Source organism: Indibacter alkaliphilus LW1 (genome assembly GCF_000295935.2).
In the GTDB taxonomy this organism is placed as follows: Bacteria; Bacteroidota; Bacteroidia; order Cytophagales; family Cyclobacteriaceae; genus Indibacter; species Indibacter alkaliphilus.
Genome location: NZ_ALWO02000054.1, coordinates 1 through 57,671 on the forward strand (window position 1 = coordinate 1; position 57,671 = coordinate 57,671).

Below are 57,671 nucleotides of genomic sequence, written 5' to 3' on the forward strand. Positions count from 1 at the left end.
CATATTGTTTCTGATGGGGGTAACAGGTCCGTTTTGGTCGTATCCCTGGTACAGAGAAGGACTTCAAAAAACTTTGGGAACCTACAAGCCAAGAGTAGGACAGGGACCTGGCCCGGGTAACCCCTCTGCCGGTCAGGGAAGAAGAGGCCAACAGGCGCCTTCCACTGGAAAAGAATCAGAATTACCCCTGTCAATTTTTGAGTACATCAGCAGTGCCGATGCAGTGTTGGATTACCCTGGGAATTATAGGATATCCCTTCCACAAGGAGGAGGCAAAAACCTGAACATTCAAAAATCAAAAATTGGATTTTTTGCCCCTGCTGCTTCGGATAGAGTAGTCCTTGATATGGAAACAGCTGACCTAACAGAGAAGGATATTTTCAGAGAAAAGCCTTTCAATGTCAGGGTTTCAAGTTCCATAAAGGCCCTACATGTTGGAGATGTTTATGGACAGTTCAGTAAATTCCTATATTTTCTTTCCTGCCTGATTGCAACCAGTCTTCCCGTGACAGGAACACTGATCTGGATCAATAAGTTAAAAAAGAAAAGGGCCAGGAAAAAAGTCCGGCCTGTTTCCCAAATTAAAACCATGAAAATTTAATAGGAACCTATGTTATTACTTTTGTGGAGGGGAATTGTAAGTTTTGCCCGGTATTAACCCTCACACAAATAACTTAGAATTAGCCTTTTATTTAAATTAGTTCAAGGTAAAACCTTTTGTATATGCCAGAAAGAAATCAAACTTGAACAGGGTTCATGTATCTATATGCGATAACTTTGATAGCATGTCATAGCGTTCATTTTAACAGGAGCTGTATCCCCTGATATTCCAGCTCTTTTAATTTCATCCCCGCAAGCAGCAATTGATCCGTTTCTATGCACTTCCTGATTTCTTCCATAAGCTTTAAGAGTGACTTTCCTTTATTGATCCGCTCAAAGGGAAAGGGATCCGGATTGGATGAAATGATGCTATCCAGCCTTTTATTGACCTGAATTTCTTTTTCATCCATAAGGGTAAGAATTTCGAAAATATCCATTGTTAATATTATTGACTTTTTTTGTGTCTATATTTTAAACATTATTTTTTGTTTGGAAAACCAGAGCTGCTCGATGATCCTGGTCCACAACCATCCCTCAGGAAACTTGAAACCCTCAGAGCAGGACAGAAGACTGACCCAGAAACTCTCTGAGGCCGGGAAACACTTGGACATCATTGTGCTGGATCATATCATCTTTACTGACTGTGCTTACTTCAGCTTTGCAGACGAAGGAATGATGTAAAGGAAAGGGGAGGGAGGCTCCCTTTTTTTGGCCTTATTGTTTTTTTAAAAAAAGACCTGCTTGAAGTATTTAATTATTGCTTTGAAAAAAATAGTGGTTTATAAATATTAATTTCATCTTTTAGTTCAACACTTTTTGTAAATCTTACGTCTTGCTTGTAAAACCAAATAATTATGAAACACATATATTACATTTTCCTCTTTACCTTGATCTTAACTTCCTGCAATCTGGATGAAAACCCGGATCCAACAATCTCTGAAATCGGGGTTTGGCAAATTACTGAGGTTAGAAGTTCCTGGGGCTTTGATCCAGTACCCGCTTCAGAATTGGAATACAATGAGACTTATGAATTTAGAAGTGACGGTACCTTTACCAAAATCAACTCAGAATTTAACCAGTCTTTAAGCGGAGTGTATACTGTAGAAGACCCTGAAGATATTTTTGAAGATAGGGTGAAGTTTTTTTTGACTTTGACCTTTAACCAAGATGATCTGAGTGCACTTGCTGAAGAGTTGCAAGAAAGGAATCCAGATTCTAGTGAAGCAATCTTTTTAAATTGGATGGTTTACAGTAACACTCAGGATACCGAAAGGTTAATTATGGAGCATGATGGAAACCTAATCAATGCAGGTTATGGGGTTATGGATGGGCCTATTTTTGTGTATGAAAAATAGTAAATCCTGATCAGTAAAGCTTAAATAATTAAAATCAGGACAGGAAACAAAAACGGCACCATTGCAGATCCCAAAGTGATCTTCAAACATGCTTTGGAAAACCAAAGCTGCTCCATGATCTTAGTACATAACCATCCCTCAGGAAATATCAGACCCTCAGAGCAGGACAGAAGACTGACCAAAAAACGCTCTGAGGCCGGGAAGCACTTGGACATCATCGTGCTGGATCATATCATCTTTACTGAAGTGCTTAATCAGCTTTGCAGACGAAGGTATGATGTAAAGGAAAGGGGGGGGTACCTCCTTTTTTTGGACTGAATTATCGAAAATGGAATTACTGAGCTTGGCGGTCCTAAAACAAATATCATACTCACCGGCTTTCCATTGCTTGGGTCAATAGGTTCTTGGGTTTTGGAGACTTTTAAATGTGATACTTCAAAAATTGCCAACCACTCTTAAGCTTCCTGAAATACCAGAGATGTGCGTTTTTAAACCTTCCGTTTAATCCTTGCCAATAATCATCTACTGATAGGCCCACATAATTGTTCTCCTACGAACAATATTGCTCGGTTTAGTACATCCAAAAATTTAAAACCCCTTTAATTGGCAATTTATAGGCTGTTTACCTGTGGCATCATAATGGAATTTCATCCCTCAGACCTGAACCTATTACCCTATGTATAAAAACTACTTCTTAGTTGCCATCCGAAACATTAAAAGGGAGAAAATTTATGCCCTTATCAATATCTTCGGCCTTTCTATAGGAATTGCTTTTTGCCTCCTCATCACCTTGTTTATTAAAGATGAGTTCAGCTTTGATAAATTTCACCCCGGACATGAAAATATCTTCCGCGTTTCTATGCTGGAAAACTATCCTGACGGCCGTGAATTTTTTAATGTCAATACCTCTCAGGTTCTCGGAATTACATTGGAAGAAAATTTCCCTCAGATTGATCAGGTGGTCAGGACAGGGGTTTTGAGCGGAATGGTAGTGAAAAATGATGATAACTTTCAGGAAAATATGCTTACAGCGGACCCTGATTTTTTCAACAGGTTCAATTTCCCTTTGGTTTCAGGGGAGTCCTCACAGGCTTTGGATAAAATCAATAACCTGGTCATCACAGAAAACTATGTCTCAAAATACTTTTCCGGACAGGATCCAATAGGGAAAACCTTGACGATCCGGACAGGCGATCTTGAAGAAGATTATGTGATTTCCGCAGTTGCAAAAAATCCTCCGGCCAATTCCAGTATTCAGTTTGACATGGTCATCCCTTTTGAAAATACCATTAGAAATACCTCTGAAGCAGCAAGAACAAATTTCTTTTATGTGAATGTTACGACCTATGCATTTTTGGAAGACCCTTTGAATGCCAGTCAGGTCGAAACAGGTTTTAATGGTTTGTTTAAAAAACTTTTTCCTGACTTCTCAGGAGAAGTTACGGTGAAATTTCAGCCATTGGCCTCCATCAGAATGGATACCTCTTACCCTAATGCTGGCAGTGATCCTTTGTATTCATATATATTGGGAGGACTTGCTTTACTGGTAATCCTCATTGCCATCATCAATTTTGTCACGTTGTCTGTCGGGAAGTCTGTGGACAGGGCAAAAGAAGTGGGTGTGCGTAAGGTCATGGGAGCGGTAAGGCGGCAATTGCTAGGACAGTTTTGGGGCGAGGCTATCATCATCAGCATGATTTCAGTTTGTCTTGGCCTGATCCTTTCAGAAGTGGCACTAGTTAAATTCAATGAACTCTCAGGGAAATCTATTCCTCATGTAGTATCATTTGAAATAGTTTGGGTCTGCCTGTTGCTCGCTTTGTTGGTAGGCTTTTTGGCAGGATTTTATCCATCGGTATTTTTGTCAAGATTCAATCCTGTAGAAGTGTTGAAAGGAAAAATGAAAGTTGCGGATGCCGGATTGATGCGTAAATCATTGGTTGTTTTCCAGTTTGTAATTTCTGTGTCATTGATTGTTTGTGCCCTGGCCATGAACAAGCAAATGAAATATATTCAGACCAAGAACTTGGGTTTTTATAAGGAACAGGTAATAGCCATCCCCACAGGATTAAATGAAACCAGTAGTCAGGCACTCGCGGAGAGGCTCAAAAACAAAATCATCAACAGAGATGATGTGGAAAATGTAGGTACTTCGTTTTTTGCAGTAGGCCAGTCTTGGGGTGAAGGATCTTTTACTGATGCAGACGGAGTGTATAGGTCCATGGCCTTTAATGTGGTGGATGCAGGATTTTTAAGGACAATGGGAGTTGAACTGGCCCTAGGGAGAGACTTCTATGAAGATAATGATGGGGATAAAAATGAAGGAATTATCGTAAATGAAGCCTTGATAAGGGAATTTGCTTGGGATGATCCTATAGGGAAAAGTTTACCTGGGAAAAATTTCCCCCAACACCAAATCGTAGGAGTTGTAAAAGACTTTCATTTTGCTTCACTCCGAGATGAAATTGATCCCTTGATCCTGCCTATGTCACCTTCAGTTCTAAATGGTTTTGATGACATAAGTTATTCTACTTCACCTTCAAGAAAAATCACTGTCAGAGCTAAATCGGAGGATCTGACGAGGTTTATGGCTGACCTTGAAGAGGCTTGGAAAGAAGTGGCCCAGGGTCAGGAATTCAACTTTTTCTTTATTGACGAGACATTGGCCAACCAATATGAGGCTGAAACCCGAATCGGAAATATCATAGACTATTCCTCCTTCTTTGCCTTGGTCATTGCCTGCCTTGGGCTGTTTAGTCTTGCTACGATGATTATCAAAAAGAGGGTGAAGGAAATAGGGGTCAGAAAAGTATTGGGGGCTACAGAAACCAACATCGCACAGATGTTTTCTTTTGAATTTCTGAAGTTGGTGCTGATTTCAATTTTACTTTCAGTTCCACTGTCCTTCCTTTTTATCAATAAGTGGATGGAATCATTTGTGTATAAAGCAGAAATTGGAATGGATATTTACATGATTGCAGGTTTTTCCGCAGTGATCATTGCTTTGGCAAGCGTTGGTTATCAGGCTACAAAAGCTGCTCTGATGAATCCGGTAAACAGTTTGAGGAGTGGGGAGTAAATGTTAAATGGTTTTAACTCCTTTTTAATTTTGGCTGACTTGAAAAGGGAGTTATCGGAAACAGGCATATTTAGTTAATGTCCCGACAATAATGTCAGGATCAAGGAGATCAGGTAGGTGTGTCTTGTTTTCATTTGCTGCTGTCTTCAAAAAAGTAATTCAAGTTTTGACTTTCTTACCAATGCCTTCCAAGTTATGCCTGTCCCTGCTCACGTGTCTGATGTGATGGTGTAGATTTTTCAAAGGACTTAAACAAGAAGGTATTTCTGAGGAGGATTTATACTGTTCCACCTTGCATTCAGTGGTTTGCAGACTCCTGAGGAGGGGCTAAACAAAAGCTCCAGCGCAAGGGGTGAAAAGTCTAACAAATTATATCTTCTCAGAAATCTCACTTGTTAAGATGGATTTAAAAACCCCATCTGATCAGGTATCTGTCTTTTGATAATCTCTGGGCAGTTCGCCAAATTGCTTTTGGAAGCATTTGGAGAAATAACTTGGGCTGTTGAAACCAACCACTGTGCAAACTTCGGAAATGGTGATTTCTCCTTCCTCCAACAATGCAGCAGCTTTTTTGAGCCTAAAAAGTCGAATATATTCATTAGGAGTCATTTTGGCTATACCCTTTATTTTTCTCAAAAGGCTGGATTGACTCATGTTCAGGTTTTCTGCCAGTTCATTGACTCCGAAAAGCTCATCTGATAAATGTGCTGTCATGATTTCATTGACTTTGTTTAAAAACCTTTCATCAGCCTTGGTGTGGGCAATGGTGTTAGAGACTGCTATAGGTGAACTGGAGAATTGCTTTCTGACTTTGTCTCTGTATTCCAAGAGATTTTTTGTCTGTAAGCTCAGGTATTCAAGAGAAAATGGTTTCTCAATGTAAACATCAGCACCTGTTTCCATTCCTTCAATCTTTGATTGCAAAGTAGTTTTCGCAGTAAGCAGAATTATGGGTATATGGCTGAACTCAATCTGGGATTTGACTTCTTTGCACAGTTCAATGCCATCCATTACCGGCATCATGATGTCAGAAATTATCAAATCCACCTGTACTTTATCCAAGGTTTCCAGAGCCTTTTTACCATTTTCAGCGAGGATGATCTGATACTCTGATTTCATATTGGTCTGCATAAAATTTCTGAGCTCTTTATTGTCTTCAACCAAAAGAATTATGGCTTTGGAACTTCCTTGCTCCACTGGCAAAATTTCGCTTTTTGTATCAGTCAAATTTTCAAAGCTGTCCAGATCATTGATTTCTTCCAGATGAAATGTATTTTTTTGTTTGATGGGCAATTTGAGCGTGAAACAGTTTTGGTCTCTTCTAAATAGGGTGTCTATTTTTAATTCTCCCTGGTGTAATTCAGCCAAAGACCTGGACAGAGGTAAGCCCAAACCGGTACCATTTCTTTTATTTTCATTGGCCTCATCATTGATCTGGTAAAATGGCTCAAAAATCTTCTCCCTTAGATTTTCATCAATCAACAAACCATCGTTACAAACTGTAATTGAAAAAAGATCAAGATTGCTTTCTTTGGGATTTAAATGGATGGAAACTTCAGTTGCTGCATTTTTCAATGCATTTGAAATCAGATTACTCAGTATTTTGGTGACTTCTTCCTTATCAATGTCAGCAGTGAATTTCTTTTCAGGCAAATTTATTTTGAATTCAAGGTGATTTAGATCGGCAAAGGGTTGAAATCTATAATGGAGATCTTTGACCAAAGAACAAATATCAGTACTTACAAAACTTAAACTGAAATCCTGCTTCTCGGCTTTTCGGAAGTCTAAAAGTTGGTTACTGAGATTGATCAAGCGATTGGAATTTCTCTCCATAATTAGGAGGTTTTCTTTGGTCTCTGGATCAAATTTTTCCTTTCCCTTTAACAACATTTCCAAAGGTCCCTTAATTAAGGTCAGTGGAGTTCGGATTTCGTGGGTAATATTGGTGAAAAACTTGATTTTTGCCTGATATATCTCTTTTTCCTTACTGTCCTCAAGCATACGGATGTTTTCTTTATGTCTTTTAGCAACTCTTGTCCTGTAAGTATTGATCAGCCAGATAATCAGAGCCAGAAAAATAGATGCATAAAGAATGAAAGCCCATCGTGAAAGGTAGAAGGGAGGGAGAACTTCAATTTCAAGACTTGCAGTCTCATCACTGAAATTATTTTCATTGTCTACAGTTGTTACCAAAAGCGTGTATTTGCCAGGTGGTAAATTCAGGTAAGAAATCTCCTGATTCTGGTCCAGGTAATTCCATTCCTTTTCCAACCCGTCCATGATATAAGCATATTTCCAAGCTCCCATGGAAGTGTAATTGAGAGCTGCAAAATTAAAAGTCAATGTAGACTGATCGTGCTTTAGTTTGAGGGATTGGGTATGGAGAATGCTCTTATCCAATATTCCCCCTCCATCCCCGGGAATGATTTCTCTATTGTAAACCTTGAGGCCGGTAAATACAATTTCAGGTTCTGAATCCTGTTTGATAAAGCTTTTTGGGTCAAACCTGATAAAACCGTTCAAAGAGCCGAAGTAAAGTGTTCCATCACTGGCTTTAAATCCTGATTTGTAATTAAACTGATCAGAAAGCAGTCCGTTCGATTTGGTGAAAATCTCAATTTTGCCTGCTTCAGGCTCAAATCTCAACAGGCCTTTGGCGGTGCTGACCCATAAAAAGCCAAGGTCATCTTCTACAATTTGGTAAATGGTATTGCTTGGGAATGCCTTGAGATCCTTATAAGGTAAAAATGAAAGATCATTTTCCTGAAATTTGACCAAGCCATATCCCTCCGTTCCCAACCAAATATTGCCTTGACTGTCTTCAATAATACTGATAATGGCTATGCCCGGCAAAGCATCCTTTTTATCAGGATCGGGAAGAAAATGGCTGACCTTTTCCTCTTCCGGTTCAAAAAGAAAAAGACCATTATTAGTAGTGGCAAACCAGATCCTTCCTTTTGAATCCTCCATGATGTCGATAAAAAAGCTAATATTAATCTCAGGGACAAATTCCAAGGTCTTGCTACCTTTTTTCATTTTGTATACACCTGAAATTGTCCCAAACCATTTGTTACCGCTTCGGTCTTCAAGAATAGAAAAAATGTCGCTGTCATAAAGGGGGTTCTGCAGGTTGGATTGGTCAATCTTTTCCACCTTTTCTGTTTTTGTATCCAAAATATCCAGCCTTAAGCCCATGGAATGGTTACTAAGCCATAATTTACCATCCTTATACAACATCCCATGAATGTTATGATAGCTGATGCCATCAGAAGTTTTCCCGGGTAAGAAATTTTTAAACTCACCTGTTTCTGGATTAAACCTACTCAAACCATTATCTTCAGTTCCAACCCATATATATCCGTTGTCATCTTCAGCAAACTCTCGTACCCTTTTACCTAGGATGGAGTTGGAACCGTTGATCGGGTAATACTTTTCAAATACAGTTTGGTGATTGGGCAAATAGTCAACCCCACCAAAATATGATCCTACCCAGATGCCACCTTCAGAGTCTTTAAAAATAGAATAGATGGCGTTGTCAGCAATGGAGTAGGGGTCATTGGGGTTTTGGATTATATGCCTGTAAGCATTAGTCATGGTATTGTAAACATAAATCCCAAGCTCCGTGCAAATCCAAAGCTCATTGGCGTTCAATTTGGCCATGTCCCTGATGAAGAGGGTGTTTTTTTCCATGTCCTGCTCTAAAACATTTTCTACTTGTCCTGTGGCTTTGATAAGTTTTTTAAGTCCTCCGTTTTTAGTACCTATCAACAGTTCAAGATCATGATCAAATAGATCAAGTATCAGATCTTTCCCCAAATCAGCATCAGGACTGTCATATTTGTCAAAAGATTCATTTGCTGCAATGAACTTTTGGATTCCCCCGCCTAAGATTCCAACCCATATATTGTTTTTGGCATCGATGGTCATGGAAGATACAGAGCCTGAAGCCAAACTTCCCGGCTTTAAGGGGTCATGGTAAAAATGGGTAAGTAAATTGTTTTTGGCTTGATATCTATAGAGTCCCGAACTACTGGAAGCAATCCAGATCTGTTGATTGTTGTCTTCCTGAATCTCTAAAATCTGACCCCATACGTTATTTCCATCCTGATCTTTTGTATCAAACTGCCTGAATTTTTCAGTTTCAGGTTCATATATGTAAACGCCTTGGTTTGTGCCCACCCAAATTTTACCCTGACGGTCTTCAAAAAGTGACTGCACAGTGTTGGAGCCAATGGAGTAAGGATTTTGGGGATCGTTCTTGAATACTTTAAACCTTGATCCGTCAAACCTGTTTAGGCCATCTTTTGTCCCAAACCACATAAACCCCCTGCTATCCTGCAATATGGCGAAAACAGTATTGTGGGATAGTCCATCTTCAACACTTAGATTTTTGAAGTACTGTTGTTGGGAATTGCCCAAATGGATGAAACACAAAAGACAAAGAAAAACCATCGACAAACATCTGATAATTTGTCCTGGGTAAAATAGAATTTTGGGTCTTTTGGAGCTAAGCATGCTATCAAGTAATCGGCAATTGCGAAATAAGATTCAAATAAAGAAAATTATCCTTCATTAAATAGAACAAATACTTCAGGAAGGCCTGTTCGGAGGAATCTTTTTATAATCTGGAGGATTTGTTCTAAACCTCCAAGAGCCTTCTGCCTAGCTTTAAACATCCAAGGCGAAGGTTCTTACAGCGAAACTTCAATCTTGGAAGTCCTTATCCAAGGCATTTCTAAACTATTAAACATTAATCCCAAAATGTTCCATGAAAAAAATATTACAGCGACCTTTTGTTTGGTTATTGCTATTGCTCGGTTTTAGTACGGGCACCTTATGGGCCCAAAATACTGTGCAGGTAAGCGGTACAGTAGTAGAAAAGGCTACAGGTGAACCCTTTCCCGGAGTGACTGTCCTCGAAAAAGGCACCTCCAATGGTACAGTTACAGACATTGATGGCAACTTCTCCCTAGAAGTAGCCGGAAATGAAAGTATTCTGTCAGTTTCATTTATAGGTTTTGTAAGCACTGAAATTCCCGTCTTAGGTAGATCCAGTATAACGATAGAACTGGAAGAAGATCTTAGTGATCTCGAGGAGTTTGTGGTGATCGGCTATCAGACTATTAAAAAGAAGGATCTCACAGGAGCAACATCTGTAGTCAATACAGACAAATCAAGTAGGGTGACTGCTGCTTCTTTGGGAGAGTCACTTCAAGGTCTTGCACCAGGGGTTTCCATTAGAAACGGTGGCGCACCTGGCCAGCCAGCCCAGGTCGAAATCAGAGGTATCGCCAGTTTTATCAATTCAAATCCCTTATATGTAATTGATGGAATGATCGCGGATGCCAACCCGACGATCAATACAAATGATATTGAGTCTATACAGATCCTAAAAGATGCTTCTGCGGCTGCCATCTACGGGTCAAGAGCAGCAAATGGTGTCATCATCATTACAACGAAACAGGGGGTAGAAGGCGATGCAAGAGTAAGTGTATCTGCAAAATATGGTGTTCAACAATTACCTCCTACCTTCGATATGATGAACAGCAGCCAGTTTGCCGAAATGCAAAGGAGGCAGTTTACAAACTCGGGTATGACTCCCCCACCTTCAGTTTCCAGTCAGTTTGACCCATCCGTTAATACGAATTGGTATGACGTAGGTACTCAGCTGGGTAATGCACAGGATTATAATGTCACGCTTTCCGGAGGAGCAAAAAACAGTAGTTACCTGGTTTCGGGTTCATACTTCAAAAACAAAGGGGTTCTCATTGGCAATGATTTCGAAAGGATGGCCTTGAGAATCAATACCAGAAGTAAGAAGGGAAGAGTAACTTTTGGTGAAAATCTTGTTTTCACAAATTCCATCACTAATGCACCGGGTACTGGAAATCCATTTTATGATATGCCTCAAATGCTTCCGGTAATTCCAGTAAGAGGTGAAAGATATATTTCAGCAGCAAATCCTGAAGGATGGGGAAAAGGAACTACAGATGCAGTAACTTATGCCTGGAACCCTGCTGCAGTTAATGCCATTAACAGCTACAGGAGCAACTTTGCCAAAATAGTGGGCAATGCTTACCTGGATGTGGATATTGCTGAAGGGCTTGTATACAGGTTTAACGCTGGGGCGGAGCTAAGCTTTGACCATAACAAGCGAATGAGGAGAAGCGGTGAGTGGCATTTCAACCAACCTGCTGCACCGACAAGTATTATAGAAGACAGATCCTTATTTTCAAGTTTCCTCTTGGAACACACCTTAAACTATACCAAAACGTTCGGAAAGCATAGTATTAACGGAGTAGTTGGTTACTCTCAACAAAGAACCAAAATCGATATTCTTTCAGCAGGTAGGACTGATCTACAGTCCTTCGATGGAAGATATCTTAATACAGTCAGTTCCGCTACCGGTGATCCAATCGCTGATGGTTTCATTCCTCAGAATTATGCGATTTCAGGTTTTCTTGGTCGAGCCAATTATACATACGATGAAAGATTTTTATTGACCTTGACAGGAAGATATGATGCAGATTCAAGATTTGCCAGTGAAAATAGAGCAAGGTTCTTCCCTTCCATAGCAGGTGCTTGGAGATTGAGTGAAGAATCCTTTTTCAGTTCCTCCTTGATCTCTGATATGAAATTGAGAGCGTCTTATGGTGAATTGGGAATAGTAACAGTAGGTTCATGGGATTATCTGGGTTTCTTAAACTCCAACCCAAGAGCCATCTTTGGACCAGATCAAGCTGCCTTTGTAGGTGCCACACAAGCCAGATTAGCGAACCCAAATCTAGGATGGGAAAGGCGGATAAGCCAAAATATTGGCGCAGATATAGGATTGTTTGACGATGCCCTGACCATTTCAGCAGAATATTACAATTCTCTTTCCCAAGATGTTCTGGTGAATTTACCGATTGCCTGGTACTTAGGCAACCTGGGTGGGGAACCTGCAGTAAATGCTGCATCAATCAGAAACACAGGTGTGGAATTGGCAGCAACTTATAGAAATATCAATAGAGCTTTCAAATGGGATGTTTCGGCAAATATGACGACCATAAGAAACAGGGTAGAGGATGTCGGGAATCTGGGAGAAGGTATTGATTACATCCAAACCGGAATAACCAGAACCCAAATAGGCAGGTCTCTTGGAGAATGGTTTGTTTTACAAACGGATGGGATATTCCAAAGTCAGGAGGAAGTGAATGTACATGTCAATTCAAATGGACAGCTGATACAGCCTTTCGCCCAGCCAGGAGATATCCGCTTTGTTGATCAAAATGGAGACGGTGAGATCAATCAGGAGGACAGGACATTTGTAGGTTCACCATGGCCAACTTTGCAGACCGGTGCACAATTCAATGCTTCCTATGGAAATTTTACTTTCAATATGCAGTGGGTAGGGGTTTTCGGTTATACGATCCTTAATGGGGTAAGAAGAGAATTGGATAGCTACCAAAACACCAATTTCAGAGCAGGTATCAATCCTTGGACTCCTGAAAATCCAAATACTTCAGACCCCCGCATAGGTGTTTCAGTAGGAGATCCTGCGTTGATTGACAATGCCAGAATAGAAAGTGACAGGTGGCTGGAAGACGGATCATACCTGAGACTTAGAAACCTGGAAATAGGCTACAATTTTAACAGTGCTCTGTTGCAACAATGGAAAGTGAGCAATGCCCGAGTATTTGCAAGTGGTCAAAACTTATTCACTTTTACCAAATACTCAGGGCCTGATCCGGATGTGACAGGTAATGGGATTTTGGAAAGAGGTCTTGACAATGGCAACTGGCCTGTGCCAAGAATCTATTCTTTAGGTTTCCAGTTTGAGTTTTAACCCAAAATAATTTAAAAATGAAAAGATTAGCTAAATATATATGTCTAGGCCTATTGGTAACAGCAATGGGCTGTGAAATGGATTTGGATATTCCAAACCCCAATCAGCCTACAATGGAAGTGTTTTGGCAAAATGCACAGGATGCTGAGCAAGGAGTGAACGCTATTTACAGTTCGTTTGCAAGACCGGGATTGTCACGTTGGATGCCGATGATTTACATCACCCGGTCCGATGAAGGATATAGTGGAAGTCCATGGTCTGATCTGGCTAATGCCATGGGTGGTTTTATTCAGCCTGATTACAATTTTGGGCCCGTGATTGATGTCTGGGTTGACTGCTATGTTGGGATTTTTAGAGCCAACCAAGTAATTGCAAATGTACCTGGGATAGACATGGATGCCCAATTAAAGAACAGACTCTTGGGGGAAGCTCATTTTCTAAGAGCATACTTCTATTACAACCTTGCTTTGCTTTGGGGAAATGTTCCTTTGATGCTTGATCCTTCCACACCAACTGATCTTCCTCCAACATCCACACAGACAGAAGTTTGGTCACAGGTGGAAGAAGATCTGGCTTTTGCCGCTGCAAACCTTCCCAATTCATTTTCAGGACCGGATCTTGGAAGGGTGACTAGGGGAGCTGCAAACGCCCTTTTAGCCAAAACATTGATGCAGCAGCGAAAATTCTCAGAAGCATTACAGCCTTTAGAGTGGTTGGTCAATGGAGACGGAGCTGGCATTTATGGATTGGTAGACAATTACAGAGACAATTTCTTGATTACATCCGAAAATAATAGGGAATCCATTTTTGAGTGGCAATTTGTTATCAATGCCACTGAAACAACGGATAATGATGTTGCTACTCCTAATCATAATTATGGGACTTCTATTTCCCAGTTTTTGGCACCTCCTGGAATAGGTTGGGCTGATGCTGAGGCCAGAACATGGGTTATTGGTGAATTTATGAAAGAAAGCACAGTAGCCGGTGAAAGAGATCCGAGACTTGCTGCTTCCTATATCTTTGCAGATACAGATGAAAGAGGAGCTGAATTTACCATGGTATATGGACAGACCTTTGCCCAAAGATACGGTATGGATAACAATAGGGCCTTTTTCAGAAAATTCCTCAATGATCATTGGAGGGATGAGGAAGGCTATAGGTCACCGAACAATTATAGAATAATCAGGTATGCAGATGTATTGCTGATGTATGCAGAAGTATTGAATGAGTTGGGCAGAACCGCAGAAGCCTATCCTTATGTAGACCAGGTAAGAGAAAGAGTGGGACTTCCTGCTTTGTCACAGGTGCGTCCAGGACTATCAGCAGGCCAATTCCTGCAGCAGCTCAAGCATGAAAGATTGTTGGAACTTTCAGGTGAAGGGCATAGATGGGCTGACCTGGCCAGATGGGGAGATCTTGGCCCTGGAATAGCTGATAGAGATCCTGGGTTCAATAACTTTGAAGTGGGAAGACATGAATTTCTTCCAATTCCCCAACGTGATCTTGATATCAACAGAAATCTGGTTCAAAACCCAGGATGGTAATTTTTTTCCATAAACAGTAAAGAAGGGAAGGGACTCTGTCCCTTCTCCCTTTACCTTAATTTCAAAGCATAATGTCAAATTTAAACCGAATCTTTATTTTAATGACTTCAGTCTTTTTCTGTGCATGTGTAGCATGCAATGACAAGAATGAAGAGTTTGAAATAGTAGATCAGAACCCTGACCCAAATCCAAATCAAACTTATACCAATCCGGTATTTGAACCGGTATTGGCCGATCCTTCAATACTAAGAGATGGGGATTACTTTTATGCTTACGGTACAGAGGATGACTGGGGGCCGGAAGGAGGACATAAATTAGTCCCGATCGTCCGCTCCACAGATCTTGTAGATTGGGAATTGGTTGGGAATGCATTTGTCAGTAAACCTACTTGGAAAAACTCCGGTGGAATTTGGGCTCCGGATGTGGCCAAAGTCAATGGCAAGTTTCATATGTATTACTCTTATTCAACTTGGGGAGATCCTGATCCTGGGATCGGGCTGGCCATTGCCGACAAACCAGAAGGTCCATTTATTGACCAAGGGAAATTATTTCTATCAAGCGAGATAGGCGTTGCCAACTCAATTGATGCTTTTTATATAGAAGAAGAAGGGAAAAAATACCTTTTCTGGGGAAGCTTTCACGGTATTTATGCAATTGAACTTAGTGAGGATGGTAAAAATCTTAAAGGTGAAAAAAAGAAAATCGGAGACAACCACTTAGAGGCTTCCTATATCCATAAAAAGAATGGGAAGTATGTTTATTTTGGAAGTATGGGTTCTTGTTGTGAAGGAGCAAACAGCTCCTATCGTGTTGTAGTGGCAGTAGCAGATGCTATTTTGGGGCCATATTTGGACAAAAACGGAAACGATATCGCCAAGGGTTTTCATGGAGAACTTATTCTAGAAGGGAATACGGTAGATTATGGTTTTGCAGGGCCAGGCCATAACGGTCATATCATGACAGATGATGTTGGAAACGACTGGATTTTGTACCATGCCATTCCCAAAAACAACCCATTGCTTTCAAACGGAGCAAGCAGGAGGCCATTGATGTTGGATAAAATCAGGTGGGTTGATGAGGTATGGCCCCAAATAGAGAATAGGTCGCCAAGCCTGAGCAGTCGAAATGTACCTGAATTTGATAATTAAATCCAAAATGAGAAGTATTGCATCGTTAATCAGCATTGTCCTGATTTCAGGGTTTTCCAATATATTTGAAGTATCTGCTCAAAAAATGGATTTTGAACTTAATGTAAAAAATCCTGGTAACCCCGCAGAAAAGCATTCGCTTAAGCTAAGCAGCTTGGGGCTACTTGAAGCGGAGAGCGAAATTCCGCTTAGAGTAAAGTTATTTATTGAAAAAATTGATGGGGGAGAATTGCTGAAGTTTGAAATTACAGCCTTGGAAGATGCTTATTTCAATCTTTCAGGTAAGTATAGCTTGAGTAATTATACCTATGAGAATGCTCAGCTTTTGTTGCCCGGATTTTGGTATAGAAAAAACCTGAGATCACCCCAAGACGCACCATCTGCAAGAGTCTCAACTGACTGGTTGGTGCGGGAAGATAGGTTGAGTACACCGCTCACATCAGCTTACGACCCTATTTCTGGAAAGGGTACATTTTTGATGCGAACAGATTTAATTGAAAATTTAGCCCTGACTACCCATGACAGGGGGGAAGTGATTCTTTCAGGGGGATCTGATTTGGGAGCTTTGGGCTTTGGCAAATCCCAAGGCAATACTTTTCTGTCCTTTTCATTCCCGTACAGTGAAGCTCCATTTTCCTATATCAGGAAGCTCACCTTAGCTCCCTCAGTTACATCATTTCACTTTCTGGAAAAAGGAGCTGTTAAAGAAATATCTTACAGACTTGAAAATTTTGAAAGTCTTGATTTTTCAGATTTTGTATCAAGGGTATGGCATAAGAGTTTTGATCTCATGAAACCTCAAGCTCTTAAAAATCAAAAATTCACAGATCATGAAATCAAAAGTTTGCTTACCCAATATTTCAAATCATCATACATGGATTTGGGAGAACTTAAAGGTTTCTCAGGGGCTCACCTGGAGACAGAAACCTGCGAATCTGTACCGATTTTGGAAGTTGGCTTTATAGGAAGAGTATTGCTCAATGCCTTTAATGCCCTGCAGTATGGTGAGCAATACAATGACAAAGAGTTGGTTTCCATGGGAAATTCAGTTTTTTCATCCTATGAAGAAAATGGGTTTAATGCCCATGGGTTTATCCGGGAATATATCGATTACAGAAAAAATGAAGAACCTGATAGTTATTCCATAAGAAGGCAATCGGAAGGGATTTATGCTTTACTGCTTTTCCTCAACTATGAGAAATCCAAGGGCAGACAACATGTCAACTTAGAAAAGAAGGTTTTGAACTTATTGGAGCAGTTAAAGGCTCTTCAAAATGAAGATGGAAGCTTTCCAAGGAAATTCAAATCAGATTTTAGCCTGATAGATGAAACAGGGGGAAGCTCACCTTCTGCTGTACCTCCATTGGTCATGGCGTACCATTACTTTGGGAAAGGGGAGTTTCTCGAGTCAGCAAGGGAAGTAGCGCTTTACCAGGAGAAGTTTATCATAGCACCTTCTGATTATTTTTCCTCAACCTTGGATGCTGACTGTGAAGACAAGGAAGCTTCGCTTTACGCAGCAACAGCCATGTACTACCTTGCCCAAGTTACAGAAGGTAAGGAAAGGGATCATTATAGAGATTTAGCCAAAAAGGCGGCATACTTTACCCTATCCTGGTATTATACTTGGGACGTGCCTTTTGCCAAAGGGCAAATGCTTGGCGATTTAGGCTTGAAAAGCAGAGGATGGGGCAATGTGTCTGTTGAAAATAATCATATAGATGTCTTCATTTTTGAGTTTGATGAGATTTTGGACTGGCTTGGGCAGGAGACCGGGCAGCCTGAATTTTTGACTTTTGCACAAGTGATCAGATCTTCCATGAGAGAGCAGCTGCTGCCACATGAAAATAACATGATGGGTATTGGAAAAGTGGGCTATTATCCTGAGGTTGTCCAGCATACTGCTTGGGATTATGGTAAAAATGGGAAGGGTTTTTACAATGACATTTTTGCACCAGGATGGACTGTCGCCTCTATTTGGGAATTGCTTGAAATAGGTAGAACCACAGGTTTTTTTGAAAATTAGAATTTATTGAATTTGAATATACAAATCAGAAACCCAATAAAGATGAAGAAAATAATCTTATTGCTATGCCTGTTGGTTTTTGGGCTGCAATTGACAGCCCAGCAAAATCAAAAGTTTAATGGTCTTGAAATGAACCTTGGAAATCTTCACAGATTGTCTGAGGCCAAAACAAGATCCATAAGTCCTGAAAATCCTACGGGAGAACCTGGTAAAGGAGGGATGGCAACACTGGAAGAAGGCGTTCATGGGCATCAGGCCAGGGAATTGGGGCTAGGTTGGAAGGTGAACCCGTTTGTGTGGATAGAAGCCGGAGATACGCATACACTTGCTGAAATTGAGGGCTCAGGTGCCATTCAGCATATTTGGATGACACCGACAGGCAATTGGAGGTATACTATTCTGAGAATATATTGGGATGATGAAAAGGAACCTTCTGTAGAAGTTCCAGTGGGTGATTTTTTTGGAATGGGATGGGGTGAGTATGCACATTTAAATTCTTTGCCAGTTCAGGTCAACCCTGGTTCCTCGTTCAACAGTTACTTTGTGATGCCTTTTCGGCGGAAATGTAAAATCACAATGGAAAATATTGGGGCAGAAAGAATGAATGTCTTTTACCAGATAGATTATACTTTGACAGATATCCCTGATGATGCAGCCTATTTCCATGCGCAGTTCAGAAGGGCAAATCCAACCCAAAATTCCTTATTTACCCTCGTAGATGGGATCAAAGGAAAAGGTCACTATGTAGGAACCTATCTGGCCTGGCAGGTGAACAACCGGGGTTGGTGGGGCGAAGGTGAAATCAAGTTCTTTATGGATGGGGACAAAGAATTTCCTACCATTGCAGGCACCGGCACAGAAGATTATTTTTTGGGTTCTTACAACTTTGAAAATAAGAAAACCAAAGAATACGAGGCCTACACAACAGCCTATGCAGGGCTTCATCAGATTATCCGACCAGACGGTTTATATGAATCCCAACAAAGATTTGGCATGTACAGGTGGCATATCATGGATCCAATCAGATTCCAGAAGGAACTTAAAGTGACAATTCAGGACCTTGGCTGGCGCTCAGATCATAGGTACCTTCCTCAAAAATCGGATATTGCAGCGGTAACTTATTGGTATCAGACAGAGCCTCATGCTCCTTTTCCGGCTTTGCCACATAAGAATGAACTGGAAGTAAACTAACAACCTTAAACCCCAAACAACCTATGAAAGCATTATTTAAAATATTTTCTGTTTCCCTTATTGCACTCTTGGGCCTCAGCATGGCCTATGCACAGGAAGAATATCAACAACCTGTCATTTCCAGTCCCTGGTCTGCAGATGTGAACAAAGATGCCCCACATCCTGAATACCCCCGACCTCAGATGGAGAGGGAAGGTTGGGTAAACCTCAATGGCCTATGGGATTATGCTATTCTGGCTAAAGGCAGTGATATGCCTCAAAATTTTCAGGGAAAAATTACAGTTCCCTTTCCTGTGGAATCCCAGCTTTCCGGAGTAGGAAAAAATGTGGGAAAGGATAATGAGCTGTGGTACTTTAGAAAAATTGACATCAACAATAACCAAAGAAAAGGTAAAGTATTGCTTCATTTTGGAGCGGTTGACTGGGAAGCTGAAGTTTTTGTTAATGGCCAATCTGTTGGCAGCCACAGAGGAGGGTATGATCCTTTTTATTTTGATATCAGCCAGGCTTTAAAAAGAGGAAAATCTCAGGAAATTGCTGTAAGGGTTTGGGACCCATCTGATGACGGGCCACAGCCAAGAGGAAAGCAAGTGAAAAAACCTCATGCTATCTGGTATACCCCGGTTTCAGGGATCTGGCAGACCGTTTGGATGGAGACAGTTCCTGAAACTTTCATTTCGAACCTGAAAACTACGCCGGACTTTGACAGAAACCTCATTAAAATCAAACCAGAACTCAATGGAAACCCAACAGGAACCAAAGTTAAAGTTACTGTACTGGCTGAAGGAAGCAAGGTGGCTGAGAGTACCGGCGATTTGGGTGATGAACTTGAAATTCCTATTCCCAATGCACGCTATTGGTCTCCTGAATCCCCTTTTCTATATGACTTGAAAGTAGAGCTTGTAAAAGGCAACAGTACACTGGATCAGGTGAAAAGTTACACTGCACTTAGAAAAATCAGTATGGGTTATGATTCCAACGGTAACCAGCGCATGCTGCTCAACAATAAGTTTGTCTTTCAATACGGCCCCCTAGATCAGGGTTGGTGGCCAGATGGGCTCTACACAGCTCCTACAGAAGAGGCCTTGGTTTTCGATATCGTAAAGACCAAAGAGATGGGTTTTAACATGATCAGAAAACATGTGAAGGTTGAACCGGCAAGGTGGTATTACCATTGCGACAAAATGGGTATGTTGGTGTGGCAGGATATGCCCAATGGCGATCATGGCAATGCCTGGGAACACAGACTGGGCATAGTTGGCAAAGGTACCGAAAGAGATAGAACAGCAGAATCTGAAGAAATTTTCAGAACAGAATGGAAATCTATAATAGACGCCAATTATAATTTTCCATCCATTGTTGTATGGGTTCCATTTAATGAAGCCTGGGGACAGTTTAAAACAAAGGAAATTACAGAATGGACAAAAAAATACGATCCTTCCAGACTGGTGAATTCTGCTAGTGGAGGAAACTTTATCATAGATGGGGCCAAAATTACCGGAGACATGATAGACCTTCACAGTTACCCTGAAGCAGTGATGCCGGACCCGGGAATTTATGGCAAGGACAATATTATTGTTTTGGGTGAGTTTGGTGGACTGGGTCTTCCAATAGAGAACCACACCTGGCAGGAAAAGGACAACTGGGGATATCAGAGCTTCAAAAACAAAAAGGAATTGTCAGACAGGTATGCAGAATTGATCGAAACAATGGAAAAGTTGATTCCAAAAGGACTTTCTGCTGCTGTATATACTCAGACTACTGATGTGGAGATTGAAATCAATGGTTTGATGACCTATGACCGGAAAGTGGTCAAGTTTGATGAGAAGTTGATGAATAAGCTGCATGATAAACTTTACAAAATCAAAGTCAATTTAAAGTAATGAAAAGGAGCTTTTTTTTAATTTCCTTCTTACTTCCTCTTTTTTTCTTCGCCTGCTCAAAAGGTGAGAATAATGGAAAAAACAATGAGCTGGAGTATAATATTTATTGGCTGGAAAATTCCAGGGGAATAAAAATCAAGGTGACTGATTTTGGAGCCAGGGTGATGGAACTTTGGGTACCTGATAAAAATGGACAGTCCACAGACATTGTGCTGGGGTATGAAACAGTGGAAGAATACGAAGGGAGCTCAGAAGTCTATTTTGGAGCTTCCATAGGCAGGTATGGGAATAGGATTGCAAATGGAGTGTTTGAGCTGGAAGGGGAGACTTTCAGACTTGCACAGAATAATGGCCAAAACTCTCTTCATGGTGGACCTAAAGGTTTTCATAATGTCAGGTGGATTGTGGAGGAAGCCAGTCCCTCAAGAATAGTATTCACCTATCTTTCAGAAGATGGAGAAGAGGGGTTTCCCGGAAACCTTTCTGTTAAAATGATCTATTCCCTGAATGAAGAGGGGGAATTTACCATAAATTATGAAGCTGAGACTGACAGGTTAACTGTTGTCAACCTTACCCACCACTCTTTCTTTAATTTGAACGGGGCAGGAAGTGGGGATATTCTTGACCATCACCTTATGATTGTTGCTGATGGATTCATCGCCGTGGATCAGGACCTGATTCCTTTAGGTGGAATTTCCGAAGTAGAAGGGACGGTATTCGATTTCCGGGATTCCAAAGCTATCGGAGCAGCTATTGAACTGGAAGAAATTCAGCTGAAATACGGAGGAGGATATGATCATAATTGGGTTTTATCCAAAAATACCCCTGAGGCATTGGAATTGGCAGCTGTAGTATTTTCCGAAAATTCAGGAATCAAAATGGAAGTCTATACAACTGCACCGGGATTGCAGTTTTATTCTGGGAATTTTTTAAATGGAAGTGAAAAGGGAAAGCAAGGGAAGGTGTATGATTACCGAGGTGCATTTTGCCTGGAAACCCAACATTTTCCTGACTCACCCAACCAGCCTGACTTCCCTTCGGTATCGCTGAAGCCAGGAGAGACCTATACCCATCAGTGTATTTATAAATTCAAAACCAAAGGAGAATAATGACCACCATACTTGTAACAGGAGGTGCAGGCTATATAGGATCTCATACCTGTAAGCTTCTTGGATCCGAAGGTTTCCAAGTAGTTGTGCTGGACTCCCTTGAATATGGGCATCAAAAGTCTCTGCATATTTCAGACAAAAAGCCTGTATTTGTACAGGGTGATATTGGAGATAGGAAACTGCTGGAAGGACTTTTTGAGAAATATGCTTTTGATGCTGTAGTTCATTTTGCAGCATACACTTACGTTAGTGAGTCTGTCAAAGAACCTGGGAAGTATTATCTCAACAACTTTTCCAAGCCACTCACCCTTTTGGATGTCATACTAAAGTACGGCTGTAAAAAATTCATTCTTTCCAGTACCTGTGCCACTTATGGCAATCCAGATTATATCCCCATTGATGAGAAGCATCCCCAGAGGCCACTAAATCCATACGGTTGGAGTAAATACTTCCTGGAGCAGGCAATTAAGGATTATCATCTGGCACATGGGTTATCCTTCGTTTTTCTGAGATACTTCAATGCCTCTGGAGCGTCAGAAGATGGCCTGATCGGGGAAGACCATGATCCTGAGACCCACTTAATTCCTCTTGTGCTCAAAAATATCAAAGGAGAAGTTCCTGAACTGAAGGTTTTTGGTAAGGATTATCCTACTGAGGACGGTACCTGCATCAGAGATTACATTCATGTGGAAGACCTTGCAAACGCACACCTGAAAGCACTCTTGTACCTTGACAGGAAAGGAAAATCTACTGCCTTCAACCTCGGGACTGGAACGGGATACTCCGTATTGGAAGTAATCAAAGCATCCGAAAGCGTGACAGGAAAAAAAGCTGCTTATTCCTTTGCGCCCAGAAGGGAAGGCGATGCGGTCTCACTCATTGCGGATCCATCAAAAGCATTGGAAGATTTAGGTTGGAAAGCCAGTTGGACAGATTTACAGGAGATCATCAGATCAGCTTGGAGTTGGGAAAACGGACCAAAAAATGGAAGTTATGCAGATTGATAGCAAAAACTTGAAAAATAAAGTCAGGGACGAATTTAAGAGGCGCTTTAAAAAAGAGCCGATGATGGTCCATGCCCCGGGCAGGATCAACCTGATCGGAGACCATACGGATTATAATCTTGGGTTTGTCCTTCCGGCAGCGATTGACAGGGGGATTACCTTGGCTTTGGCCAATAATGGTTCAGATTGCTGTAGTCTTGTTTCACTGGATATGGGTGAGGAGATCAGTGTCAATCTAAATGAGGAGCTCAGACCAATCAATACAGGATGGGCAAATTATATCCTTGGCGTGATGCAAGGACTCAGATCTAGAGGCCTTGAGCTTATTGGCTTTGATGCTGTTTTTGGCGGTGATATTCCTATTGGTTCAGGACTTTCTTCGTCGGCAGCCCTTGAATGTGCAGCAGTATTGGGCATCAGTAGGCTGATGGGTAATGAAATCTCCAATAGGGATATGATTCATATTGCTCAAAAGGCTGAACATGACTTTGCAGGAGTGAAATGTGGGATCATGGATCAGTTTGCATCTGTGATGGGGAAAAGCAACCAGGCAATCAGGCTAGACTGTAAAAGCCTCCAATATGAATACCTTCCCATAGAGTTGGAAGATTGCAGTTTTGTCCTCTTGGACACCAAAGTGAGCCATAGTCTTGGAGACTCAGAATATAACAAACGAAGAGCTGAATGCATGGAGGGAATTGCGATCATCAATAGGAAATACCCTCAAGCAGAGAGTCTAAGGGAAGTAAGCATGGAAATGCTTGATAACTCGAAGAGTGAAATGTCTGATAAAATATTCCAAAGATGTCTGTTTGTCTTAGAAGAAAATAGCAGGGTAATCCGCGCAGGCAATTACCTAAAATCAGGATTGAGCAAAGAATTCGGACAGCTGATGTTCTCCTCCCATGAGGGCCTGAGCCGATTGTATGATGTGAGTTGTCAGGAATTGGACTTACTCGTGGAAGAAGCCAAAAAGCTTGATCCTATATATGGTGCCAGGATGATGGGCGGGGGATTTGGGGGCTGTACCCTAAACCTCATAGCCCGTAGGGGAAAAGAGGATAGTATCAGCCAACTCAGGTCATCGTTCATCAAAGCTTTCTGTAGGGAGCCTGGGATTTATGAAATCAATATTGAAGATGGAGCCAGGTTAATTTAATTTAAAAAAACATTATGAGTTCATTTTCATTCGAACAGCATAGCCACAGAAGATACAATCCTTTTACTGGGGAGTATGTACAGGTATCACCCCACAGGTCAAACAGGCCCTGGCAGGGTCAACAGGAAAAAACAACTAAGACTAAAGGCCTGTCTTACGATCCGGAATGTTTTCTCTGTCCGGGCAACAAAAGGGTTGGAGGAGAGATAAACCCGGACTACTCAGATACTTTTGTATTCCAAAATGATTTTGGGGCATTGACCCAAGAAGTACCCGAAGGAGAATATATTGAAGGGGAGTTTTTTAAGGCGAAGAGTGAAAAAGGGATCTGCAAGGTGCTTTGCTTTTCACCTGACCATTCCAAGACAATTCCCGAACTATCAATTGAACAAGTGACTGAGGTGGTCAAAAGCTGGAAAAGAGAATATATAGAGTTGGGGGATAAGCCTTTTATCAACTATATCCAGATTTTTGAAAATAAAGGAGAAGTGATGGGCTGCTCTAACCCACATCCCCACGGACAGATCTGGGCACAGGAAAGTATTCCGGATGAACCTTACAAAAAGCAAAGGAACTTCAAAGATTACCATGATAGGAAAGGCAGTAGTATGGTTTGTGACTATGTCTATGAGGAACTGAAGAAAGGTGAAAGAGTACTTTATGAAAACGACAGCTTTGTGGTACTCGTTCCTTTTTGGACTATTTGGCCCTTTGAAACCATGATTGCGCCAAAATACCGCTTACAATCATTAAGATTTTTAGATAAGTATCAGATGCGGGATTTTGCAGATGCATACAAAACACTGACAATGAAATATGACAAGCTTTTTGATGTTTCCTTTCCCTATTCAGCAGGTATTCATCAAGCCCCCACAGACAGTAAAGATCATCCCGAGTGGGATATGCATATGGTTTTCTATCCACCATTGCTGCGTTCTGCGACTGTAAAAAAATTCATGGTCGGCTATGAAATGCTTGCCAACCCCCAAAGAGACCTGACTGCTGAAAAGGCAGCATCTGTGTTGAGAGCGCTTTGATATTATCTTAATTACATTAAAATTAATAGTGTTATGATGATTAAACAACATGTAATTTATCCGGTAGTATTCCTTCTCTTCTTGGGGCTTTTGGGCTGTAAGGGGAATGAATCTGAAAATGAAGAATCCCTACCTGAGGAATTCAACAATCCTCTGGATGTAGCTTTTGGAGATCCCTTTATTCTCGATGACGGTAATGGGAAATTCTATATGTATGGTACAGGGGCAGGGGCAAAGGACGGCTTCGTAGTATATGGATCAGAGGACCTAAAAAACTGGGATCATTTAGGGCAGGTTTTTTATGGCAATACTGATGACACTTGGAGTATAGCTAATTTTTGGGCTCCCGAGGTTTATAAGTTTGACAGGCGATATTATATGTTTTACAGTGCCGATTGGCGTGTAAATCCAGAGAATGATTTAGAGAATTTTAGGATAGGAGTGGCTGTAGCGGATTCCCCCAAAGGTCCTTTTGTAGATCTTAAAGATGAACCACTTTTCGATCCGGGCTATCCGATTATTGATGCCAATGTGTTCAAAGATGATGATGGTAAATTTTACCTTTACTACTCAAGAGCGTGCTACAAACATCCTGTAGATTCTGAAATAGCTGTTTGGGCTAAGGAGGAAGGTCTTTTTGAGGAGATTGAAGAAAGCTGGGTGTACGGGGTGGAATTGAAGCCGGATTTTTCAGGTGTAACCGGAGAGCCTGTACTTTTGCTCAGACCCCCTGTTAGCATGAACGACCAACAGGCAGAGTGGGAAAGCCGTTCGGTAAGCAGTGGAGAAGTAAATAGAAGATGGACAGAAGGTTCCTTTACCTTTAAGCATGGGAGGACCTATTACATCATGTACTCTGCAAACCATTTTGGAGGTGAACATTATGCTGTAGGCTATGCAACAGGTAACTCTCCATTGGGGCCATTTGAGAAAGCATCCAACAACCCTGTGATAGAAAAAAACACTGAAACAGGCGGGGTGGTAACAGGGACAGGTCACAATTCAGTATTGTTCTCTTCAGATGGTAAAGAAATGTATGCAGTTTATCATGGTCGAACGCAAAAGACAGGGCAGGAACGTCTGGTGTTTATAGACAGGATGAGCATAGATGAAAACGGAAAACTTGAGGTCCATGGTCCGACTACTTCTGAAAAGTGAGATTCGTGTAATAGATTTTTGAAGGTAATTGTGGAATAAATTTCAGATTTTTCAGAAGCCCTTATGGTACTAAAAAACTTTAATTTATGAAAATAAAGTATGGAATATAAAAAGAATGAATAATTGGAAGAGCAGGGTTTTGCTTGTATATAAAATCAATTTTTTTAAACGGGGAAAAATAATAATTTAGATTTTCCAATATATGTTAAAACCCAAAATTTCCGATAGTATCCTTTGTGAAGGGCTAAACAAAAAAGATAAAAAGTCCTTTGACCTTATTTTTGAAAGGTATTGGAAAAGACTGTACCTATACGCCTATAAGATTTTTCAGGACCAAGGGATATGTGAGGATATTGTACAGGAAGTTTTCATCAAGCTATGGGAAAATGCTGAATCCAATCCCATCAATAATCTGGAAGGATATCTTTTCAGAGCAGTTAAATTTCGGATTTCAAATGCTATTAGAAATTTAAAAAATACCTCTCAAATTGATGATGTATTGGGGAATTTACCATTACAGCACCCGGTCGATCTAGATTTTGAGTTCCAGGAAACGAATGGCCTTATCCATCGATCGATAGAATCCCTACCTGAGAAGTGTAGGGAAATTTTCAGGTTGAGCAGGGAGGAACATTTATCCAATAGAGAAATTGCAGAAAGGCTGGATATTTCCATCCGGACTGTGGAAACCCAGATTTATAGAGCACTGAAAGTGATCAGAAAAAATATAGGTGAATTATATATTTTATTTTTTTTCGCCTTCTTGTAAGTAGTAGGCTCCATTCATGTGTCTTTCCATCAAAGCAAGCAAAAGATGGACAAGCATAAATTTTTAAAATTATTAGATAAACAGGCAAACGGAGACACAAGTCCTGAAGAGGATGAATTGATTTTTAAATTGTTTGATGAGGCACAAAAGTCCGATGCTTACCCTTTTCAAAATAATGAAGAAGAGTTTTTGAGTAAAGCTAAAATGTTGTCCTCGATCAATAAAGTGATTGATTCAGAAGTGCCTGCAAAAAAACAAATCAATAGGAAAGTTTTTCTCAATGCAATGAAATATGCTGCTGTACTGTTTTTGATAGCTGCGATATCTATTTTCTTCTTTCAAAGAATCGGAGAAATACCAAACTCCAATATGATAGCAAAAGCTACCAATCAAGAGCAGAAGGCAACGATTACATTGTCAGATGGTACGAAGGTCCATCTTAATGTACTTTCTGAGATCAGGTTTCCTGAAGTTTTTGACAAGGATAACAGAACTGTTGAGGTAAAAGGTGAGGCGTTTTTTGAAGTAGCAAAGGATACCAAGCGGCCATTTTTGGTACAATCCAACGGAGTGACTACAAAAGTTCTTGGAACTTCTTTCAATATCAATTCCTACAACGGAGATGATGTAGTGGTTGCTGTAAAAACAGGAAGTGTACAAGTTTCAAGTGCAGAGGATTCTGAGAAAAAGGTAATTCTTTCTCCGAATCAAAAAGCAATTTTTAAGCGAGCACAAAAGGAGTTTACTGTTGAAGAAATTGATATCAATTATTATCTGGATTGGAGGAACAGAACTATAGCTTTTAATCTGGAAAGCCTTGACCAGGTTTTCAATCGATTGGCAAGAGTTTATAATCTTGAAATTGAACTTGTAGGGTTTGATGGAAGCTGTGCCATCAAAGCCTCCTTTCCCAATAACAACCTGTATTCTGTACTTTATGGATTGGAAAACCTGGTGGATTTTGAATATGTATGGAAAGGTGAGAAAAAGCTTCGAGTGATTTATAAAGGATGTAAAAACTAAGAAATGCCTATGGAAAAATAAACCCCTCTAAAAAGTAAACCGGAATTGTTGGCGCAACTCCGGTTTTTATCAGGCGAAAAAACCGCCCTTATGTTTAATTAACAACCCCAAAATTATGAAAAATAATTTACTAGAGCTAATTGTGCGCTGGACCAAAAAAACCATTAAGTACTTTCTGCTCCAATTGCTTGTAATACAGGCAATTGTTGCAGAGCCGACATCAAGCCAAAACATGGCTGATTACCATGTTAATGTGCAGGTCAGGAATATGCCATTTTTGGACGTCCTAGCTGACCTGGAAAAGCAGACAAACTTTGTATTTGCATACAACCAGCAGGTAGCTAAAGAAAAGACAAAAATCACTCTAAATTACAGCAGTGATCTGAAATCCGTATTGAAGAAAATCACCGAGCAGGTTGATTATGATTTCAAGCGGGTCAATAACAATATTTTTGTATTGAGAAGTGAGGCTGTAGCTCAGCAAAATAACGGTCAGGTATATGAAGAAGAAGTGATTTCCAATGCAAATTTTCAGGAAATCAGAGGCCGTGTTTTAGATGAACAAGGTGAACCAGTTCCCGGAACTACCATTCTTGTAGAAGGAACCTCCAGGGCCACTGTGACAGATATAGACGGAAGGTTTGTCATTGATGCAAATCAAGGGGAAACACTTGTCGTTTCATTTATTGGATATGAAACCCAGTTAATTCCTGTCGGAAATCAGACCAATATCGATATTACATTGGTAGAAGACCTGTCCAATCTGGATGAAGTGGTGGTCATTGGATATGGAACCCAAAAAAGAGAAACAGTAACAGGTTCCATTGCTACAGTGAAAGCTGAGGATTTCAACCCGGGAATGATTGCTGATCCACTGACATTGATTACAGGTAAGGTGGCTGGTCTGGCAATCACGAGGCCCAACGGTTCGGATCCAAACGCAACAGCAGACTTCTCTTTGAGAGGGGCAGTTTCCAGAGAAGGTAGTGCCCAACCCTTAATTGTAATAGACGGTGTCCCTGGAGGGGATTTAAGAACAATAGCTCCTCAGGATATTGAGTCCATAGATGTGTTGAAAGACGGTTCAGCAGCCGCAATTTATGGTTCTAGAGCAACAGGTGGAGTTATTTTGATTACGACAAAAAGAGGACAAAAAGGGCCGGTCAGAGTTTCTTATCAGGGCTATACTTCAACAGAATCCATTGCCAGAAGGTATGATGTGCTGAATGCCCAACAATATAAAAACTTCGCGAACGAATATGGTCTGGAAGCCAATGATCAAGGGTTTGATACAGATTGGTTTTCTGAATTGCTTCGTGACTCTCCTATAAGTCATGGTCATAACCTTTCAGTAAGCGGAGGTTCTGGAAACACAGATTATTTTGCATCGGTCAATTACCAGGATTTTAAAGGAATTGACTTGGTCTCCTCCAGAAAGTTTGTCAATGGTTCCTTCAGGTTACACACAAAGGCATTGAATGATAAATTGGATTTTTCAGCAGGTATTACCAATTCTTTTGACACCAAAAGTTTTGCAGAGTACTTTGGTTTTGGGCAGGCATTGAACATGAATCCGACATTTCCTGTAAGAAATCCGGATGGGACTTTCTTTGAAGCTCCACAGATAGGTCAGGGGAGCCAATGGAACCCGGTAGCCAATACCTTATTGAATACGAATGACAGTTTTGAAAAAAGGATTTTGGGTACTTTGAATGCCAATTATAGCATTTTGCCAAATCTTTCAGCAATAGCCACTTACTCCTTTACGGTTCAGGATTTTCTTTCTGGATCTTACACAGACAATAATTTACTTTATCAAAGACAGAGCGGCTTGTTAGGCCAAGCTTCCCGAAACCTGAATACTATTACTAATAATGTCTTTGAGGGTATGCTGGACTATCAAAAGGAGTTAGCAGGGCATAACTTCAACTTGTTGGCGGGCTATTCCTATCAGAATATTTTCAGTGAAGGATTTGGAGCAGGAAACAACAACTTCAATACCAATGCTTTCCTATATCACAACCTTGGTGCCGGTGCTGCTCTGAATAACCTTACTCCTGGTTTTGTCAGGGGAGGAGTGAATATGAACAGCTTTGCCAATGAGAGGACCATCGTGGCTTATTTCGGTAGATTGCTTTATGATTACAATGAGAAATACCTGCTGAATGCAAGTGTGAGAAGAGAGGGGGCGTCTGTCTTGGGAGCAGCCAATAAATGGGGAACTTTCGCAGGCTTGTCCGGTGGATGGATGCTAAGCAAAGAGGGTTTTCTATTGGGTTCTTCCCTGATCAGGAGCCTAAAGCTTAGAGCTGGATACGGAGTGACTGGAAATCAGGATTCTTTAAATCCCTATCAGTCACTGGCCACAGTTGGACCTTTCCCTTGGGGTACACAACATGCCTATTCAGGCACCCCGGATAATGCATCATGGGTGCTTTCTTATGGTCCAAATATCAACCCGAATCCAAATCTAAGGTGGGAAACTAAGTCAGAGTGGAACGTAGGTGTTGACTTTTCCCTATTCAGGACTTCATGGTTGAGTGGATCTTTTGATTTTTATGACAGAAGAATCAGGGATCTGATAGGTAATTATACTGCCCAGATGCCACCAAATATTTATCCTCAGATTTTTGCCAATGCCGGTGAAATGATGAACAGAGGGTTTGAGGTGCTTTTGGATGCAGCTATTATCAAAAAGCAGGACATGCGATGGAACATGACTTTTGTAGGCGCAAGAAACATCAATAATATTGTTTCTATTTCCAGTGACCAATTCCAGGGCTCTGCCCAAAATATCACAGGAATAGGCCTTGGATGGGGTGGAGATGTGCAACGCTTTGCTGCAGGTCAGCCGGTCGCTGTTTTCTATGGTAGAAAGTTTGCCGGATTTGATGAAGCGGGGCAGTGGTTGTTCTACAATAGGGAGAATCAAGCTGTTCCAAAAGAACAGATTGGTGACAATGATTTCCATTACTTGGGCAACAGTATTCCCAAATATAATTTTGGATGGACAAATACCTTTATTTTTGGAAGGTTTGACGCCTCAGTTCTTATACGTGGGGCCGCGGGTTTTAAAGCTCTGAACGCTAAAAATATATTCCATGACAATGTAAATACATTTACATCAACGAATCTGTTTGTATCAGCGCTGGATAACCCTATTCGTGACCAGATGCTTTTCTCAGATTATTATTTGGAAAGTGGAGATTATGTAAAAGTTGATAATGTCACGCTTGGGTATACCTTCCCGTTTAAAAACCTACGGCTTTACGCTACAGGCTTGAATATGCTTATCATTTCCAATTTCTCCGGAATGGATCCCGAGCTAGGAGTGAACCCATTCAGCGGACCGGGTATTGAGTTCAATAATAATTATTATCCGAGAACCCGCACATTTACTCTAGGATTATCAGCACAGTTTTAAACCCGGAAAACCATGAAAAATCTATCAATTAAAAATATAATAATCATTCCGATAGCAGTTTTGGGAATTCTGATCACCACATCCTGTGATGATCTCAGCGAAAACGTCTATAGTTCCACTACTACAGCGAATTATTATCAGACCTCCGATCAGGTACTCGCAGCATATGCTTTGCCGTATAGTTTTCTTCAATTTATTCATTACGACATGCATTGGTCCATGGCGACATTTGGTACAGATGAAGCCGTAGCAACTGTGAAAAACAATCAAGGATTCGAAAATGGAAGGTGGGTACAGTTTCATCAGCATACATGGACATCTGCTTTGGACTGGTTGGAGTGGAATTGGTACAACTATTTTCAGGGCATAGGTTATTGCAATCAGTTTCTGGAAGTTTTGGAAGATCTTGATTTCAATAATTTTGATTTACCGATTTCTAAGCAGCAGATGATAGCAGAGATCAAAATGTTAAGGGCCTTTTACCATTATTATGCCATGGATGCTTATGGAAATATCCCCGTAGGTGAAAGCATGCAAATTTCCAATGTGAGCAATTGGGACAGGGCAGACGTTTTCAATTGGATTGAAAACGAAATCCTTGAAAATAGAGATCTACTAGGTGAAAAGAACGATGGTAACTGGTATGGTAAATTCACCAAGTCTGCTGCAAATGCATTGCTGGCAAGACTTTATCTGAACGCTGAAGTTTATTCGGGTGCTCCAAGGTGGCAGGATGCAGCAAATGCGGCGGATTTAGTCATCAACTCCGGACTTTACAGTCTGGATCCTACCTGGGATGCACCTTTCAAGGTAATGAACCAACATAGCCAGGAAAATATCTTCGTAGTACCTTATGACTTCAATTTTGCTCCTGGGTTTAATATGGTCGCCCAAAACCTACCAGGTGCCATGATTGATGTGTTTGATTTTCCTGATTATCCATGGGGGAAAACTGTTACCCAAGAAGCGTTTTACAGGATGTATAAGGAAAATGATCACAGAATCAATCAGTGGATAGTTGGGCCTCAATGGTACGACGAAGAAGAAACTGAACCTGTTTGGGGTTGGTGGGATCAGGATGGGCAACAATTGACCATAACTCCTGAAATTGATATGCTCATGAATCCTAACGGGGGTTATGGCCAAGGTGTAAGGAATAAGAAGTATGAAATCGAGAGGGGTAATATCTGGAATATGAACAATGATTTTGTTGTTTTCAGGTTGGCTGAAATGATGTTTATAAAAGCTGAAGCCATTATGAGGCTAAATGGAGGTCAAGCAAACAGTGAAGCTGTGGAGTTGGTCAATCAAGTACGTGCCAGAAGTTTTGATCCAGGAGATCCAGATGCTGTTTATACTCCGGCATCGCTTACTCTTGATGAATTTCTGAATGAGCGAGGAAGAGAATTTGCCTATGAAGGTAAGCGAAGAGAGGACCTGATCCGATTTGGTAAATACACAGAACCCAGATGGGAGAAGCAGCAAAGTGAAGCATACAGGACTATTTTCCCAATTCCAATGAATATTCTTGTAGCCAACCCTAATCTTCAACAAAACCCAGGTTACTAATATAAATTGCCGGAGCTGTAGAAGACAGCTCCGGCTCAACCCCCAAGTATATGATGAGAAGTGAAATTGTATGTGCCATAAAGCAAGCTTTATGGGTGGTAGTGCTTTTGCCTTTTGTTTTTAGTTGTGATACTTCTGTCAAGACACCGGATTATTCATCTTGGAATAAAGTTGGTGGGAATGTTACAGGAAACAAATATTCTTCACTGGATCAAATTAACACTGAAAATGTGCACCAATTAGAGGTCGCATGGATCTACAATACAGGCGATGCTGATTATGAAGCTCATTCTCAGATCCAATGTAATCCCATTATTATTGAGGGTACAATGTTCTGTACCTCACCCCAGCTTAAGCTAATCGCATTAGATGCAGCCACAGGTAAAGAGAAATGGGTTTTCACACCTTTTCAGGAAATTGAGGGTGATAAATTCGGGCATTTTAACCTGAATAATAACAGAGGAGTTGCCTATTGGACAGATGGAAAAGGGAAGGAAAGGATATTCTATGCTACCGGGCATTATTTTAATTCCATAGATGCCAAAACTGGCAAGCTGGATAAAAGCTTCGGTAATAATGGTAGGGTTGATCTACATGGAGGTTTAGGTAGAGATGTAAGTGATCTCTTCATCACAGCTACCTCAGCTCCTTCTGTTTATAAGGATTTGGTCATCACAGGTACAAGGGTGTCTGAGTCTATGGATGCTGCCCCGGGGCATATCAGGGCTTATGATGTGAGAACAGGGGAACAAAAATGGATTTTCCACACCATTCCTAACCCTGGAGAAGCGGGTTCAGAAACATGGGAGGATCAGGAAGCACTTTTGATGACAGGTGGTGGAAACAATTGGATGGGAATGATCATTGACCATGAGCGAGGAATTGCTTTTGCTCCCACAGGCTCCGCTGCCATGGATTTCTATGGAGGCAAAAGAAAAGGTTCAAACTTATATACCAATTGCCTGTTGGCACTGGATGCCAACACCGGAAAGCTCAAGTGGCATTTTCAATACATCCACCATGATACCTGGGATTATGATCCCTCCTCTTATCCGGTTTTGGTTACCGTGGATAAAGATGGGAAAAAGATTGATGCTGTCACCCAAACCTCTAAAACAGGATTTGTCTATGTCTTCGACAGGGAAACTGGGGAACCTGTCTTTCCAATTGATGAAGTTCCAGTAGATACGGATACGGAGCTAGTTGGAGAAAGGCTATGGCCAACCCAACCTATTCCTAGGTTGCCTAAACCTTTTGTAAGACAATCTTTTACTGTAGATGATATCAACCCCTATCTTCCAAAAGCTTCCTATGATGATGTGAAGAGAAGACTTGAATCTTACAATACAGGCAAAATGTTTCTTCCTCAATCCAAAAAAGGAACCATTATTTTTCCTGGATTCGATGGGGGAGCAGAATGGGGAGGCCCGGCCGTGGATCCTACTAGCAACTACCTATACGTAAACGCCAATGAAGTTCCTTGGATCATGCAGATGTTGGACGCTGACCCTGACCACGAAGGCGCAGAAAATTACCTGCAGGCAGGACACAGATTATACAGACAGCATTGTATGACATGCCATGGTGCAGACAGAACCGGAACGGAAGAAAACCCTTCTCTGCTGGGAATTGAACAACGTTATTCAAAAATCCAGTTCCTGGACCTAGTCAATTCTGGTAGAAGGATGATGCCAGCCTTTCAGTTTTTGGACGATATAGAAAAGGATGCCATCGCAGCCTTCGTGCTCAACTTAGAAGCAGAACAGCAACAAGATTTTCAAAAAGACATTTCTAAAATCGAAGCTTTCAGAAAGCTTCCATATAATATTTCAGGATACAACAAATTCAGGTCTCCGGAAGGTTTGCCGGCAATAGCACCACCTTGGGGGACTTTGACAGCCATCAACCTCAATACCGGCGAGCATGTATGGCAGACTGTACTGGGTGAGGATGAAGAAATGAAAGCTTTGGGAGCTGATATCACAGGCACAGAAAATTATGGTGGTCCGGTAGTGACAGCAGGAGGATTGCTATTCATTGCAGCGACCAAGGACGAGAAGATCAGGGCTTTTGATAAAAAGACAGGAAAATTATTGTGGCAGGCTGACCTTCCTGCTAGTGGGTTTGCAACTCCTGCGACCTATGAGGTCGATGGGAGGCAATATGTGGTGATCGCATGTGGAGGGGGGAAACTTGAAAGACATTCTGGTGATGCTTATGTGGCATTTGCTTTACCTAAAGAAAATAAGTAAACATGGATTGGTTTAATATATCAAGAAGAGGGTTTGTGAAAATGCTGGGAACAGCTGCTGTAGGCCCTTTTCTTCCTTTGTCATCAATGGCTTTGGGTCAAAGAAATGGAAACAGAAAAATCCATGCCCACCTTTGGATGTATGCAAGTCAGTTTCCACCCGATTGGGACAGCACCCCTATTTTGGACCGAATATTCTCAGATTTCAAATATGCCGGCTTGGATGGTATTGAGATCATGGATGCCAATTTAAGGAATGAAGGAATAGTACCAAAGCTCAGAAGGCTTATCGGTGAATACGGCATCCCTGTAATCGGTGCTTCCTTCTATGGGGATATGTGGAACAGTTCCATGCATGGTCATATCCGAAAAGATGCCCAGAAAATCATTAGGAACCTATCTCTGGTAGGAGCTTCACACCTTGGCATAACAGTAGGGGATGCAGGTCGGAAAAAGACTGAACCCGAATTGGACGATCAGGCCATGATTCTCAGGGAAGTTATCAAAATATGTCATGACAATGGCATAGACCCCAACCTCCACAACCATACTTTTGAAATGCAATATGATCAGGTTGATTTCCTGGGAACTTTAGAAAGGGTCCCTGAAATAAACCTTGGACCAGATGTCAACTGGCTGATCAGGTCTGGCATTGATCCGGTTAAATTTATTCATGATTATGGGAGTAAAATCACCTTCATTCATTTAAGAGATCAGGATGAAAAGGGGCTTTGGACGGATAGCCTTGGTACTGGATCGACTGACTTTCATGGTATATCCCGTGCATTAAAGAAAGTTGGATATAATGGGGATTTCACCATTGAGCTTTCTTATGAAAGACAGCCTACCCATGACCTCAAAGAAGACCTGAAAAAAAGTAGGGAGTACGTGAAAAATGTGTTTTTGTAAAACTAGCTTCCTACTGTTGAGATGAATATTCAAAACACCCAAAAAGCTTCCCGAACTTATGATGCCATCGTAGTCGGCTCTGGTATTTCCGGAGGATGGGCGGCAAAAGAATTGACAGAGAAGGGTTTGAAAACCCTGGTGCTGGAAAGAGGAAGGAATGTCAGGCATATATCCGATTACCCCACTGCCACAAAGGCACCTTGGGAGTTGCCACACCGTGGCAGGCTGCCTGATGAAATGATGAAAAATAATCCAATAGCAGCCTCCTGCTATGCCTTTGATGAGAGCACAGAACATTTTTTTGTCAAGGATGCAGAACAGCCCTATGTCCAGCAAAAGCCATTTAGTTGGATCCGGGGCTATCAAGTTGGGGGAAAGTCCCTGATCTGGGGAAGATGGACCCAGCGCTGGAGTAACCTTGATTTTGAAGCCAACCTGAAGGATGGCTTGGCTATTGATTGGCCCATCCGCTATGAGGATTTGGCTCCTTGGTATTCCTATGTAGAGCGCTTTGTGGGAATATCAGGAAACAAAGACGGTATTCCACATCTACCCGATGGGGAGTTTTTAGCTCCGATGGGTATGAACTGCCTGGAAACACATTTTAGAAAATCAATAGAAAGTAAGTGGACTGATAGGAGGTTGATAATTTCCAGAACGGCTAATTTATCTCAAAAAGTTGAAGACAGAGGCCCCTGCATGTATAGGGATAAGTGCGCCAGAGGATGCCCGTTTGGAGGTTATTTTTCCAGTAACTCAGCCACCCTGCCTGCAGCAGCCAAAACAGGCAACCTTACTTTAAGACCTCATGCGCTTGCCACAGAAATCCTTTACAATGAGAAAAGTGGAAAAGCTGAAGGTGTCAGAATTCTGGATACAGAGACCCTTGAGCAGGAGGAGTTTTATGCTAAAATCCTGTTTTTAAATGCAGGTACTTTGAATACCACCGCATTGATGCTCAACTCAACTTCAAGCAGGTTTCCAGAAGGCTTTGGAAATGACAGTGGTGTTTTGGGACATTACCTCATGGATCATAATTACAGGGCTAGCCTAGGGGGTGAGTACGATGGGTTCCAAGACAAAATCACCTTTGGAAAAAGACCTACTGGAGTTTACATCCCTAGATTTAGGAACCTTCAAGGAAACGATGGAAAGGGATTTGCCAGAGGATATGCTTTTGCAGCCGGAGGGAATAGAAGAATGGCTGATTATTCCGAGCAAAGTCTGGGATATGAACTTAAGGCTGCCATGAGCAGGCCTTCCACCTGGGATCTTTGGATGACAGGCATGGGAGAGTGTCTTCCATATTATGAAAACAAAGTGACCCTATCTAAAGACAGGAAGGATCCATTCGGAATGCCACAACTGGAAATTGATTGTGAATTCAAGGAAAATGAACTCAGGATGCTTGATGATATTCTTGAAACAGGTAGGGAGATGCTCGAGGAGGCTGGATTTATAAATATTTATGCCCAGGACACCCAAAAGCCGCCAGGTCTGGGAATTCATGAGATGGGAACTGCAAGAATGGGCAGGAATCCCCAAACATCTATTTTAAATGGGCATAATCAGGTTTGGGGAGCGCCAAATGTCTTTGTAACAGACGGTTCCTGTATGACTTCCAGTGCTTGTCAAAACCCTTCACTGACTTATATGGCACTCACAGCCAGAGCAGTGGATTATGCTATCGATGAAATTAAAAAAGGTAATTTATGAAGCATGTAAGATATAAACTGCTGATAGGCTGTTTTTTTCTGTTTAGTTCCAGCTCGTTCAGCCAAACTGTAAAATTGATTTTTGATACAGACATGGGCCCTGACTATGATGATGTAGGAGCTTTGACTATGGTCCACGCTTTTCAGGACCAAGGGAAAGTTGAGCTCTTGTCAACCATGGCAAGCACGAATTATGACAATGTCGGCCATGTACTGGCTATCATCAACAGCTATTTTGGAAAAGGGAAAACCCCGATTGGGGTTTCAGGTACCTATGGTGTGGATTTGAGAGATTGGCAATTCTGGTCAGATTCTCTGATAAGTAGATACGACCACTATCTCTCAGATGAACCTTATCAAGATGCGGTCCGACTGTACAGGGAATTGCTTTCAAGAGCTGACAATGGAAGTGTCACCATTGTCACAGTAGGATTTCTTTCCAACATAGCCGAATTGCTTCGCTCTCAGGGCGATGACATCAGCCCTCTTTCGGGAAAGGAGCTGATGCACAGCAAAGTCAAAACATTGGTGTCAATGGCAGGCAAGTTTCCTGAAGGGATGGAATTTAACATTGAAATGGATGCAGTATCCGCAAATTATGTCAATGATAATTGGATGGGAAAGTGGGTGCTCAGTGGATTTGAAATCGGTGATAAAATCCATACAGGCCTTCCTTTGATCCATAACAATTCCATTGCCCAAAGCCCGGTCAAAGATGTTTACAGCATTTCAATTCCAATGGCTGAGGAAGATAAAGGCGGTAGAATGAGCTGGGACCAAACGGCAGTTTTGGTGGCGGCATTGGGTGCAGAACCATTTTATAAGCTCGAAAGAGGAAAGTTGATTTTAAAATCTGATGGCTATAACTATTGGAAAAAGGGTAGCGGGAATCACTATATTCTATTGGAAAACATGGCTCCTGAAGAGGTTGAAGATCTAATCAATACCTTGATGATGCATACACCATATTTAAAGTAAGCTTAAACTTGTCATGAAAAAAAACAAAGTATTCAGCATTTCCTTCTTGATAGGGTCATTGTTTTTTTTGGCTTGCGCGGTTGAAGATTCAGTGAGTGACTGGCCTGAATTTCTGGGTGGTCCCGGGAGAAATCAATATTCCAAACTCACCCAGATCAATCGAGAGAATGTATCACAACTCAGCAAGGCATGGGAATACCACACAGGCGATAGCGGTCAGATTCAGTGCAACCCCATCATTATTGATGGGGTATTGTATGGCATGACAGCAACGACCAGACCATTTGCTATAGATGCTGCCAGCGGCAAGGAAATTTGGAGGTTGCCAACAGAAGATCATGATCAGTTTTCTACTAGTAGGGGATTGAGTTACTGGGGAAATGGAAAGGATAATAGAATCTATTATACAAAAGGGGAATGGCTATATGCTTTGCATGCCAAAGATGGAACATTGGTGGAAAGTTTTGGTGAAAATGGAAAAGTCAGTCTTAAGTCAGGTTTAGGTAAGCAGGCTGACCAGAAAATGGTAATTTCCAATGCACCAGGGACTATTTATAAGGATTTGATTATCATGCCATTGAGAGTGTCTGAGGGAACTGATGCTGCAATGGGGCATATCCAGGCATTCAATGTTATAACCGGGGCCTTGGAATGGGTGTTTCATACCATACCGAAACCTGGAGAGTTTGGTTTTGATACTTGGCCTGAAGAGGCACATAAAAACACCAGAGTGGGAGGTGCTAACAACTGGGCCGGAATGGCTTTGGATACGCAAAGAGGAATTATTTATATCCCTACAGGGAGTGCCGCCTATGATTTTTATGGAAAAGACAGGCCAGGACAAAACCTCTTTGCCAATACATTGCTTGCTTTAGACGCTGCGACGGGTAATAGAATTTGGCATTATCAGATTGTCCATCATGATATTCTGGATAGGGATTTGCCTTCAGCGCCCAATTTATTGACCATCCATGTTGCAGGAAAGCAAGTTGATGTTGTAACCCAAACTACCAAGCATGGCTATGTATTTGTTTTTGACAGGGAGACTGGAGAGCCTGTCTTTCCAATTGATGAAAAACCTGTTCCCCAATCCGATATTCCCGGTGAACAGAGTTGGCCTACTCAGCCTGTTCCCAAACTGCCTGCACCGTTTGCAAGACAGACATTAGCACCACATGACATCAGTCCTTATGCAGAAAACAAGGAAGAGCTCAAGCAGACTTTAGCTTCCTTGAGAAATGAAGGTCCATTCACTCCTTTGAGCTTGGGAGGGAGTATTGTCTTTCCCGGTCTTGATGGAGGAGCAGAATGGGGTGGGGCTGCCGCAGACCCAGAAGGAGTACTTTATGTCAATAGCAGTGAAATGGCCTGGATTCTTGGTTTAGGGCCTTCACAAACAGAAGAAAGTCTTGCTGACCTGAGCGAAGGAGCAAGGGTATATCAAACCCAATGCGCAGCCTGCCATATGGAAGACAGGTCAGGCAACCCTTTAAGTGGATACCCTGCATTGGATAAGCTGGAAGGTAATTTATCCAGAATGGCTGCCCAAACCATCATTCAAAATGGAAAAGGAATGATGCCAGCATTTACACAACTTTCAAGCAGTCAAAGAGCAAGTTTATTGGATTATTTATACAAAACAGAGGAGGTTGTTGCCAAAAAGGAACCTGGTATGGATGGAAATAGCCCCATCGCTCCTGAGCCGGCTTATAAAATCAACCGCTTTTCAAAATTTTTGGATAGCAATGGGCTACCTGCCATCAGCCCTCCTTGGGGTACATTGAGTGCGATTGATTTGAACACAGGCATGTATAAATGGAAAATCGCTTTTGGAGAATATCCGGAGCTAGTGGAAAAAGGCATTCCAACCACCGGAGCTGAAAGTTATGGCGGCCCAATAGTTACCCAAAGCGGCCTCTTGTTTATAGCAGGTACCAAGGATAAAAAGCTAAGGGCTTATGACAAGGAAACCGGCAAGCTCCTTTGGGAAGGAATGCTTCCAGCAGCAGGGTTTGCTACCCCGAGCACCTATATAGCAAACGGCAGGCAATATGTAGTCATTGCCTGTGGTGGCAACAAATTAGGTGCTCCCTCAGGAGACAGTTACGTTGCTTTTGCCCTTCCACAAGATTGAATTCAATGACTCCCAATTTGACAAACTCATTTTAGAATGAATATAAACTTTAAACTTGCCCTTCTTTTTTTCCTCTTCGTCTCCTTCAGAACTACTGCCCAAGAATTCTCTTGGGATAAAAACAGTGCAGAAGTTTGGTCGGTCAATCAGGTGGTTTCCGGCGAGACTGAGCTAAAATTGGATCATGCCTGGATAGGTCAGAATGGAATCTTTTCAAAAGTTAAAATCATTGAGGGAAAGATAAGCCAAGAAGTGAAACTGAAAGAAATACAGAATCATTTTGTGCTTGCCTTAGATCCTGAGGGGAAAAAGCTTATTTCAGATACATTGAAACTTGAATTGGGTTTTGATCCGGTTCCTATCCTGCTTCCAGAATTGGCTCAGGAGGATGGAGCAAATCTATGGATAGAAGTGAAAACTTTAGAAAACCCATTTGCAGAAAGGCTGTCTTATACTGTTCAGCCTGAAGGTGCCAACCCGGAAGGATTGATTATATCCATTGATTCCCAAGACAGGGTGAGGATTGAAAAACCAAAAGCCGATGGGGATTATTTTATTGATTTTGCTAATGCCTCTAAGTTTGGGGAACAGACTTTTAAATTCATGTTTAGAAAAGTTCGGGATTCTTTCGAAGTATTTGGACCTTCCAATGAACAGCATCCTTGGATGCAGCACGCAGTTCTTTACCAATTGACACCTTCCAATTTTACCGATAAGAGGAGCTTTGCTTCCATCAGCAAAAAGATTGCAGAATTGGCAGAGTTGGGCATTAATACCCTCTATCTTCAACCTGTTTTTAAAACCCACAGAAAGGGACAGGGATATGATATTGTAGATTACTTTTCCCTAAAGGAAGAGTTTGGGAGCGATGAAGAACTTGCTGCCTTGATCAAGGAAGCCAAAGCCCATGGCATGAAGGTGTTGTTTGACTTGGTGATCAATCATAGTAGTATTCACCATCCTTATGCAGTAGATAGAATTGAAAACAAGAATCGGTCACATTATGATGATTATTACCATACCAAGCACGATGGTGCGAAATACTCCTCACACTATACCGTAGATGAATTTGGATTTATCAACTACTTCTGGAATGATTTGGTCAACCTCAATTATGACAATGAGGAGGTCCAGCGCTGGATGCTGGAAGCGTGTAAGCATTGGGTCAATGCATTTGATATTGATGGGTATAGGTTTGATGCCATTTGGGGTGTGATGGCCAGAAAACCTGAATTTGGTTTAAGGCTGAGAAATGAGCTGAAAGGTATAAAGCCTGATATTTTGCTACTGGCAGAAGCCAAAGCGATGGAACCAGAAGTGTATGAGTTTGGCTATGATGCAGCCTACGACTGGACCAGTGACACGTTGTGGGTTTCTCAATGGAGCTGGGAATATGAATACAATACCAAAGAAAGCATGACGGTTTTTAACCACCCGAATAAAGCAAAAAGAATGGAATTGCTCGAAGAAGCTGTCTTTGGAAACAATGAATTTCCGTTTAGAACGCTAAGGTTCACAGAAAACAATGATCTTCACCGTTTTCCTTCTCATCATAGTTCTGAACAGGCAAAACTAGCTTCCAGCCTGGTGTTTACGCTTCCTGGAATCCCCATGCTTTATCAAGGTCAGGAAGTTGGGAACTTGACCCACCCCTATACTTCCAAACCTGTTTATGATGATGAGCAGCCCATTTCGGATCAGGATGATTCAGGGATGTTTGAATTTTACAGAAAGCTAATTCAGTTGAGAGTTTCTAATCCGGCTTTAATCAAAGGAAAACTGGATTCCTTTGAGACAAGTTCTGATGAGCTATTTGCATTTTGGCGAGAGACTGAAGATCAAAAGTTACTGGTATTGATGAATCTCTCCTCTTCTGAAGCCTCTTTTAACATGAATCTGATTTTTAATGAGCAAATGCAAGCTGACCATTTCAGTTCAGTAAAAGATTTAGTGTCAAGCAGGATTTTTGTGGCCAGAGATAAAGGTCCTGAAATTCAAATAGAACCCTATCAGGTTTTCATATTTGAATTTCAATAGTTTAAGTTTATTGATAGTTGAACCACCGTTTTTGCGTATCAAATGGCTTTTGGAACTCAACCACTTGGCGTTGGTGTTTTTAAGTTGTTATTATAAATTGCTACTTTCTGCGGGTATTTAGATATTAACTTCTCCAGCTTTTCTATTTTACATTTTGGGTCAGTCCAACGTGGTGGCAAATGAGTTGTACAAAATTGCTCTTTTTTTACATTGAGCGACTGGTTCACTTTTTTATTTTGCCTTCATATGTTTTGATCCAATCCTGTACACTGATTTTTCGCATTAATTGTCCGATGAGTTCATAAGGGATCTCCTCAGATTTCTTGAAGCGTATACAGCTTTTTCCCATATCAGGTTTTTTAGAACTATGTTTGGGATATTGACTCAAAAACCAATCCATCAATTTTTGATCTGCATAAATACCCATGTGGTAAAAATTAATCGAATGCTTTTGGGAAGCAATACCGGCAAATGGGAGGGGTTCACTGGGTTTGCAATGATATCCCGAAGGGTAGATTGAATGGGGTACCACATAACCCAAGCCACCGTAACTGATCCCTGCCTCAAACCCCTCAGGAAGATTTTTCATGATGACATCATGTAATTTCCGGAAAGGAAGAGACCTCTCTTCAGGAACATTGGCCAATATTTCTTCAACAGTATTGCCGGGTGTTTTCATTTGTTTGATTTTTCAAAGAGATCATGAAATTTGACTTACCTTACAGCTTCAGGGAGCCTTGCTTTTACTTCGGTGCTGATCAATTAATATGATATTTCCGTCGGGATCAGTAAGCATCAAACTGGCTGGTCCTTCAGAGCTTTCATCAGCTTCACTCATCAATGAAAGGCCGCTTTTTTTCAGTTGCTTCTGGATTTCCCGGATATCTTCAAATTGTTCAATTTCTTGGGCATTTTCATCCCAACCCGGATTGAAAGTTAAGATATTGCCTTCAAACATTCCATTGAAAAGACCGATCAGTGAATTTTCATTTTTCATGATCAGATAATTCTGATCCATACTTCCAGCAAAAGCTTGAAAACCCAACTTTTCATAAAACTCTTTTGAGGTATTCAGGTCTTTGACGCTGAGGCTAATCGAAAATGCTCCTAATTTCATGGTTTTTATATTATTCGTTGCTTCATTAGCACCGTTTTCTGCGAATACCAAATTAAGATATTATCCTGACAAAAATGTCAAGATCAAGGAGATCAGGTAGGTGTGTCTTGTTTTCATTTGCTGCTTTTTTTCAGAAAATTAAAGGTTTTTTTCCTCAGTCACTCAAAACAGCAGATCCGGAATCTTTAAATTTTGAGGGAGAGCTTCCAAACTGTTTGGCAAAGATCTTACTGAAATATTTTGGGTTGTTGTATCCAACCATATAAGCGATTTCAGCTACCTTATATTCACTTTCCAACAAGAGTTGTGCAGCTCTTTTTAAGCGGATAGTGATAATAAAGTCATTTGGGGTTTGACCTAGCAATGCTTTGAATTTTTCAAAAACAAGTGTCCTGCTCAGTCCCAGTTCTTTTACAAAATCACCAATAGAAAAATCCGCATTGTCCATATTGGATTCAATAATGGAAATAGCCCGCTGTAAAAACACTTCATCTGCGGGTGAAATCTGGATTTTGCTAGGTTCAAGATTAGGTGTTTTGACAAATTGCAATTGTAGCTTTTCACGGGAATTCAACAGGTTGTTGATTTTCAAGACCAAAAGATCTAAATGAAAGGGTTTTGTAATGTAATCATCTGCCCCTGATTCATAGCCTTCACGCTGATGGATGTGAGAGCTTTTGGCAGTCAACAAGATCACTGGAATATGGCTTGTGTGTACGTTTTGTTTTAGTTTTTGGCACATTTCTATCCCGTCCATAACAGGCATCATCACATCTGAAATGATAAAATCCGGCGAAGTTTTCAAAGCCTGCTCCAGTCCTTCCTGGCCATTGGTAGCAGTGATGGTTTCAAAATGGTTTTCCAATACAGACTTGAGCAGGTCAAGCAGGTCAGGGTTGTCCTCCACAAGTAGCAGTTTTTTCCCCTGTATCAGTTCATTCTTCAGGTTTGCTGGTGCAGAGATGGTTTGGTGATCATTTTGATGGATCAAAAGCAAATCAGCATCTTCCTGTGACATCAATGATTTGACGTGTTCTTCATCAGGTTGCTGTACCAGCTGCTCTTTTTCAAAATGTTCAAATCCCTCTCTGAGAAAAACGGAGAAAACAGTTTCTAGATTGGGCTCACTGATTACCTCAATTTTACCATTATGAAGCTCAATAATGTTTTTTGAAAGGGCCAGACCTATTCCCGTTCCGATTTCATGATAGGATCCATGTTGCCTGACTTGGAAAAATCTCTCAAAAATCATGGGTAACTGATCTTTTGGTATTCCCCTGCCATTGTCTTTCACTTCTATTTTTATCCAGTTTCCTTCCTGAACTTCTGTTGATTGTTTGGAAATGGATATCGTAATTGCACCTTCATTCGGAGTGAATTTGAAGGCATTATAGATCAGGTTGTAAAAAACCTTTTCCATTTGGTCAGCATCTATCCAAACCGTTCTTGGACTGTCAGGTTCGACAAGTAGTTCAAATGCAATATTTCTTTGTTTTCCAATGGCCTCAAATGATTTCTTGATGTTGTTGATGAATGACCTCAGGTTTACAGCCTGCACAGAGAGTTTTACATTACCTGTTTCCTGTTTCCTGAATTCCAGAAGTTGGTTGATAAGCCTAAGCAACCTGTCAGCATTGGCGTATATGATTTCCAACTGCCGCTTGATGCCCGGTGCTACATCATTTCTTGCCAGAAGTTGTTCCAATGGAGCTTTGATCAGCATCAAAGGTGTCCGAAGTTCATGAGAGATATTCGTGAAAAATCTCAGCTTAAGCTGATTGATCTCTTCATGCTTTTGATGCTCAATCCTTTCAAACCTTAGGTCATTTCTCAATTTGATTCTCCATGACACCAAGGATTTCACAGCATATCCTATGATCAAAAGAAGTAGAGCATATAAAATGTAAGCCCAGGTGCTCTTGTACCAAGGAGGAAATACCTGAATTTCTAAAACTGATTCCGGTGAAAAACTGGCATCATTCTCTATGGAAGCTTTGATCTTAAATCTGTATTTTCCACTAGGCAAATTGGCGTAATTGGCAAATCTCCGTCTTGAATCGGTCTGTATCCAGTCAGGGTCATATCCTTCCAGCATGTAGAAATAACTGATCTTTTCCTGGGATTGATATTCCAAGGAAGAAAACTCAAATTCAAAACTGTTGTGGAAATGTCTAAATTCCAGGCGCTCAGTGAAGCTGACCATCTCATTTAGAATTACTTTATCCATGATTTTTTGGCCTGGCAATACTACCTGGTTCAATACCTTCAACTGCGTGATCAAAGGAGCATTAGGGGTAGGATTGGGCTGAATTCTTTCAGGGAAAAAAGAATTCATACCGTTGGTTCCACCAAAGTAAAGCTTGCCTTCACTGTCTTTGTAAGCTGATCCCAAATTGAACTCATCTGACTGAAGCCCATCATCTTCAGTGAAGTTTTTGAATTTCATCTTGGTTATGTCCAAAGATGAAATACCATTGACAGTACTGATCCAAAGCTGTCCCGCATTGTCTTCGAGCATGGCTTTGACTACATCCGAAGGAAGCCCATCTCTCTCTCGAAAAATCCTTACACTTCCATCGAGCGGATTGATTCTGTTGAGTCCTCCTCCAAATGTTCCCACCCAAATAAATCCGGAACTGTCTTCTAAGATAGATGTCACCATACCATGGCTCAACCCATTATTACCTGGCTCATGTTTGAAGTGCTCAAATACCATATTTTCAGGGTTCAGCTTGCTCAATCCTCCTCCGTATGTCCCTATCCAAATATTGTTTTTGGAATCCTGGTAAAGGGCCCTGACATCGTTGAAAAGAAGTGATTGCACATTGTCCGGCTCATGGAGGAATCTGATAAATTCCTTTTTTGAAGGGTTGTAGAGATTTAATCCTCCACCATTTGCAGTTCCTATCCAAAAATTACCATCATGGTCTTCCAAAATTGCCCAAACTTCGTTCTTGCTTATAGAATTGGCATTTTTAGGATCATGTAGGAGATGTTCAAATTTCCCTGTGTTTAAGTCGAAAATACTTATTCCTCCTCCATCGGTTCCTATCCAAACCCGCTTATCGCTCGCCTGAAGCAAAATCTGAACATGGTTATGCTTCAATCCCCCAGATTCGTTTGCTGTAAAGTACTGAAATTGATCCTTCCCTTCTCTTAAGAAATTAAGACCGCCATTAAAAAGGCCGATCCAAAGGTTATTGTCATCATCTTTAAGTATGGACTTGACCATTTTGGCAGAAAGGCCACGCTGAAGTGTAGGGTCATAGCGGAAATGCTCAAACTGTTGCTGCCCCGGATTGGTTTTATTCAGTCCCTCTCCAGAATACATTCCCAGCCAGATATTTCCAGAATAATCTTCGAAAATAGTATAGACTGAGTTTCCGTTGAGGCTATAAGGGTCTGAAGGGTCATCCTCATAATGGCTGATCTGATCTGTATCCCGGTCAAAAACATACAGTCCCCGTCCCAATGTCCCAATCCAGATTTTTCCATGGATATCTTCTTTGAAAGAAGTGATGTTCAAACCTACCTGTTGAGATTCCTTTCTGTTTTGAGGTAGATGAAATGGAATGAAATCCTTACTGTTTTTACTTCTAGTGAAAATGCCGTTTCTTTCAGTACCTAACCATAACGTACCTTTTGAATCTTCAAAAAAATTCTTGATGGAAGTGACAGGTACTCCTTTGTCCAAAAGCTCAATTTTTTGAGGGTTTATTCCTTCCTGTTTGATCTGATAAGCCCCTTCTTCCAAAGTCCCTATCCAGATTGTTCCTGATTGATCCTCATAAATATTCCAAACTTTATTATCACTGAGTTCGGAGTTGGAGCGGTTAAAGGATTTAACCTCGAGCAATTGATTTAGCTTTTCCAGGCTGTAGCTATTCGGCAACTTGTCAAATCCTGATATCTGATAGACCCCATACCCATTCGTACCCACCCAGATGTTTCCTTTGGTATCTCTAAGGAGGGAAGTTGTTTTACTGAATATTGCCTTAGCACCTGAAGGTAATGTGAGGTCCAAGGAATGGAAATCGCCTGTTTTGGGATTCAATATATTAATGCCTCCTCCCTCTGTACCTACCCAAATAAGACCATTACTGTCCTCAGCGATTGCCCGGATTACATTGTTTTTGATGCTTTTTGGGTTGGAAGCATCATGTCTGTAAACCAAAAATCTATACCCATCAAATCTGGCCAGGCCGTCATCTGTTCCCATCCATAGAAAACCCCACTTGTCCTGATGAATGGCTAAAATTGAATTTTGAGGCAATCCATCTTTACTGCTGTAATGAGTGAATTTGAACTGTTGAGTAGATGGGTTTGAGTTGGAGTCACTTTGCCCAAACAGGTGGAAAGACCACGTGAAGAGTGAAAAGAATATGATATGGATAAAGTGCCTGGGCAATTGAAGGTTGTTGAGGAAGGATTATTACTTAAGTCTCTTAACAAAAGTCAAATTTAAAATTTATGGTTCAAACATGAGCCTTTAAGGTTATTGCTATATAGCCTTATGGACTATTGTACCCCAATATACGGACGATTTTTCACCTCATGGATGATTTTTGGCCTTTTCATGTACTAATGGTGCCCCGCTTCACTTTTTTCTCCTCCTAGATTTGAAGCAGTCTTATTTCCGGAGTGGCCACAATTATGATTGTCAAAACACCGGAAGATCAATTGTCCAAAAAACACAATAAACCTAAAAAGTATGAAGAATTTAGACTTAAAACATTACCTCCTGTTGGCAATGTTTTTTGCTGTTGTCCAGGTTTCTATGGCACAGGAGCAAAGGCGTGTCACAGGAACGGTGACTGACTCCAATACTGGAGAAACCATCCCCGGTGTTAACATTTTGGTGATGGGTACCAGCAACGGTACGGTGACTGATTTGGATGGAGAGTATTCCATTGACGTCAATGAAGGCAGCCGGTTGAGTTTTACTTTTATTGGCTATGCCTCCAAAGAAGTAGTGGTGGGCAATCAATCGGTGATCAATGTTGAGCTCAATCTTGACTCTCAAAACCTGGAAGAAATTCTGGTAATCGGTTTTGGAGAGCAATCTAGGGAAACACTGACATCTTCGGTTTCCAAAGTTGATAACAGGGTTCTGGAAAATGTTCCCTTTGCCAATGCCGCTTCGGCCATGCAAGGAACTGTTTCAGGGGTAAGGGTACAGACCACTACAGGACAGCCAGGTGCTGCCCCTAGGGTAATTGTCAGGGGAGGTACTTCTATCAACGATCCTAATGGAGCCCAGCCTCTTTACATCATTGATGGTGTTATCAGAAACAACATGAATGACATCAACCCTGACGATATCGAAACTTTTCAGGTGTTGAAAGATGCAGCCGCGACTGCAATCTATGGTGCCAGAGGATCAAATGGAGTTGTAATCATTACTACCAAAACAGGTAAAGCTGGTAAAACAACCGTTTCTTACAGATACAATATAGGTGTTGCTGAGCAATGGAATCAATATGATATGGCTTCAGCCAGAGATTATATTTATTTCAATCGAACAGGGATCATGAGACTGGCTGAAAAAAATCCAGGACAGCTTTTTAGACTTGACCAGCCAAATGGTTTCGGTACAGGAAATGACTTGACCAATAACACTGCATTTACACCACAATTTTTAAGTGATGAAAACAGACACAAGCTTGATGAGGGATGGCAATCCATGCCTGATCCGGTAGACCCAAGTAGAACCATTATCTTCGATGAGGTAGACTGGCAACAAATACTTTTCCGTCAGGCAGTCACTCAAAACCATTATGTACAGGTGTCTGGGGGCTCTGAGAAGGCAAGATTTGACATGGGTATAGGTTACCTTTCCAATGAGGGTGTAGCCATCAATACCGATTTCAAAAGATTTACAGTTAGAATGAACGGAGATGTTGAAGTCAATAACAAACTTTCAGTATATGGAAGATTGAACTTCACCAACTCTTCCAACACCCAGGTTTTTGGGGAAAATGAGATTTTCCAAAGATCTTTGGGACTTCCGCCTACCGCAAAATTCAGGTATGAAGATGGTACCTTAGCCCCTGGGCAGAACAGGAGTATGGGAAATCCAGTGTATCACTTGAGCAGGTCTCAGGCATTCAATGCAACCAATAGACTTACACTTTCCGCTGGTGCTGTTTGGGAGATAGCCAAAGACCTGACTTTCGAACCTATTGGATCACTCTATTTTGTTCAGGGTACAAACAACTCTTTTCTTCAGTCCTATTTTAATACACCGACCCAGTTTGTAGACAACAGACCTGCATCATTTTCCAATTCTCTTTTCTGGCAGAAGCAATTTGATGGAGTTTTTACCTACAACAAGTCCATTGGCTTTCACAATTTCCAGGCAAAAGCAGGCTTCGCATATTTTGATAGGCAAAATTATGTTGCATCAGCTTCAGGTAGAGGAGCTGCTTCAGACTTGATTCCAACTTTGAATGCATCCGCTGAACCTGTTGCTGTATCTTCTTCCGCTTCCCAGCAATTGATTTTGGGTTACTTCGGAAGGATGACTTATGACTATGACAAAAAATACCTCTTTTCCCTTTCAGCAAGGTATGATGGTGCTTCCAATTTGGGTTCAAATAACTATTGGGGATTCTTTCCGGGGATCTCTGCGGGATGGAATGTGCATAGGGAAAACTTTTGGAGCGGAGTTCCTTCCACTGTGTCTTCACTTAAGCTGAGAACAAGTTATGGGGTGAACGGTAATATCGGTAACCTGTCTGATTTCCATGCTCAAGGACTTTATTCGGTAGGGAATAGATACAATGATCTGGCAGCAATTCAGAACAACAGAATGGCCAACCAAGATTTAAGGTGGGAGCGCTCTACTACCGTTAACCTTGGATTTGATATGGGGCTGTTTAACAACAAGCTCAACATGACTTTTGATTATTACAATCGGGTTACCAATGATCTTTTGACAAACCTGGAATTGCCCCAATCAACAGGTTTTTCTTCTATCCTTACGAACCTTGGATCACTTAGAAATGAAGGTATAGAATTGGAATTGGGAGCGACTATCATGCAGAAAAAGGACTTCTCCTGGGATATGAGCGTGATTGCAGCCTATAATATCAATACCGTTGTCAGACTTCCTGAGAATGACAATGAGAACAATAGAATTGGAGGTGTCTTTGTATACGACCCTGTGCTCGGGCAATATATCTGGAGAGGTGGTCTTCAGGAAGGTCAGCGTATTGGGCAGATGTTTGCCTATCAATACGATGGTGTCTATGCAACAGACGAAGAAGCAGCCAATGCTCCACTTGACATTTTGGTTCCAGGAAATGACAAAAGAAAATTCGGTGGAGATGTTAGATGGGCCGACTTGGATAGAAACGATACTATCGATTCCAGAGACAGGGTTTACGCAGGAAACATTTTCCCTAAGTGGACAGGTGGCTTTCATAATACCTTCAACTACAAGAGACTGAGTCTTACTGTCAGAACTGATTTTGCTTTGGGACATACCATTTATCATGAAACAAGAGCAAGGTTCAATGGCCAGTACCAAGGGGATATAGGCATACTTGAGGAAACCACCCAATCTTGGCAAAACCAAGGTGATCAAACCGCTTTTCCAAGGTATATGTGGGCTGATCAACTGGCCCAGAATAACTCATTCAGGGGAAGTACTTTCTTCCATGAACCCGGAGATTATCTCGCCATCAGGGAAGTGACCCTTTCCTATAGCCTACCCACGGCTATTCTCAATAGACTGAAAATACCATCCATGAGAGCGTATTTTACAGGATCCAATCTTTTCTATTTCACCAAATACACAGGTCTCAATCCTGAAGAAGGAGGTACAGATGCCGGTAGGTATCCAATTCCAAGAAGCTTCCTGATGGGTGTTAATATCAATTTCTAAAATCCAAAAGACCATGAAAAAACTTGTAAAGAATATAAAAAGATTTGCCATAGCTCTAGCAGTTGTTATGGTTGGGAATTCCTGTTCGGATATGTTGGAACTGTCTCCAACTTCAGAAATCACCGTCAGTGGCTTTTGGGTTAGTGAAGACAACGCCAATGGAGCACTGAATGGGATGTACGTAAGATTTAGAGATGAAGCTTCAAGCAATATGTTCTTTTGGGGAGAAGCCCGAAGTGAAACCCTTTCGTATGGGCTTCAGGCATCCGAGGGAAGGGAACGTTATTTTGAAAACAGCCTGGATCCAAATTTTGCCGGACCTACCTGGTTGAGACTATACACCACCATTCATGATGCCAATCTGATCATAAAATACGTGCCTGGTATAGAGTTCAACCAGCAGAGTAATAAGGACAGAATGTTGGCCCAAGCTTATGCCATGAGAGCATATCTCTATTTTGTGATGGCAAAAACCTGGGGAGGTGTGCCCTTGGTGACCGAGCCTACTGAGGGATATGATGCTGAGACTACTTTTAGGCCCAGATCTACTGTTGAGGAAATGTTTGCCCAAATCAAGTCCGACATAGACATGTCCTTATCACTTTTCCCGGATAATAACTTGGGAAGAGGCAAGGCTGTATGGTCAAAACCTGCAGTCAATACCATGAAGGGCGAAGTGTATTTGTGGACCGGTAAGAGACTCAATGGCGGGAATGCAGACATTACACTTGCCTTGCAGGCTCTGGAAGAAGCATCCACTGCACCGGGACTGGCTTTATTGGATGATTTTGACGATGTATTCAGATATGACAATAAGGGGAATAGCGAAATTTTATTTGCTGTAAGGTATCTTGATTTGGAGTCTGGTGCCAATTATGCCAATACCCTTTATATCAGAGATGATGAAATTCCTTCCGGCGCATCTCCCGAAGTAAGGGAGAAAATCGGGACCGGTGGAGGGCTGAACAGGATGGCCCCCTCTGAAGTCATTAGAAATCAGTTTGATGAAAGAGATTCCAGAAGAGAAGCGTCTTTTGTAGAGATTTTCACCCAGACCGAAGATGGTGATCCCAATTATTACGGCTCTGTGGTATTGAAATACAGAGGGTTTGTGGATCCTTCAGGAAGAAGATTTATTGATGATATTGTTATTTATAGGTATGCAGACCTGCTATTGTTAAAAGCTGAAGCAAAAAATGCACTCGGTCAGGATCCCTCAGATGAAATCAATCAAGTAAGGCAAAGAGCATACGGAGAGCATTTTGATGATTTCAGGTTCGTGAACCAAAGTCAAGCACAAAATGATGAAGAAATCCTTCGGGAAAGGCTATTTGAGCTTGCTTTTGAAGGAAAGAGATGGTGGGATCTATTAAGGTTCGACAAGGCTTTTGAAAAAGTGCCATCACTTCAAGATAGACCTGGTGACAGGTACCTTGAACTTTGGCCTATTTCTCTAGGAACCATAAGCTTAAACTCCAGGATTGAACAGAATCCGGGTTATGGTAATTGATAGGGTTATAGTTGATCAGAAAGGGGCCGGTTCAGCCGGCTTCTTTTCTCTTTGTCTTAAATTATCACGAAGGTACACCTTTCAAACTGTTTTTTACCTAGAAAAATTTTCTTAATCTCATAGAATCAAATTATGAAATTTTCAAAAATAGAAGGCTTGATCGCAGCCACATTTACTCCTTTTGATAAAAAGGACAAACTACACCTAGATGTAATCCCTGATTATTACGGCATGCTCAAAAGAAATAATGTAGGAGGCGCCTTTATCTGTGGTACCACAGGAGAAGGTTCTGCTTTGACTTTTGATGAAAAATGCAGACTGATAGAAGCATGGAGCGCTTTTTCCAATGAGGAATTTAAAATAATAAGTATGGTCTCCGGAACCAGTCAGGAGGAAGCTATCGCTTTGGCCAAATTGTCTGCTGAAAAGGGCTTGTACGGGATCTCCATGAATGCACCTTATTATTTCAAACCTGCAAATGTAGATGCCTTAATCGATTTTATAGAGCCGATTGCAGAAGCTGCACCAAGTTTGGCAGTGTATTTTTACCACATTCCGCTTTTGACCAATGTGTATTTACCGATGTTGGAATTGTTGGAAAAAGCGCAGACCAGTATGCCAAACTTTGCCGGGATCAAATATACCCACAATGACCTGATGGACTTTAACCGTTGTCTGCGGTTTGAAGAGGGGAAATTCGATATCCTTTGGGGTTGGGATGAAACTTTTCTGGCCGGACTCTCCATGGGAGCTAAGGGAGCAGTAGGCAGTACTTATAATTTTGCAGCTCCGATTTATAATAAAATACTTGCTGCATTCGCAAAAGGAGATTTGCAGACAGCGCTGAAATATCAGGAGAAATCAATTGATTTTGTCTCCCTTTACGGGAAATATGGGGGAGGTGCAGCTGGTAAGGCCATCATGAAGTTTTGTGGTTTGGATTGCGGTTCATTTAGGCCTCCAATTAAAAAATTAACACAAGACGATGAGGCGGGACTTTTGAGTGAATTAAATATTCAAAAGTTTTTTAAATATTCTATCAGGAGTATAGCCCATCAAGACTAAATAGCCCAACAACCCAAAATTTAACCAGTGAAAAACCTATTGTCTATACTTTTACTTCTCCTCGTCCTTACTGCCCATGCTGTGGGACAGGATATGGAGAATCTTCCCGTACTCAATTGGGAAAAAGCAGCTGAATTGACCCCTGATGAAGGCTCAGAGCAAGCTTTGGGCTATGCTGGCATGTATACAGGTACCCATAAGGGCACTGTGATCATGGCAGGCGGTGCGAACTTTCCAAACGGACTTCCCTGGAAAGGAGGAGATAAAAAATGGTGGAACCAAGTCAAAGTACTACGCAAATCCAAAAAAGGATATACTTGGATACCCCAAAACACGAAACTTCCTAAAAACCTTGCTTATGGAGGGGTAGTATCCACTGAAAACGGAGTGATCCTTTTAGGAGGAGAAAACCAACAAGGCCCCCAAAATGATGTTTACAGATTGGTTTGGAATGAAAAAACCAAGGAGGTGCAAATCGAACAGCTTCCGGATTTGCCTAAACCAATTTCTCATGGTGCAGCTGCCTATACAGACGGAAAGGTCTATTTGGCAGGAGGGGTGTCTGAAGGTACAACAGGCAGCTTCTACATGTTGGACCTGATGTCAGATCATTTACATTGGCAGACGCTGCCTCAATGGCCCGGCCCTGAGCGTTCCCACGCCGTGCTGGTTGTGCAAACTGGAGGAGAGTATGAAAATTTATACCTCTTTGGGGGAAGGAGAAACACCAAATTTGGTCATAGTGAGATTTTGAGTGATGCCTATAGGTTTGATCCGAAAAATAACGAATGGAAATCCCTTGGCGAGATAGAAGATGGCTTTGGGAATGTATTGCCCATTTCAGCATTTTCCGCAAAAGCGGCTGGATCAGGTCATATACTTTTGTTTGGTGGAGTAGGGCCTGAACCTTTTAACACTTTGGAAAAGATCAGCTTAAAACTATCCGGAAACAACCAATCTTCCGCTGAACGTGATTCTTTAACCAAAGAAAGAGATTACCTACTCAGTCTTCATCCCGGTTTCCATAAGCAAATTCTTGCTTTTCATACAGTCACCAAAGCATGGACTGGCCTTGGGGAATTGCCGTTTGATGCCCCTGCAGATTTTAATGCAGTCAGTCTGGAAAATGATATCCTTCTTGCATCAGGGGAAACCGCTCCCGGCAAAAGGAGTCCTTATATTCAAAAGTTGTCTATCGTCAATCAACAACAATTTGGAACGCTTAATTACATCGTTTTGGGAGGATATCTGGGTATTTTGGTGGTCATGGGCTTCTTTATTTCCAAAAAACAACACAATGTAGCAGACTTTTTTAAGGCTGGAGGCAGGGTGCCTTGGTGGGCTGCCGGAATAAGTGTATTTGGGACGCAGTTGAGTGCCATTACCTTTATGGCCATACCTGCAAAAACCTTCTCTACGGATTGGACGCTGTTTTTCCTGCTGATGACTATCATCATGATCTCTCCGGTCATCATCGCTTTGTTTTTGCCCTTCTTCCGCAGGCTTAACCTGACTACTGCCTACGAATATCTTGAACTGCGCTTCAACCGAACTGTTCGCAATTTGGGGAGCTTGATTTATGTAACACTTCAATTTGGGAGGTTGGGGATAGTATTGCTTTTACCTTCCTTGGCACTCTCTGTTGTTACAGGGATGAGTGTGGAGCTGTGCATTTTGATCATGGGAGTATTGAGTATCCTGTATACCGTTCTGGGAGGAATAGAAGCTGTGATCTGGACGGATGTGATCCAGGTTTTGGTACTTTTGGGAGGGGCATTGGTTTCGCTTGTCCTAATGGTTTACCATATGGATATGGAATGGAGTTCCATCAAAGAACTGGCATTGGATTCCGGAAAAATGAGGATTTTTGATACTTCTTTTGATTTTACAGGAACAGCGATATGGGTGGTGCTAATAGGTGGACTGGCTTCCAACCTGGTGCAATATGGAAGTGATCAGACCGTCATACAACGGTACCTCACAACCAAAGATGAAAAAACCGCAGCCAGAGGCATCATGACTGGGGCCTGGATGGCTTTGCCATCTGCTTTGATCTTTTTTGCCATAGGGACTGCTTTGTATCTTTTCTATCTGCAACATCCACAAGACCTTTCACCGGTCATTCAAAATACCGACAGTATTTTTCCTTGGTATATTGTCACCCAACTTCCGCAAGGAGTTTCGGGGCTCTTGATTGCAGCTGTTTTTGCTGCCGCTATGTCCAGCTTGGACAGCAGTATGAATTCAGTCGCCACCGTGATCACCACTGATTTTTATAAACGTTGGTTTCCTTCCCAAAAAGAAGAAGGCAAACAGCTAACTTTTGCCAGATGGGTTACTGTAGCCATTGGTGTTGGCGGTACCTTGTTGGCCTTGATGATGGCGAGCATGGGGATTCCTTCCTTATGGGATCAGTTCAATATGCTGATCGGATTATTTGCTGGTGGTTTGGGAGGGATATTCCTGATTGGGATACTTTCTCGCTCAGTCAACGGCCAAGGTGCAGTTTTTGGTTTAGTGGCAAGTGCCCTGGTGCAGATCTTAGTCAAATACCAAACGGACCTTAGCATTCACCTCTATGCCTTTACCGGCCTAGTAAGTGCAATGCTCTTTACTTATCTCTTTAGCCTTCTTTTCCAAAAGCCCAGCCCGAAAAGTATAGAAGGGCTGACCATACATTCTTTAAAGAAAGAAAAGGAAGAAAAGCAGTATGAAGGGGTAATGGCTTATAGAGGTAAATGATCAATACAATTGAAATAAGTAGAAATATATAGAAATAAAGGAAATATGAAAAAGTATAAGGTATTTGGATTGTTGACGATGATCATAGGCATGATGCTCTGTATCTCTTGTCAGTCTCAGAAACTGGAAAGTGGTAAGGACCTTTCTTATGAACCACGATATGTACCGCTCCTTCAGGGAGGTTTTAGTCATGTGGGAAGTATTCTTTTGGATGGGAATACCCGAGCTGAAAATGGCCAGTTGACTTTGATAATCAATGGGAATCAGGCGATGGACAGCGTAAAGCTTGTAGCGAGAATCGGAGAAAAAGAAACCCAAGTGCTGGCCAAAACGGCTAAGGTCAAAGGCAAGACTACTTTAGAGCTTGCCGCTTTACCTTCTGGGGTACAATCCTTGGAAGTTCATGTCATGGCCAATGA

35 protein-coding genes and 1 pseudogene (1 of these 36 running past the window's edge) are annotated in these 57,671 nt (G+C 41.5%); 31 read left to right on the forward strand and 5 right to left on the reverse strand.

Annotated features, from left to right (window positions below; genetic code table 11):
* Positions 1–601, forward strand: a 601-nt coding sequence (locus A33Q_RS20810) for a PepSY-associated TM helix domain-containing protein (RefSeq protein WP_009035380.1), incomplete at its 5' end; no start/stop codon positions are given.
* A 196-nt stretch (positions 602–797) separates the two neighbouring features.
* Here A33Q_RS20810 and A33Q_RS20815 read toward each other — a convergent pair.
* The gene (locus A33Q_RS20815) at positions 798–1,037 is read right to left on the reverse strand and encodes a hypothetical protein (RefSeq protein ID WP_009035379.1); all 240 of its coding nucleotides are present in this window, start codon (positions 1,035–1,037) and stop codon (positions 798–800) included.
* A 40-nt stretch (positions 1,038–1,077) separates the two neighbouring features.
* Here A33Q_RS20815 and A33Q_RS21915 point away from each other — a divergent pair.
* The 4 genes and pseudogenes from A33Q_RS21915 to A33Q_RS20830 form a co-directional block, all read left to right on the forward strand.
* Positions 1,078–1,281 (forward strand): annotated as a pseudogene (locus A33Q_RS21915) (JAB domain-containing protein); the annotation flags it as partial.
* Positions 1,282–1,454: 173 nt separating this feature from the next.
* Entirely contained in the window at positions 1,455–1,955 is a 501-nt protein-coding gene (locus A33Q_RS20820; RefSeq protein ID WP_009035377.1) for a hypothetical protein, read from the forward strand.
* Between the two features lie 75 nt (positions 1,956–2,030).
* Positions 2,031–2,273, forward strand: a complete 243-nt coding sequence (locus A33Q_RS20825) for a JAB domain-containing protein (protein WP_009035376.1) — start codon at positions 2,031–2,033, stop codon at positions 2,271–2,273.
* Positions 2,274–2,631: 358 nt separating this feature from the next.
* Complete coding sequence (locus A33Q_RS20830) at positions 2,632–5,034, forward strand: ABC transporter permease (protein WP_009035375.1); 2,403 nt, start codon at positions 2,632–2,634, stop codon at positions 5,032–5,034.
* Positions 5,035–5,457: 423 nt separating this feature from the next.
* Here A33Q_RS20830 and A33Q_RS20835 read toward each other — a convergent pair whose 3' ends face one another.
* On the reverse strand, positions 5,458–9,486 hold the full coding sequence (locus tag A33Q_RS20835) for a hybrid sensor histidine kinase/response regulator transcription factor (protein ID WP_009035374.1): 4,029 nt from the start codon (positions 9,484–9,486) through the stop codon (positions 5,458–5,460).
* Between the two features lie 316 nt (positions 9,487–9,802).
* Here A33Q_RS20835 and A33Q_RS20840 point away from each other — a divergent pair, with 316 nt between their 5' ends.
* The 21 genes from A33Q_RS20840 (at position 9,803) to A33Q_RS20940 (ending at position 42,930) form a co-directional block, all read left to right on the forward strand.
* On the forward strand, positions 9,803–12,862 hold the full coding sequence (locus tag A33Q_RS20840) for a SusC/RagA family TonB-linked outer membrane protein (RefSeq protein WP_009035373.1): 3,060 nt from the start codon (positions 9,803–9,805) through the stop codon (positions 12,860–12,862).
* Positions 12,863–12,879: 17 nt separating this feature from the next.
* Positions 12,880–14,406, forward strand: coding sequence for a RagB/SusD family nutrient uptake outer membrane protein (locus A33Q_RS20845; protein WP_009035372.1), 1,527 nt, complete (start codon positions 12,880–12,882; stop codon positions 14,404–14,406).
* Between the two features lie 101 nt (positions 14,407–14,507).
* Positions 14,508–15,554 (forward strand): family 43 glycosylhydrolase, encoded by a 1,047-nt coding sequence (locus tag A33Q_RS20850; RefSeq protein WP_009035371.1) that lies wholly within the window; start codon positions 14,508–14,510, stop codon positions 15,552–15,554.
* Positions 15,555–15,561: 7 nt separating this feature from the next.
* A complete protein-coding gene (locus A33Q_RS20855) occupies positions 15,562–17,580 on the forward strand; it encodes a hypothetical protein (RefSeq protein WP_016255683.1) in 2,019 nt (672 codons plus the stop codon).
* 42 nt (positions 17,581–17,622) lie between these two features.
* Complete coding sequence (locus A33Q_RS20860) at positions 17,623–18,771, forward strand: glycoside hydrolase family 172 protein (RefSeq protein WP_009035369.1); 1,149 nt, start codon at positions 17,623–17,625, stop codon at positions 18,769–18,771.
* 23 nt (positions 18,772–18,794) lie between these two features.
* Positions 18,795–20,654: a glycoside hydrolase family 2 protein gene (locus tag A33Q_RS20865; protein ID WP_009035368.1), complete on the forward strand. Its 1,860-nt coding sequence runs from the start codon at positions 18,795–18,797 to the stop codon at positions 20,652–20,654.
* The gene (locus A33Q_RS20870; RefSeq protein WP_009035367.1) at positions 20,654–21,763 is read left to right on the forward strand and encodes an aldose epimerase family protein; all 1,110 of its coding nucleotides are present in this window, start codon (positions 20,654–20,656) and stop codon (positions 21,761–21,763) included. Before A33Q_RS20865 ends, A33Q_RS20870 begins: the two co-directional genes overlap by 1 nt.
* Positions 21,763–22,767: a UDP-glucose 4-epimerase GalE gene (galE, locus tag A33Q_RS20875; protein ID WP_009035366.1), complete on the forward strand. Its 1,005-nt coding sequence runs from the start codon at positions 21,763–21,765 to the stop codon at positions 22,765–22,767. Before A33Q_RS20870 ends, galE begins: the two co-directional genes overlap by 1 nt.
* The gene (galK, locus tag A33Q_RS20880; RefSeq protein ID WP_016255684.1) at positions 22,757–23,926 is read left to right on the forward strand and encodes a galactokinase; all 1,170 of its coding nucleotides are present in this window, start codon (positions 22,757–22,759) and stop codon (positions 23,924–23,926) included. Before galE ends, galK begins: the two co-directional genes overlap by 11 nt.
* Before the next feature lie 14 nt (positions 23,927–23,940).
* Positions 23,941–24,963 carry a UDP-glucose--hexose-1-phosphate uridylyltransferase gene (locus A33Q_RS20885; RefSeq protein WP_009035364.1) on the forward strand — a complete coding sequence of 341 codons (1,023 nt, stop codon included), beginning with the start codon at positions 23,941–23,943 and terminating at the stop codon, positions 24,961–24,963.
* 33 nt (positions 24,964–24,996) lie between these two features.
* On the forward strand, positions 24,997–26,121 hold the full coding sequence (locus A33Q_RS20890) for a glycoside hydrolase family 43 protein (RefSeq protein ID WP_009035363.1): 1,125 nt from the start codon (positions 24,997–24,999) through the stop codon (positions 26,119–26,121).
* 202 nt (positions 26,122–26,323) lie between these two features.
* The gene (locus A33Q_RS20895) at positions 26,324–26,890 is read left to right on the forward strand and encodes an RNA polymerase sigma-70 factor (protein WP_009035362.1); all 567 of its coding nucleotides are present in this window, start codon (positions 26,324–26,326) and stop codon (positions 26,888–26,890) included.
* A 45-nt stretch (positions 26,891–26,935) separates the two neighbouring features.
* The gene (locus A33Q_RS20900; RefSeq protein ID WP_009035361.1) at positions 26,936–27,913 is read left to right on the forward strand and encodes a FecR family protein; all 978 of its coding nucleotides are present in this window, start codon (positions 26,936–26,938) and stop codon (positions 27,911–27,913) included.
* A gap of 115 nt (positions 27,914–28,028) precedes the next feature.
* Positions 28,029–31,337, forward strand: a complete 3,309-nt coding sequence (locus tag A33Q_RS20905; RefSeq protein ID WP_009035360.1) for a SusC/RagA family TonB-linked outer membrane protein — start codon at positions 28,029–28,031, stop codon at positions 31,335–31,337.
* 12 nt (positions 31,338–31,349) lie between these two features.
* On the forward strand, positions 31,350–32,906 hold the full coding sequence (locus A33Q_RS20910; RefSeq protein ID WP_009035359.1) for a RagB/SusD family nutrient uptake outer membrane protein: 1,557 nt from the start codon (positions 31,350–31,352) through the stop codon (positions 32,904–32,906).
* Positions 32,907–32,956: 50 nt separating this feature from the next.
* Positions 32,957–35,158 carry an outer membrane protein assembly factor BamB family protein gene (locus A33Q_RS20915; RefSeq protein ID WP_009035358.1) on the forward strand — a complete coding sequence of 734 codons (2,202 nt, stop codon included), beginning with the start codon at positions 32,957–32,959 and terminating at the stop codon, positions 35,156–35,158.
* A gap of 2 nt (positions 35,159–35,160) precedes the next feature.
* Complete coding sequence (locus A33Q_RS20920) at positions 35,161–36,066, forward strand: sugar phosphate isomerase/epimerase family protein (RefSeq protein ID WP_009035357.1); 906 nt, start codon at positions 35,161–35,163, stop codon at positions 36,064–36,066.
* Positions 36,067–36,087: 21 nt separating this feature from the next.
* Positions 36,088–37,782 carry a GMC oxidoreductase gene (locus A33Q_RS20925; RefSeq protein ID WP_009035356.1) on the forward strand — a complete coding sequence of 565 codons (1,695 nt, stop codon included), beginning with the start codon at positions 36,088–36,090 and terminating at the stop codon, positions 37,780–37,782.
* Complete coding sequence (locus A33Q_RS20930) at positions 37,779–38,759, forward strand: nucleoside hydrolase (protein WP_009035355.1); 981 nt, start codon at positions 37,779–37,781, stop codon at positions 38,757–38,759. The genes A33Q_RS20925 and A33Q_RS20930 overlap by 4 nt, the downstream gene beginning before the upstream one ends.
* Positions 38,760–38,772: 13 nt before the next feature.
* The gene (locus A33Q_RS20935) at positions 38,773–40,893 is read left to right on the forward strand and encodes an outer membrane protein assembly factor BamB family protein (RefSeq protein WP_009035354.1); all 2,121 of its coding nucleotides are present in this window, start codon (positions 38,773–38,775) and stop codon (positions 40,891–40,893) included.
* 36 nt (positions 40,894–40,929) lie between these two features.
* Positions 40,930–42,930, forward strand: coding sequence for an alpha-amylase family glycosyl hydrolase (locus A33Q_RS20940; protein WP_009035353.1), 2,001 nt, complete (start codon positions 40,930–40,932; stop codon positions 42,928–42,930).
* A gap of 223 nt (positions 42,931–43,153) precedes the next feature.
* Here A33Q_RS20940 and A33Q_RS20945 read toward each other — a convergent pair whose 3' ends face one another.
* From A33Q_RS20945 to A33Q_RS20955, 3 genes are all read right to left on the reverse strand, one after another.
* Positions 43,154–43,609 carry a DUF1801 domain-containing protein gene (locus tag A33Q_RS20945; RefSeq protein ID WP_009035352.1) on the reverse strand — a complete coding sequence of 152 codons (456 nt, stop codon included), beginning with the start codon at positions 43,607–43,609 and terminating at the stop codon, positions 43,154–43,156.
* A 48-nt stretch (positions 43,610–43,657) separates the two neighbouring features.
* On the reverse strand, positions 43,658–44,047 hold the full coding sequence (locus A33Q_RS20950; RefSeq protein ID WP_009035351.1) for a VOC family protein: 390 nt from the start codon (positions 44,045–44,047) through the stop codon (positions 43,658–43,660).
* A gap of 154 nt (positions 44,048–44,201) precedes the next feature.
* Positions 44,202–48,455: a hybrid sensor histidine kinase/response regulator transcription factor gene (locus A33Q_RS20955; RefSeq protein ID WP_235062825.1), complete on the reverse strand. Its 4,254-nt coding sequence runs from the start codon at positions 48,453–48,455 to the stop codon at positions 44,202–44,204.
* 303 nt (positions 48,456–48,758) lie between these two features.
* On the opposite strand from A33Q_RS20955, the gene A33Q_RS20960 reads away from it, so the two are divergent.
* The 5 genes from A33Q_RS20960 to A33Q_RS20980 form a co-directional block, all read left to right on the forward strand.
* On the forward strand, positions 48,759–51,935 hold the full coding sequence (locus A33Q_RS20960) for a SusC/RagA family TonB-linked outer membrane protein (RefSeq protein WP_009035349.1): 3,177 nt from the start codon (positions 48,759–48,761) through the stop codon (positions 51,933–51,935).
* A 13-nt stretch (positions 51,936–51,948) separates the two neighbouring features.
* Positions 51,949–53,445 (forward strand): RagB/SusD family nutrient uptake outer membrane protein, encoded by a 1,497-nt coding sequence (locus tag A33Q_RS20965; protein WP_009035348.1) that lies wholly within the window; start codon positions 51,949–51,951, stop codon positions 53,443–53,445.
* Positions 53,446–53,577: 132 nt separating this feature from the next.
* Positions 53,578–54,510 (forward strand): dihydrodipicolinate synthase family protein, encoded by a 933-nt coding sequence (locus A33Q_RS20970; RefSeq protein WP_009035347.1) that lies wholly within the window; start codon positions 53,578–53,580, stop codon positions 54,508–54,510.
* Between the two features lie 27 nt (positions 54,511–54,537).
* Complete coding sequence (locus A33Q_RS20975) at positions 54,538–57,252, forward strand: sodium:solute symporter family transporter (RefSeq protein WP_016255688.1); 2,715 nt, start codon at positions 54,538–54,540, stop codon at positions 57,250–57,252.
* 45 nt (positions 57,253–57,297) lie between these two features.
* Positions 57,298–57,671 carry the beginning of a sialidase family protein gene (locus tag A33Q_RS20980; protein ID WP_009035345.1) on the forward strand. Its footprint extends 1,165 nt past the window's final position, so 374 of the gene's 1,539 nt are visible here — the first part of the coding sequence; the start codon lies at positions 57,298–57,300; the stop codon falls past the right edge of the window.

Bases quoted from the DNA above. Each gene is read 5' to 3' on its own strand.
- A33Q_RS20950 (WP_009035351.1), bottom strand. From the start codon at position 44,047: ATGAAATTAGGAGCATTTTCGATTAGCCTCAGCGTCAAAGACCTGAAT.
- A33Q_RS20860 (WP_009035369.1), top strand. From the start codon at position 17,623: ATGAAGAAAATAATCTTATTGCTATGCCTGTTGGTTTTTGGGCTGCAA.
- galE (WP_009035366.1), top strand. From the start codon at position 21,763: ATGACCACCATACTTGTAACAGGAGGTGCAGGCTATATAGGATCTCAT.
- A33Q_RS20835 (WP_009035374.1), bottom strand. From the start codon at position 9,486: ATGGTTTTTCTTTGTCTTTTGTGTTTCATCCATTTGGGCAATTCCCAA.
- A33Q_RS20855 (WP_016255683.1), top strand. From the start codon at position 15,562: ATGAGAAGTATTGCATCGTTAATCAGCATTGTCCTGATTTCAGGGTTT.
- A33Q_RS20945 (WP_009035352.1), bottom strand. From the start codon at position 43,609: ATGAAAACACCCGGCAATACTGTTGAAGAAATATTGGCCAATGTTCCT.
- A33Q_RS20840 (WP_009035373.1), top strand. From the start codon at position 9,803: ATGAAAAAAATATTACAGCGACCTTTTGTTTGGTTATTGCTATTGCTC.
- galK (WP_016255684.1), top strand. From the start codon at position 22,757: ATGCAGATTGATAGCAAAAACTTGAAAAATAAAGTCAGGGACGAATTT.
- A33Q_RS20910 (WP_009035359.1), top strand. From the start codon at position 31,350: ATGAAAAATCTATCAATTAAAAATATAATAATCATTCCGATAGCAGTT.
- A33Q_RS20885 (WP_009035364.1), top strand. From the start codon at position 23,941: ATGAGTTCATTTTCATTCGAACAGCATAGCCACAGAAGATACAATCCT.
- A33Q_RS20830 (WP_009035375.1), top strand. From the start codon at position 2,632: ATGTATAAAAACTACTTCTTAGTTGCCATCCGAAACATTAAAAGGGAG.
- A33Q_RS20915 (WP_009035358.1), top strand. From the start codon at position 32,957: ATGATGAGAAGTGAAATTGTATGTGCCATAAAGCAAGCTTTATGGGTG.
- A33Q_RS20970 (WP_009035347.1), top strand. From the start codon at position 53,578: ATGAAATTTTCAAAAATAGAAGGCTTGATCGCAGCCACATTTACTCCT.
- A33Q_RS20965 (WP_009035348.1), top strand. From the start codon at position 51,949: ATGAAAAAACTTGTAAAGAATATAAAAAGATTTGCCATAGCTCTAGCA.
- A33Q_RS20960 (WP_009035349.1), top strand. From the start codon at position 48,759: ATGAAGAATTTAGACTTAAAACATTACCTCCTGTTGGCAATGTTTTTT.
- A33Q_RS20925 (WP_009035356.1), top strand. From the start codon at position 36,088: ATGAATATTCAAAACACCCAAAAAGCTTCCCGAACTTATGATGCCATC.
- A33Q_RS20935 (WP_009035354.1), top strand. From the start codon at position 38,773: ATGAAAAAAAACAAAGTATTCAGCATTTCCTTCTTGATAGGGTCATTG.
- A33Q_RS20905 (WP_009035360.1), top strand. From the start codon at position 28,029: ATGAAAAATAATTTACTAGAGCTAATTGTGCGCTGGACCAAAAAAACC.
- A33Q_RS20930 (WP_009035355.1), top strand. From the start codon at position 37,779: ATGAAGCATGTAAGATATAAACTGCTGATAGGCTGTTTTTTTCTGTTT.
- A33Q_RS20815 (WP_009035379.1), bottom strand. From the start codon at position 1,037: ATGGATATTTTCGAAATTCTTACCCTTATGGATGAAAAAGAAATTCAG.
- A33Q_RS20940 (WP_009035353.1), top strand. From the start codon at position 40,930: ATGAATATAAACTTTAAACTTGCCCTTCTTTTTTTCCTCTTCGTCTCC.
- A33Q_RS20865 (WP_009035368.1), top strand. From the start codon at position 18,795: ATGAAAGCATTATTTAAAATATTTTCTGTTTCCCTTATTGCACTCTTG.
- A33Q_RS20870 (WP_009035367.1), top strand. From the start codon at position 20,654: ATGAAAAGGAGCTTTTTTTTAATTTCCTTCTTACTTCCTCTTTTTTTC.
- A33Q_RS20895 (WP_009035362.1), top strand. From the start codon at position 26,324: ATGTTAAAACCCAAAATTTCCGATAGTATCCTTTGTGAAGGGCTAAAC.
- A33Q_RS20820 (WP_009035377.1), top strand. From the start codon at position 1,455: ATGAAACACATATATTACATTTTCCTCTTTACCTTGATCTTAACTTCC.
- A33Q_RS20920 (WP_009035357.1), top strand. From the start codon at position 35,161: ATGGATTGGTTTAATATATCAAGAAGAGGGTTTGTGAAAATGCTGGGA.
- A33Q_RS20845 (WP_009035372.1), top strand. From the start codon at position 12,880: ATGAAAAGATTAGCTAAATATATATGTCTAGGCCTATTGGTAACAGCA.
- A33Q_RS20890 (WP_009035363.1), top strand. From the start codon at position 24,997: ATGATGATTAAACAACATGTAATTTATCCGGTAGTATTCCTTCTCTTC.
- A33Q_RS20850 (WP_009035371.1), top strand. From the start codon at position 14,508: ATGACTTCAGTCTTTTTCTGTGCATGTGTAGCATGCAATGACAAGAAT.
- A33Q_RS20900 (WP_009035361.1), top strand. From the start codon at position 26,936: ATGGACAAGCATAAATTTTTAAAATTATTAGATAAACAGGCAAACGGA.